This is a genomic window from Mesoplasma tabanidae (assembly GCF_002804025.1).
Lineage (GTDB): Bacteria > Bacillota_I > Bacilli_A > Mycoplasmatales > Mycoplasmataceae > Mesoplasma > Mesoplasma tabanidae.
In genome coordinates this window covers 346,029-403,699 of the sequence record NZ_CP024969.1, presented here as the reverse complement: position 1 = coordinate 403,699, position 57,671 = coordinate 346,029, and the positions used below count along the sequence as shown (strand labels likewise).

General features: G+C 24.2%; 46 protein-coding genes and 1 pseudogene (2 of these 47 cut by a window edge). 12 read left to right on the top strand and 35 right to left on the bottom strand.

Annotated features, from left to right (window positions below):
• The 5 genes from MTABA_RS01805 to MTABA_RS01785 all read right to left on the bottom strand — a co-directional run.
• Positions 1-486 carry the start of a BspA family leucine-rich repeat surface protein gene (locus MTABA_RS01805; RefSeq protein WP_100679493.1) on the bottom strand. The gene continues 2,526 nt to the left of window position 1, outside the view, so only the first 486 of its 3,012 coding nucleotides appear in the window; the start codon lies at positions 484-486; its stop codon lies off the left edge, out of view.
• A gap of 14 nt (positions 487-500) precedes the next feature.
• A complete protein-coding gene (locus MTABA_RS01800) occupies positions 501-3,257 on the bottom strand; it encodes a BspA family leucine-rich repeat surface protein (RefSeq protein WP_100679492.1) in 2,757 nt (918 codons plus the stop codon).
• A gap of 145 nt (positions 3,258-3,402) precedes the next feature.
• Entirely contained in the window at positions 3,403-6,120 is a 2,718-nt protein-coding gene (locus MTABA_RS01795) for a DEAD/DEAH box helicase family protein (protein ID WP_100679491.1), read from the bottom strand.
• Between the two features lie 95 nt (positions 6,121-6,215).
• Positions 6,216-8,354, bottom strand: a complete 2,139-nt coding sequence (locus tag MTABA_RS01790; protein WP_100679490.1) for a hypothetical protein — start codon at positions 8,352-8,354, stop codon at positions 6,216-6,218.
• A complete protein-coding gene (locus tag MTABA_RS01785; RefSeq protein WP_100679489.1) occupies positions 8,347-11,112 on the bottom strand; it encodes a hypothetical protein in 2,766 nt (921 codons plus the stop codon). Before MTABA_RS01785 ends, MTABA_RS01790 begins: the two co-directional genes overlap by 8 nt.
• Positions 11,113-11,205: 93 nt before the next feature.
• On the opposite strand from MTABA_RS01785, the gene MTABA_RS01780 reads away from it, so the two are divergent.
• The 6 genes from MTABA_RS01780 to MTABA_RS01760 all read left to right on the top strand — a co-directional run bounded on the left by MTABA_RS01780 (position 11,206) and on the right by MTABA_RS01760 (position 16,322).
• Complete coding sequence (locus MTABA_RS01780; RefSeq protein WP_100679488.1) at positions 11,206-11,748, top strand: hypothetical protein; 543 nt, start codon at positions 11,206-11,208, stop codon at positions 11,746-11,748.
• A gap of 17 nt (positions 11,749-11,765) precedes the next feature.
• Complete coding sequence (locus tag MTABA_RS04005) at positions 11,766-11,876, top strand: Vmc-like lipoprotein signal peptide domain-containing protein (protein ID WP_341864801.1); 111 nt, start codon at positions 11,766-11,768, stop codon at positions 11,874-11,876.
• A 39-nt stretch (positions 11,877-11,915) separates the two neighbouring features.
• A complete protein-coding gene (locus tag MTABA_RS01775; RefSeq protein ID WP_100679487.1) occupies positions 11,916-12,308 on the top strand; it encodes a hypothetical protein in 393 nt (130 codons plus the stop codon).
• 77 nt (positions 12,309-12,385) lie between these two features.
• Complete coding sequence (locus MTABA_RS01770; RefSeq protein ID WP_100679486.1) at positions 12,386-13,183, top strand: ATP-binding cassette domain-containing protein; 798 nt, start codon at positions 12,386-12,388, stop codon at positions 13,181-13,183.
• Entirely contained in the window at positions 13,167-15,308 is a 2,142-nt protein-coding gene (locus tag MTABA_RS01765) for an ABC-2 family transporter permease (protein ID WP_100679485.1), read from the top strand. The genes MTABA_RS01770 and MTABA_RS01765 overlap by 17 nt, the downstream gene beginning before the upstream one ends.
• Before the next feature lie 540 nt (positions 15,309-15,848).
• Complete coding sequence (locus MTABA_RS01760) at positions 15,849-16,322, top strand: hypothetical protein (protein ID WP_100679484.1); 474 nt, start codon at positions 15,849-15,851, stop codon at positions 16,320-16,322.
• Between the two features lie 364 nt (positions 16,323-16,686).
• Here the strand turns inward: MTABA_RS01760 and MTABA_RS01750 are convergent, their stop codons facing one another.
• The 5 genes and pseudogenes from MTABA_RS01750 to MTABA_RS04020 form a co-directional block, all read right to left on the bottom strand.
• Positions 16,687-18,291: a glycoside hydrolase family 18 protein gene (locus tag MTABA_RS01750; protein WP_100679482.1), complete on the bottom strand. Its 1,605-nt coding sequence runs from the start codon at positions 18,289-18,291 to the stop codon at positions 16,687-16,689.
• 629 nt (positions 18,292-18,920) lie between these two features.
• The gene (locus MTABA_RS01745) at positions 18,921-19,643 is read right to left on the bottom strand and encodes a hypothetical protein (RefSeq protein ID WP_100679481.1); all 723 of its coding nucleotides are present in this window, start codon (positions 19,641-19,643) and stop codon (positions 18,921-18,923) included.
• A 198-nt stretch (positions 19,644-19,841) separates the two neighbouring features.
• Entirely contained in the window at positions 19,842-20,096 is a 255-nt protein-coding gene (locus MTABA_RS01740) for a hypothetical protein (protein WP_100679480.1), read from the bottom strand.
• A 31-nt stretch (positions 20,097-20,127) separates the two neighbouring features.
• On the bottom strand, positions 20,128-21,870 hold the full coding sequence (locus tag MTABA_RS01735) for an AAA domain-containing protein (RefSeq protein WP_100679479.1): 1,743 nt from the start codon (positions 21,868-21,870) through the stop codon (positions 20,128-20,130).
• 228 nt (positions 21,871-22,098) lie between these two features.
• Positions 22,099-22,416, bottom strand: a pseudogene (locus MTABA_RS04020) (AAA domain-containing protein); the annotation flags it as partial.
• A 650-nt stretch (positions 22,417-23,066) separates the two neighbouring features.
• Here MTABA_RS04020 and MTABA_RS01725 point away from each other — a divergent pair.
• Positions 23,067-23,369, top strand: coding sequence for a hypothetical protein (locus tag MTABA_RS01725; RefSeq protein ID WP_100679477.1), 303 nt, complete (start codon positions 23,067-23,069; stop codon positions 23,367-23,369).
• Positions 23,370-23,386: 17 nt separating this feature from the next.
• The gene (locus MTABA_RS01720; RefSeq protein ID WP_100679476.1) at positions 23,387-23,698 is read left to right on the top strand and encodes a glycoside hydrolase family 18 protein; all 312 of its coding nucleotides are present in this window, start codon (positions 23,387-23,389) and stop codon (positions 23,696-23,698) included.
• Positions 23,699-24,360: 662 nt separating this feature from the next.
• On the opposite strand, the gene MTABA_RS01715 is transcribed toward MTABA_RS01720, so the two are convergent.
• The 14 genes from MTABA_RS01715 to MTABA_RS01650 form a co-directional block, all read right to left on the bottom strand.
• Complete coding sequence (locus MTABA_RS01715) at positions 24,361-24,975, bottom strand: AAA family ATPase (RefSeq protein WP_100679475.1); 615 nt, start codon at positions 24,973-24,975, stop codon at positions 24,361-24,363.
• Between the two features lie 5 nt (positions 24,976-24,980).
• A complete protein-coding gene (gene parC / locus MTABA_RS01710) occupies positions 24,981-27,707 on the bottom strand; it encodes a DNA topoisomerase IV subunit A (RefSeq protein ID WP_100679474.1) in 2,727 nt (908 codons plus the stop codon).
• Between the two features lie 15 nt (positions 27,708-27,722).
• Positions 27,723-29,666 (bottom strand): DNA topoisomerase IV subunit B, encoded by a 1,944-nt coding sequence (gene parE, locus MTABA_RS01705; protein WP_100679473.1) that lies wholly within the window; start codon positions 29,664-29,666, stop codon positions 27,723-27,725.
• 98 nt (positions 29,667-29,764) lie between these two features.
• On the bottom strand, positions 29,765-31,954 hold the full coding sequence (locus MTABA_RS01700) for a Z1 domain-containing protein (protein WP_100679472.1): 2,190 nt from the start codon (positions 31,952-31,954) through the stop codon (positions 29,765-29,767).
• A complete protein-coding gene (locus tag MTABA_RS01695; RefSeq protein ID WP_100679471.1) occupies positions 31,954-33,576 on the bottom strand; it encodes an ATP-binding protein in 1,623 nt (540 codons plus the stop codon). Before MTABA_RS01695 ends, MTABA_RS01700 begins: the two co-directional genes overlap by 1 nt.
• 3 nt (positions 33,577-33,579) lie before the next feature.
• A complete protein-coding gene (locus MTABA_RS01690; RefSeq protein WP_100679470.1) occupies positions 33,580-34,662 on the bottom strand; it encodes an HNH endonuclease signature motif containing protein in 1,083 nt (360 codons plus the stop codon).
• Positions 34,649-35,905: a DNA cytosine methyltransferase gene (locus MTABA_RS01685; RefSeq protein WP_100679469.1), complete on the bottom strand. Its 1,257-nt coding sequence runs from the start codon at positions 35,903-35,905 to the stop codon at positions 34,649-34,651. Before MTABA_RS01685 ends, MTABA_RS01690 begins: the two co-directional genes overlap by 14 nt.
• Entirely contained in the window at positions 35,905-37,113 is a 1,209-nt protein-coding gene (locus MTABA_RS03925; RefSeq protein WP_208611722.1) for an HNH endonuclease, read from the bottom strand. The genes MTABA_RS01685 and MTABA_RS03925 overlap by 1 nt, the downstream gene beginning before the upstream one ends.
• On the bottom strand, positions 37,103-37,744 hold the full coding sequence (gene udk, locus MTABA_RS01675) for a uridine kinase (RefSeq protein WP_100679468.1): 642 nt from the start codon (positions 37,742-37,744) through the stop codon (positions 37,103-37,105). Before udk ends, MTABA_RS03925 begins: the two co-directional genes overlap by 11 nt.
• A 189-nt stretch (positions 37,745-37,933) precedes the next feature.
• A complete protein-coding gene (locus MTABA_RS01670) occupies positions 37,934-38,647 on the bottom strand; it encodes an RsmE family RNA methyltransferase (protein WP_100679467.1) in 714 nt (237 codons plus the stop codon).
• Positions 38,640-39,359 carry a hypothetical protein gene (locus MTABA_RS01665; protein WP_100679466.1) on the bottom strand — a complete coding sequence of 240 codons (720 nt, stop codon included), beginning with the start codon at positions 39,357-39,359 and terminating at the stop codon, positions 38,640-38,642. Before MTABA_RS01665 ends, MTABA_RS01670 begins: the two co-directional genes overlap by 8 nt.
• Positions 39,360-39,378: 19 nt before the next feature.
• Entirely contained in the window at positions 39,379-40,164 is a 786-nt protein-coding gene (locus MTABA_RS01660; RefSeq protein ID WP_100679465.1) for a hypothetical protein, read from the bottom strand.
• Positions 40,164-40,820 carry a J domain-containing protein gene (locus MTABA_RS03920; RefSeq protein ID WP_100679464.1) on the bottom strand — a complete coding sequence of 219 codons (657 nt, stop codon included), beginning with the start codon at positions 40,818-40,820 and terminating at the stop codon, positions 40,164-40,166. The genes MTABA_RS01660 and MTABA_RS03920 overlap by 1 nt, the downstream gene beginning before the upstream one ends.
• 30 nt (positions 40,821-40,850) lie before the next feature.
• Positions 40,851-42,038, bottom strand: coding sequence for a restriction endonuclease subunit S (locus MTABA_RS01650; protein ID WP_100679463.1), 1,188 nt, complete (start codon positions 42,036-42,038; stop codon positions 40,851-40,853).
• A 60-nt stretch (positions 42,039-42,098) separates the two neighbouring features.
• On the opposite strand from MTABA_RS01650, the gene MTABA_RS01645 reads away from it, so the two are divergent.
• Together MTABA_RS01645 and MTABA_RS01640 are read left to right on the top strand one after the other, a co-directional pair.
• On the top strand, positions 42,099-42,821 hold the full coding sequence (locus tag MTABA_RS01645) for a tyrosine-type recombinase/integrase (RefSeq protein ID WP_100679462.1): 723 nt from the start codon (positions 42,099-42,101) through the stop codon (positions 42,819-42,821).
• 13 nt (positions 42,822-42,834) lie between these two features.
• Complete coding sequence (locus tag MTABA_RS01640) at positions 42,835-43,914, top strand: restriction endonuclease subunit S (RefSeq protein WP_100679461.1); 1,080 nt, start codon at positions 42,835-42,837, stop codon at positions 43,912-43,914.
• Positions 43,915-43,928: 14 nt separating this feature from the next.
• Here the strand turns inward: MTABA_RS01640 and MTABA_RS01635 are convergent, their stop codons facing one another.
• The 10 genes from MTABA_RS01635 to MTABA_RS01590 all read right to left on the bottom strand — a co-directional run bounded on the left by MTABA_RS01635 (position 43,929) and on the right by MTABA_RS01590 (position 55,208).
• Positions 43,929-45,446, bottom strand: a complete 1,518-nt coding sequence (locus MTABA_RS01635) for a type I restriction-modification system subunit M (protein WP_208611721.1) — start codon at positions 45,444-45,446, stop codon at positions 43,929-43,931.
• Between the two features lies 1 nt (position 45,447).
• Entirely contained in the window at positions 45,448-48,507 is a 3,060-nt protein-coding gene (locus tag MTABA_RS01630; RefSeq protein WP_100679460.1) for a type I restriction endonuclease subunit R, read from the bottom strand.
• Positions 48,508-48,693: 186 nt separating this feature from the next.
• Positions 48,694-48,951, bottom strand: coding sequence for a hypothetical protein (locus MTABA_RS01625; RefSeq protein ID WP_100679459.1), 258 nt, complete (start codon positions 48,949-48,951; stop codon positions 48,694-48,696).
• A 43-nt stretch (positions 48,952-48,994) separates the two neighbouring features.
• The gene (gene infB / locus MTABA_RS01620; RefSeq protein WP_100679458.1) at positions 48,995-50,884 is read right to left on the bottom strand and encodes a translation initiation factor IF-2; all 1,890 of its coding nucleotides are present in this window, start codon (positions 50,882-50,884) and stop codon (positions 48,995-48,997) included.
• An 18-nt stretch (positions 50,885-50,902) separates the two neighbouring features.
• On the bottom strand, positions 50,903-51,202 hold the full coding sequence (locus MTABA_RS01615; RefSeq protein WP_100679457.1) for a L7Ae/L30e/S12e/Gadd45 family ribosomal protein: 300 nt from the start codon (positions 51,200-51,202) through the stop codon (positions 50,903-50,905).
• The gene (gene rnpM / locus MTABA_RS01610) at positions 51,189-51,452 is read right to left on the bottom strand and encodes an RNase P modulator RnpM (RefSeq protein WP_164919781.1); all 264 of its coding nucleotides are present in this window, start codon (positions 51,450-51,452) and stop codon (positions 51,189-51,191) included. The genes MTABA_RS01615 and rnpM overlap by 14 nt, the downstream gene beginning before the upstream one ends.
• Positions 51,439-52,854: a transcription termination factor NusA gene (nusA, locus tag MTABA_RS01605; protein WP_100679456.1), complete on the bottom strand. Its 1,416-nt coding sequence runs from the start codon at positions 52,852-52,854 to the stop codon at positions 51,439-51,441. Before nusA ends, rnpM begins: the two co-directional genes overlap by 14 nt.
• A gap of 9 nt (positions 52,855-52,863) precedes the next feature.
• Complete coding sequence (gene rimP / locus MTABA_RS01600; RefSeq protein WP_100679455.1) at positions 52,864-53,358, bottom strand: ribosome maturation factor RimP; 495 nt, start codon at positions 53,356-53,358, stop codon at positions 52,864-52,866.
• A gap of 974 nt (positions 53,359-54,332) precedes the next feature.
• Entirely contained in the window at positions 54,333-54,557 is a 225-nt protein-coding gene (locus tag MTABA_RS03865; RefSeq protein WP_167373321.1) for a hypothetical protein, read from the bottom strand.
• A gap of 57 nt (positions 54,558-54,614) precedes the next feature.
• A complete protein-coding gene (locus MTABA_RS01590) occupies positions 54,615-55,208 on the bottom strand; it encodes an NAD(P)H-dependent oxidoreductase (protein ID WP_100679454.1) in 594 nt (197 codons plus the stop codon).
• 229 nt (positions 55,209-55,437) lie between these two features.
• Between MTABA_RS01590 and MTABA_RS01585 the strand changes: the two genes are divergently transcribed.
• Together MTABA_RS01585 and MTABA_RS01580 are read left to right on the top strand one after the other, a co-directional pair.
• Entirely contained in the window at positions 55,438-56,361 is a 924-nt protein-coding gene (locus tag MTABA_RS01585; RefSeq protein ID WP_100679453.1) for a leucine-rich repeat flightless-interacting protein, read from the top strand.
• An 8-nt stretch (positions 56,362-56,369) separates the two neighbouring features.
• Positions 56,370-57,107: a hypothetical protein gene (locus MTABA_RS01580; RefSeq protein WP_100679452.1), complete on the top strand. Its 738-nt coding sequence runs from the start codon at positions 56,370-56,372 to the stop codon at positions 57,105-57,107.
• Positions 57,108-57,242: 135 nt separating this feature from the next.
• Here MTABA_RS01580 and MTABA_RS01575 read toward each other — a convergent pair whose 3' ends face one another.
• On the bottom strand, positions 57,243-57,671 hold the 3' portion of the coding sequence (locus tag MTABA_RS01575; protein ID WP_100679451.1) for an NAD(P)H-dependent oxidoreductase. Its footprint extends 201 nt past the window's final position; 429 of the gene's 630 nt are visible here — the last part of the coding sequence; its start codon lies beyond the right edge, outside the window — the gene reads right to left on this strand; it ends in the stop codon at positions 57,243-57,245.

Below are 57,671 nucleotides of genomic sequence, written 5' to 3'. Positions count from 1 at the left end.
ACCTTCAATATTTTTTCAAACATTGTTTAATGCTTCAATGGCTTCAGCTTCTGTCATTTCATCTTTAATTGATTCTTTAAGTATATTTTCAGTATTTTCTTTTGAAATTTCTTTACGTGCATCCACATTTATTCCAATATTAAAAATACCATTAAATTCAGCTTGATCTCATATATATTCAGTTTCATTAATTTCTAACTTTACTTCAAAAGTTAAAGGTTTAGTTAATATTTTAGAGCTTATTACTTTTACATCTCCAGAATCTACACCTTCAATTTTTTTTCAAGCATTATTTAATGCTTCGATGGCTTCAGCTTCTGTCATTTCATCTTTAACTGATTCTTTAAGTATATTTTCAGTATTTTCTTTTGAAATTTCTTTACGTGCATCCACATTTATTCCAATTGTATTAGTACAAGAAACCGCTAGTACTACTACATTAGTTGTTACTGATAGTGTTAATAATAGTCCCAATAATTTTTTCATTTTATTTACTCCTTTTAAAAATTAGGTTTTTTTTCTGTTTGTCAAGATGGTGTATTTAGATCAAATTCATTACGTCTATCTTTTAAAACATTTTTGACATTTCATTTTGATAAGTCATTATTAAATGAAGTAGCATTTGCAAAAGTCCTATTCATTTCTCTAATTTTGCTAGTATTTCATAAATTTAAAGGTTGATTATAAGAAACTGCACATTCAAACAAAGAATTTATTTGCAATATATTTGATGTATCTCAACTATTAATATTTTGATTAAAATTTTTACTGTCCTTAAACATGAAATCTAAATATAAAATATTTTTACTAATTCATTTAGGAACTTTTTCAATAGTATAAGGCATTCTGGCAACTTGTCAGAAACTATTTTTTTGATTAGATACCTGACTATAACCTATTTGATAGCATTCTTTAGAATTTTTATTAATTAAATCATCACTATCTTTATATGAATAAGCAATTAATTTTTCATTTTCAAGCAAAATAGAATCATGAAGGATTTTAGAATTTTGAGAAGAAAATTCAACATTTTTTACTTTGAATATTTTATTTCCAAAATCATTAAATACTTCTTTTCCTTCAGATGAAAGTGAAATTTTAATTTCTTTTTCGTTAAATTCAAGACTTAGAGACTTGTACTCATAATTAGTTAAATTCAAATATAAAATAGATTTAATTAATTCGTGTAAAGAATTAACATCCTCAGTATTAAATTTTAGTTCTTCAAGTTGAGTTAATAGATTAAATGATTTATCAATATTCATTTTTTCTAATTCACCTATTTGACTGGCTTTAACTTTAAAAATACCATCAAAATATTCATTATTTCACTTATAATTTTCTTTATCAGTTATTTCAGTTATGACAATAAATGTTTTCTCAGCAAAAATTCTACTTGCTCGATCTACTTTAACATCTTTGATACTTACATTCGAATAATCAAAATTTTTTAATTTTTTAATTGCTGCATCTTCAGACATTTTATTTAAGTCAAGACTATTAATTTCTTCATTAAATTTTTCAGAATCTATAATTGAATATTCACCTATCTGACTTGCTTTAACTTTAAAAATACCATCAAAATTTTTATTATCTCACTTATAATTTTCTTTATCAGTTATTTCAGTTATGACAATAAATGTTTTCTCTGCAAAAATTCTACTTGCTTGCTCAACTTTAACATCTTTAATACTTACATTTGGATAAGCAAAATCTTTCAATTTTTCAATTGCTGCATCTTCAGACATTTTATTTAAGTCAAGACTATTAATTTCTTCATTAAGTTTTTTAGAATCTATAATTGAATATTCGCCTATTTGATTGGCCTTAACTTTAAAAATACCATCAAAAGATTCATTATCTCACTTATAATTTTCTTTATCAGTTATTTCAGTTATGACAATAAATGTTTTCTCTGCAAAAATTCTACTTGCTTGCTCAACTTTAACATCTTTGATACTTACATTTGAATAATCAAAATTTTTTAATTTTTCAATTGCTGCATCTTCAGACATTTTATTTAGGTCAAGACTATTAATTTCTTCATTAAGTTTTTTAGAATCTATAATTGAATATTCGCCTATCTGACTTGCTTTAACTTTAAAAATACCGTCAAAAGATTCATTATCTCACTTATAATTTTCTTTATCAGTTATTTCAGTTATGACAATAAATGTTTTCTCTGCAAAAATTCTACTTGCTCGATCAACTTTGACATCTTTAATACTTACATTTGGATAAGCAAAATCTTTCAATTTTTCAATTGCTTGCTTTTCAGACATTTTATTTAAGTCAAGACTATTAATTTCTTCATTAAATTTTTCAGAATCTATAATTGAATATTCACCTATCTGACTTGCTTTAACTTTAAAAATACCATCAAAAGATTCATTATCTCACTTATAATTTTCTTTATCAGTTATTTCAGTTATGACAATAAATGTTTTCTCTGCAAAAATTCTACTTGCTCGATCAACTTTAACATCTTTAATACTTACATTTGGATAAGCAAAATTTTTCAATTTTTCAATTGCTTGGTTTTCAGACATTTTATTTAAGTCAAGACTATTAATTTCTTCATTAAATTTTTCAGATTCTATAATTAAATATTCCCCTATTTGACTGGCTTTAACTTTAAAAATACCATCAAAAGATTCATTATCTCACTTATAATTTTCTTTATCAGTTATTTCAGTTATGACAATAAATGTTTTTTCAGCAAAAATTCTACTTGCTTGCTCAACTTTAACATCTTTAATTCTTACATTTGGATAAGCAAAATTTTTCAATTTTTCAATTGCTTGGTTTTCAGACATTTTATTTAAGTCAAGACTATTAATTTCTTCATTAAGTTTTTTAAAATCTATAATTGAATATTCGCCTATTTGATTGGCCTTAACTTTAAAAATACCATCAAAAGATTCATTATCTCACTTATAATTTTCTTTATCAGTTATTTCAGTTATGACAATAAATGTTTTCTCAGCAAAAATTCTGCTTGCTTGCTCAACTTTGACATCTTTAATTCTTACATTTGGGTAATCAAAATTTTTCAATTTTTCAATTGCTGTTTTTATATCAATTTTTTCATTATTTATTTCTTTTTCTAAAAGTAATTTAATATCTGAAATATTTATTTTGATTCTTTTATCATTTTTTAATTGTGAAGTATTAACTAATTGAACAGAAACAATTATAATTCCACCTGTTAAAAATATTGTCAAAAAAAAGTATTTAAAAAAACTTGGCTTTTTCATTTTAATGTACCCTCTTAGTTATTTATCTTATTATGATTTAAACAAAAAAAAAAAAAAAGCAAGTGTCACTTAGCTTTTAATATTATTTTCTTTCACTTGCTTTTTTAAATTTAAATATAATTAGTATTTTTATTATTATTCGATATTATATACTCTTAAATTCAGCTGTAAGGAAATCATCTATTAACATTTTTTCAAATTTACCAACACCTACAAATTTATAAAGCTTTAAATATAAACTTTTTTTACTTAAGTTTTGTTGATCTTGAATAAATAAGTATTTTTTAATATTTTCATTTTCAAAATCACTAACTATTTTATTTTTAATTGTCATTTTTTCAGGTAATGATCAATAAAATAAGTTATTTTCTTTATCATATTTAGTCTTTTTACCATAATTACTACTATCTTCATCAGCTAAAATAATTTGTTTTGAATTATCAAAAGTCAAATAGCCTGCTTGAAATGTTAAAACTTTCATTTCTGCTCGATAATGTAAAAAGTTAGTGCGATTAACTAAGGATAAAACTTGTTTTACAGTATAAGTTGAATTTAATTTTAATCCTTCTTCTATTTCATTTTCAAATATTAATGTTTCAAATTCAAGTTTATACTTAAGAATCATCATTAATTCTTCAACTATTACTTTATGTTCATTAATAAAGTTTTTAACTAAATCGCTAATTTGTAAATAATTAGGATAAACATCTAAGAATTTTTCCATGCTAGTTATTTCATATAAGCATGAAGTTATTAATAAATTATCTAAATCAAGATTAATCTCATTTTGTGTCAATTGATTTGATAATCTTTTATAAAAATAATCAATAATTTTATAGTTATTTAAAAATAAAAACTGTTTTAAAATATTCTTATTTCTATTTGTGTTGTTTTCGTTATCTTTAAACTTATTAATTTGTTTAGCAATTGGTATAAATAAGTTATCTAAATTATTATAAAAATCAATTAAAGTTAAATCATAATCCCTCAATATGTTATTAAGGGCTTTTTCTTTAAATCTTTCATAATATTCAACAATATATGATTTCATTGAGTTTTTATTTAAATATCAACTCTTCATACTATTAATAATAATTTCTTCTGTATGTTTTTCTAAGTTAATTGTGCAATTATAAGGTAAACCTTCTTTAGCACTAATTGACTTACTACTTCTAATAGCTGGATTAAATAAATTTCTAATTCCTAAAGTAATATCATATTTATTATCTATATTAGAAATTAAATCATATACTTCTAATTTATTTTTAAGTTCAGTTTTTCTTAAACCTCTACCTAGTTGTTGTAAATATACGGTTTTTGAATTAGTTGGTCTTAATAAAATAATTGTATTAATCTCAGGAATATCTACTCCTTCATTAAAAATATTAACTACACATAAATAGTTAATTCTTCCTGTACTAAATTCATGTAAGATTCTTTTACGATCTTTTGTGTTTTGAGAAGTTAAAGCTTCTGCTTTTAAATTCTTTGATTTTAAGTAATTTGAGATATTAATAGCATGTTCAACAGTAACACAAAAGATTAATGCTGTTGGTCTTGCATAAATACCTAAATATTTTTCAATTGTTTTAAATAATAATTCATTTCTAGAATCAGTATTAACTACTTTAAAAATATCTTTATCAGAGTTTAAATCAACTCCTTGTAAATTAGTATTAGTATCATCTATACAATAATAATCAAATGGACATAATAGTTTTTGATCAATAGCATCTCATAGTCTTAATTCAGTAGCGTATTCATCATCAAAATATGTCTTGATATCTTTATTATCTTCTCTTTCTGGTGTTGCTGTTAAACCTAAAATTTGTTGAGGTTTAAAATAGTTAAATACTTTATCAAAAGTATTTGCTGCTATATGATGAGCTTCATCATATACAATAATGTCAAAATCGTTTGGTTTGAATTTATCTAATCTTGTTGATAAAGTTTGAATTGTTGCAAATAGATGAGTTGGTTTATCACTATTAATACTTCCATCATACATAACTTCACCAAATTCATTATTTTCAAGAACATGGCGATAAGTTTTAATTGCTTGGTCAACTATTTCTCTTTGATGTGCTAAAAATAGGATTTTAAAACCCTTTTTAGCTTGTTCTGTTTGTCTTTTGTAATCAAATGCAGAAACTAGTGTTTTACCTGTTCCTGTGGCCATAATTACTAAGTTCTTATTTTTATTAATATGTCTTCGATAACTTAGTTTATCAATAATTTCTTTTTGAAATTTATATAAATATTTTTTAGTTAAGTTATTTGATAATAATTCTATTTTTGATTGAATAGCTGCTTGTTGATTTTCTTTAATCTTTTGAATTAATAATTCTCTTTCAAACTCATCTGAAAAATCAACAAATTCTTCATTTCATAAATTATCAAATTCATTAATCATTTTATTAATTAATTCTTTATTATTTTGCTCTGTTATTTTAATATTTCATTCTCTTCCAGAAATCATTCCTTTAACAGTTAAATTAGAAGAACCCATAATTGCAGTTGAAAATTCATAATCTCGCTTAAAGATTGAAGCTTTAATGTGAATTCTTTCACTAGTTCTTTCTAAGTTATCTTCTATTTTAATTTTGATATTAGAATACTTATTAGCTAATAATTTAAGTTCATTTAAATTATTATATTGAGCTAGATCGTCAAATGTTGTTGAAATTATTTTAATTTGAATATTGTTTTTTGCACAGAATTCAAAAGTAGGAGATATTTTATTAAGAATACTTTTAGATATGAAAGGGTAGATTAAATAAACTTCATTAGAAGTTAATATTTCATTATTTATTTCTTCTAATAATTTTTGTTCATCTTTATTTGTGAATAGTTTTTCTTTCATAATTTGATTCCTTTTAAAATATTTTCTCATAGTTAATAAATATATAAAATAAAAAAACAGATTCTTTTAGAAACTGTTTCTTTTAGAATTGTTTTTTAATTAATGAAGTTATTTCTAATTTTAAACATAATATCATTAACAGCTTTTTGATATTCATCATTGTAAAAAATTGTTGAATATTGTTTTTCTGTTTTAGAATCATAGTATGTATAAATATATTTATCAAGATAAATATTATTGCTTTCACCATTGACTTTTGAATCTTTTAAAATTGAGTTCATTGCATCATTTTCTGTTGGAAAATATATTTCTGTTTTTGTATTTTTATTAAAAACTTTATAAATTTTATATTTACCATTTGAAATAGTACTATCATATGACATTTTATAATCTCAATCTCATGTTTCATATTCATTAATATTCACCATTTTTGAATCTAATTTAATTTGATTTTGCAAATTTTGAACTGCTTTTTCAGCAGTATAAGCTTCAGTTATATTTTTACCAAAAACGTCTCTTACTATGTATTTCTTTTTCAAAGAAGGATTAGCATTAAGTCATTGCAATTCTTTAGCTTCTTGAAGACTATTTGCTAATTTTGATCCATCTAAATTAGAAAGATTTTCTTCAGAACCATAAGAGTATTTCAAGATTGGTTCAAATTGACCAGATAAATATAAATAATTATCTAGTTGATCTTTACTTGCATTAAAATTTTCTCTCATTTTATAACGTATTTCACCATTTTCTTGAACAGCATTATTTTCAATAATATCTTCTTTTATTATTTTATAATCAAAATAACTTTGAATTACTGAATAGTAATTATTTGATCCAATATTATACATTTTGTCTTTATACACATTACCTACATTGTTTTTAGTGAATGTTTCACTTCTAACTTCATCATAATTAAAATCAATTTTATTATTTTTAGAAAAATTAGTTAAAACATCATTGTAATAATAAGTATATCAGTCATGAAAAAATTTCTTTATTTCATCATTTCCAATTCCTTCTAAATTATATCTTAATGGTATACCATTTATTTCTGAAATTTTATCAGTTTTTGATACATCTTTATAACTTACAATATTAGATTTTGTCATATCTCTGTAGTTATATGAATCAAAACTTGGTGCTTTGCTTGCACCACCTGCTCCCTTGTATTTGGGAAGCAATTTTATTACTGCAGTTTGATATTTTTTCAAATTCTGATTATAAATTTCAAATTTTCTTGTTCAATAATATCTCCCTCAACTAGTACCTCAACCTACACCTTCACTTGCTTTTTCTCATTTACTTTCATTTTTAAAATCATCTATCATTTCCTTTTCAGATTTGTATTCTTTTTTAAATTTTATAATTGGTTTTTGTCCTTTTTTATATATTTCTTGAGCAGAACCATTTAATCAATCAATTCTAACTTCATTACTGCCTGAAATACTAAGTTCTAAACTGTTTTCAACTTTTAAATCACTTATTTTATAAAAATAATCATTTGTAAATTCATGTTCAATTTCACTTCTCATTTTTTCATAAAATGGAGAAAATGATGTAATTGCTTTTAAACCAAAAATATTTAGTGGTTTATTTAATTTTTGTCCACTTAAATTAGTTTCAATGTTTGTATAAAATGCGTCTTCAAATTTATTAGTTAATAAATAAATATCTTTTGAATTAAAAGCATTATAATATTTATTTTCATACATATAGTAAAGCGATTTATGAATTTGCATATTCTTTTTTTGATTAAGTTTAGCTTCTTCAGGTGAATCAAATCATCCTTCATTATCATAACTATATTGTTCTTTAACAAGACCCAAATTAGTGTATGTATCTAAAGCATCTTCCATTGTTTTCGCAATGTTACCATATGCATCTCTATAAATTTGAATAAATTTATTTGGATCAATATCATATATCTTTGTTTTATCCAATGTTTTATTTTCAGTATCTTTAATAATTTTATTAGGATTAGAAGATGTTAAAATTGGTGTAATAGTTGCGTTTTCTAATAAATATTTTTTGAAAGCCTCTTCACTTGAAAACCTTTCACCATTATAATCAATAAATTTTTGCTTACCCAAGTAAATTTTATCTTCTTGTATTTGATTAAGTATTTCTTTTTCAAATTCAGAATCTAAATTTTTAGATATTGAAACTAAATTTTGACTAAAAGGAACACTTACAAATGAAAATGCTCCAATACTTGCAAATAATGTTCTAAGCATAGTCAACCTCCTTAATATTTAAATTTATTCATTTGTCAAATTCAACTTTACTTATAAAATCTTTATTTTTGTATTGATAAGTTTGTAAATTTTCAATGTAATCTAATTCTGTGTAATTTAAATTATTAAATAAGTAATCTTGTGCTTCTCATTTTGTTTGAAAATATTTTTTTTGATTATAAAATTGTAAAACAAATATTTCATAATCTTCCCCTATATTCTCTTTTAATTTATTAAAAGTTGTGGTCTCTAAAAGATCACTACTAATTACTTTTTTTGTATCTATCAACTGATTATTTTTAATGAATTCTTCCATTTCTTTAGTTGATGATTTAATAATTTTTTGATTGTTAATATTATATGTATAAACTTTTGTATAATTTTGAACATCTTCTATTTTTTCATTCATACTGCTTATTGCTTCTTCCTTAGAAGCAAAACCACTTCCAAAACCATCTAAATAATATTCATTAGCGGGTTTTTCAAACTTATTTTCAAATATTTCTTCTAAAAATATTTCTTTTTCTTTATTCAAATTTTCATTATATTTTGTTTGAGATATGTGTTCATGTTCAATTTCACAATTAATATCACATACCTCTGGTAAATCTAACATTTTTTCATCACCTAAAATATTTGCAAATATTTTTTTAGTAGGTAAATATTTTTCGGGTTTTAAGTATATTTGTCTTTTTAACTCTTCAATAGCATAATTTTTATTTAAGAAATATTGATTATTAAATTCAAAAACTTGATTATCATTTGTAACCTGATTATACGAACTAGTAGGTAACATATAACTTATTGGTGCTTTAAAAAGTTGAATTGTTGAAACATTAGCTTTTGTTTTTGAATAAATATTTGTGAAAGGAATTTTTCACTGCAATTCTCCATAATGTACAGAATGAGTAGAGTCAATAACTGCTTCATAATTTACAAACGATAAAAAACTTGCCATTTCTCCAATACTTCATACAGCTGAACAAATTGCAATAACAGCATGAACAGGAGTATATTTAGAATTGTCTATTTTTAATATCTCATTAAATGTTTTATCTTGCATTAAAGCATCAGCAACATCACTTTGAATTTTGTTAGTTTTTTCAACTAAATTTTCCTGTGTTTTTGTTTCGGTTTTCTTTAAATCAATAATTTCTTTGTTGATATCTGATAAATTGCTTGAAAGTTTTAATGTTTTATCAACAAGATTTTGAATTTGCTCAATTGAATTTTCAAAAATTTTAAAAACTATTTTATCAAAACCACCATCATTATAAAAAGCATCCTCATTTAAAAAAATAGAATATAAATCATCAAATGATACACCATCATTCATAAAAACTTCAGCGCCTTCAACAATTTCTCCATTAGAAAGGTTCAATCTTAAAAAGTTTTTATTTTCATCATCTGCATATTTTAACAAATCAACTATTACGCTTTTTATTGTTCTTTCAAATTCAGGAAAATCATCACCTGAAATACCAGGAACATTAAAAGTTTTTGCATAATTAATTAATCTTTTAAATACTATTAAAGCTTTATCAAACTCTGTCATTGTATTTCCATTTGAAGAATGAATATTTTCAAAACCTGAATTAAAATCTTGCATTTTTCTATGACTTATTGGCTTTTCTTTATCATATTCATTTATTTGAATATATTTTTCTTTTAATTTTTCAATATTACTTAAATTAATAGTTTCTTTATTTTCTTTTAATTTTTTAAAAGAACTCGATAAAAAACCAATTAAATTAAAATTTTGATTTTCTATTGTTTCATTTCCTAAATCTTTCATTATTAGTAATTTAGTAGCATTAATTATGCTAGCTATATAGTATGAATTAATTCCAAAAAGTGCATTAATATCACTATTGCTTATTGCTTTTAAATTTATTATTGATTCTATTCTTTCAGAACTTTCCAAATATTTTGGACCGCTAAAGTAATTTAAATTACTTGTAGTTGATGATTGATTTATTCAATATGCAGATTTATTTGCATTAGATATAGATTTAATGTTTTTATCTATAATTGCAAAATCCAAATTATTCATAGCGAGTAAAAATTCTTCATAATTTAAATCTGAAAATGATTTTCCTTTATATTCAAATCCACGATATGTATTATTTCTTAACCAAGAAATAATTTCTTCTTTTGTTTGTTCAATCCCACCATTTGAATATGCTTTAACTTTTGATGTGGATTCTTCTAATTGCTTTAGTTTTGAATCTTTGTAATACTGTTGAGCATTGTAAAGATTATCAAATATTTGTCCATCTATAGTAAAGCCTTCATTATAAGTCTTTAAATAGCTTTCCATAGCTTGATCACGTTCTAAATATGAACTTCCATTGTTTCCTTTATATACATCTATTATTTTCTCTTTTGCATCTAATTCTACTAAATTTGAAAGTTCTCCTGCATTATTAATTAGATAATCAGATGGATTTCTTTTAGTATATGTTTTTGAAATTAAAAAATTACTGTTGATATAATCCATAAATTCATTTTTATTATCAAAAACTAAATCATCAATTATAAATTTTGTATTATCAAATTTATAATTATTTGTAGTTGAATTTTGATATAAATATTGATAAATTTCTTCTTTATTATAAAAAACTAAATCATCAAATTTATATTTAATTTTATAATTTCCATTTTTGCCTAAAATTGGTACTAAAATTGAACTTGTTATTCCTGATATTAATAACGTACCACTAAGACTACATAAAATAATTTTTCCTTTTTTGTGCATTTTTGCCTCCTTACAAAATTAGTATATATTTTAATAACAAATAAATATATAATTAAAATATAAATATTTTATAATAAAGAAAGGAAAACAATTATGAAAAAAATATTACTAATGTTATCATCACTAACATTAATAACACCAGTTACAAGTCTTGTCATTTCTTGTGATAATAAAAACGAAGACAAACAAGATTTTGACATGCAAGAATTCATTAATTTAGGCTTAGCAGTACCAGGTGAAAAAATGAATGAAGAAGAATGAGATGTTTATTGAAATAGTATTATTAAAAAAGAAAAATACTACGGCGAAGTTTTTGATAAAGAAGAATATGAAGAAGCAATTAAACGTGGATACCAACGCGCAGAAAATTGACGAGCAAATGATATTGAAAGCTATAGAAAATGAAAATACGAAAATTTCAATTATCAAGTGTGATTAATATGCAATTCAATAAATAAAAATGTAAATTCATATATCAGAATTTATTTTTTAAATAATTTAAAGGAAGCAGATAAAGATATATTAATATCTGATAAAAATATCATATTAAGTTCAGAATATAGTAAATTAAATTATAATATTTTAATAATTCAATGATATGACTGAGCACTTGAAAACTATCTACCAAATAATTAAATAAAAGGAAAACAATTATGAAAAAAATATTACTAATGTTATCATCACTAACAGTAATAACACCAGTTACAAGTCTTGTCATTTCTTGTGATAATAAAAACAAAGGAAAACAAGATTTTGACATGTAAGAGTTCATTAATTTAGGCTTAGCAGTACCAGGCGAAAAAATGGATGAAGAAGAATGAAATGACTATTCAACAAATAATTTAATAAAAGAAAAACATTATAACCAAGTTTTTAATAAAGAAGAATACGAAGAAGCAATTAAACGTGGATACCAACACAGAGAATATTGACGAGCAAATGATATTGAAAGTCATAGAAAATGACAAGACGAAAATTTCAATTATCAAGTGTGATTAATATGCAATTCAATAAATAAAAATGTAAATTTATATATCAGAATTTATTTTTCAAATAATTTAAAAGAAAAAGATAAAAATTCTTTAATTTTTCGTAAACAAAGTTTATTAGATTCAAAAAATAGTAAATTAAATTATAATATTTTAATAATTCAATGATATGACTGAGCACTTGAAAACTATCTACCAAATAAATAGTAAATTTTTTATTTATTTTTAATCGATATTTTAATCATAAAAATATTATTTTAACTAAGAAAGAACAACAAATATTTATGATAAACAAAAAAAATAAAGAAACTTTTTTTTCAGTTCAAAATATGTCTAAAAGTTTTAAGAATAACGCTGGAGTTGAAAATATTAATTTTAATATTAGTCAAGGAGATATAGTTGGATTAATCGGAGATAACGGTGTAGGAAAAACAACAATAATTAAGTTAATTTTTAATCAATACAAAAATGATACAGGTTTTATCTCTTTTAAAGGGAGCAAGGATTTAAATTATTTAAAAGAAATAGCATTTTTTCCTGATCAAAATAATTATCCTAAACATTTTAACATTGTTGAATTTGCAAATTATTGTGCAAATCTGAAAGGAATATCTAGAAAAGAAATTAAAGTTAAAATTGATAATCTTTTAAAGGCATTAAATCTTTTTAATCATAAAAATAATAAATTTGATGAATTATCAGCTGGTATGCAAAAAAGAGCATTACTTTTATCAATTCTTGTAACTAATCCAAAAATTATTATTTTAGATGAACCAACTGCAAACCTAGATGTGCAATCAAGAATTGAGTTTATTGAAGTTTTATTATTTTTGGTTAAAGAATTTAAAACAACAATAATTATAACTTCTCATATAATAGATGAATTAAATGATTTTATTACAAGAGCTATTTTCATAAAAAAAATAAAAAATAAAGGTCATATTGTTTATGATAAAGACTTTGATAAAAATAAGCAAAATTTAAAAGAAATTTATGTTAGTTTAACTAAACAAAAAAGTTTAAATTATACAAAAATAAAGAAAATTTTATTAAAGGAGATTAAAAATGAAAATAAATCTTAAAAAATATTTAAATTTTGAAAAAATTGAATTAAACTTTCCTATTTTTAGAAGAATATTTTTAAAAATATTAACTTCAAGTTTTTTTATAATTAGTTCTTTTTTCTATTTTCTTTTATTTATTTCAGTATTGTCTTTATCAATATTTTTATTAAAACATAATGATTTTAATCAAAATGCTTTTTATATAACTTGATTGCCCTTTAGTATTTCAATTGTCTTTTTAACTATACATCAAATTGTAGTAACAAATATAATTAATAATAGTGAAGTAAAATCATCTGTTTTTTTTATTGAGATAAGAGCAGGTATAAAAAAACACAAGATTTTCTTTGAAAGATTTATAGCTAATGAATTAATTACTTTTTTTGTAATTTTATTAACTATTTTTATTTATTGTTTATTTGGATTAACTTCTCCAAATATATATTCAAAAACTTTAATTTTAAGTGTTGCACCTGGTTTTTTATTATTATTTTTCTTTAGCCTATTTATTCATTCAATTTTATCAATGTTTTTATTCTTTTCTCCTTCTTTTAATGGAATCATCGGAATGTTAATGGGAACAGTTTTTATTGTTTCATTTTTAATTAGTAATATTTTTGTACCAATTGATATAAATAAAAATAAAGATATAAATTTAAAATATAATTTTTTGTATAGACTGAATGAAATTGAAAAAAAATATGGAAATGAAAAATCTATTATTGGAAGATCAACAAAGGATATTTATAATTTACAAATTATTTTCAAAGATGATTTAGAATTTGAAAATGGTTTTTATTCACACTACCAATATAGTTTAAATAATCATTACAATTATAATTTTAAAAATGAATCTTTTAAATCATTAGATAAATACATTTTTGAATTATTAAAAAATGGATTAATATTAGAACTAAATAATTTAAAAGTTTATCGTTCTTTTAATTCAACAAGTGAACAATTGAATATAAATCTTGAAAATATTGAGAATAATGAATTTTTGAATTTTTTATTCAATATTAATTCATATAGCACTCAACCTGTAGCTAATTATGAATCTTCACTTTTTAGAGCATATGATAAATTTGAAAATAAATCAGATTCGTTTTTAAATGGAACAAATGGTTTTTTCAGTTTAATTGATTTAATTAAAAAAGAATCTAAAGATAATGAAATTATTGAAATTGCATGTCTTGTTGAAGATGTCGCAAAATATTCTTATACGCAAAAATACGAATCAAATCAGGTCAATAAAATCGATTATGCTTCAAAAGAGTTTGAAAATAATGAAGATATTAGTATTTGAAAATATGATAATAAAAAAACTGAATACAATAATGAACTATCAATGGATTTTACAATTTCTGATGGAATGAGAACTTTTTCAAAAATATTTGCAGACTTAATAATAAGTAACTGTGAATTAAAAAATGAATTTTTAACAAAAAATGATAATTATTTTTCAAATGATAAATATAATAATATAAGTAAATATAATTCTTACTTTAATCCTTTTGTAGGGTTTACTAGATCTTTTTTTCATTCGTCATTAAATAATCAAGTCAATGTTATTGATGAATGAAAAAGTAATACTTTCATAGTCGAAAATAATAGGAAACAAATACAAGATATTGTTAATACTAACTCTGGCGAAACAATTAAAATAGATACTAATGGAGCATATGAATTTAATTCAGATTCAAATAATTCATTTTCAAAAGAAGAATTAGTAGAAAAAATAAATAATGTTTTTGAAAGTAAAATTAAAAATATTGATATCTTAATAGATTCAAATAAAAAAGTGCCCGTTGAAAGAGAAGGGGATAAGTTAATTGTTAGTTTATATGTATCTGAAAAAAACATGATTAACTATACAGGAATAGTTGAAATGAAAATATTATTTAAAATTAAAGATGTAAATAATATTGAAGATCAAAAAGTTCAACTTTTAAAAAGTTTTACAGATGAATATATTGGCTATTCAAAACATTTCATAAATTTAAAAAATGGAAAGATTTATAATTTTATTCAAAAAAGTGGATCTAATTTTTCCGCAATAATATATTATTTTGAATTCATATTTGTAATAGTATTATCCATTTTTATAAGTTTTACATTTTTTAATAAAAAAATTATAAAATAAACTTGACTTATCATTTTTTAAAAGTTATTATAATAATGTACAAAAGGATCTCTGAACTAAAAAGGATCCTTTTTTTGCGTATGTTAAATAGAAAATAGGCTTTAAAATGACAAAATGACATAGATTTATCCCTTTCATCAAATGTGCCTTAAATAATATATGTATTTTGCATGTATACAAAATTAGAGGACACTATATCTATGTCAATCAACAAATAAAAAAGTGGGATTGCCCACTTTTTCTAGACCCCCCACTTTTGATTTACTCCCTTTAAAATAATAAAAAACTTAGATTTTTCTAAAGCTTTAAAAGAATTCATTTTAATTAATTCATTATATGAAATTTCAGAAAATGAAATTAAAAATAAAATCGATAATATTATAGAATTAAGGCATTTAATTTTTCACCCTGAAAGAAAAAAGAAATTTAAATAATTATAGTGAAAGTAATTTAATTGAACTATTATCTTTATTTTTATACAAAGAACAACTTCTTTTATTAATTGAAAATTTAGATAAATCTACTAATGAAAGCGAATATTTGAGACTTTTTTTAAATAAAAAACACACTCAATTAACTTCAAGTTTAAATGATGAATTTTTAAATAGATATTTAATTGTTTTTTTTAGATGACTTAACAATAACAATGATAATGGACTAAAAGAAATGTTTTCATTCTCTGAAGAACTATCAACAAGCAAAAATATTTGAGATTTAGCAAAAAATGAACAAATATCAATTATAATAAATTATTTTTTTAAAATTAAATTTAATTTAAATCAAAAAAATAATTTAAAAATAACTTTTGATTATGAAAAAATGAAAGTTTGTTTTAATTTTAAGAACTGAGAAAACAAAAATATATTTATTATATTAAATAAAATAACAGATATAAAAAAAATAAACCTTATGGACTTAATAAACATATATTTCAAAATAAAAAAGAATTCACAATTGAAGAATATAATACACTTATTCATCAATTTCAAAGTAAAAAAAACAAAAATATTTTAAAATTAAACTCTAGAAAAATAAATTGTAATAACTTTTATAAAAAATATAATTTAAAAATAAATGATAAAAATTTGAAAATAATAAGAAATAATTATTTTCATTTTTGTTATCTAACTGATAAAGATAGCGAAATTATTTCACAATTATTATATGCTATTATAAATTTTGAGGATAAGGATGAAAAGAGAATTGTAAAAGTAAATAAAATAGTAAATAATTTTACTGCTTTTGACATTGAACTAATTTTTCAAAAACTTTCTTTATATGAATAAAAAAACTAATCATTGACCTGATTAGTTTTTTTAAGTTATTTTTGAATTGATGATCAATCACCAACAAATATTTTACTAAAATCATATTGATTTTAGTATCATAGACCATGAGCTAATAAAGATTTATTAACTTCTTTTCCATCTAATGATTTTCCTCTATCATCATTCATTGATCACATTGATAAATAAGCAAGTCATTTTTCTTGTGCTCAGTTATATAGTTCTTTAACATCTTCATCAGTAAACACACCTTCGACTGTATCATTAACCCCAATCATTGGAGTTGCACCAATTAAACTATATAATTCATTTTCATTAACTGATTCTTTAAAATTTTCTAAAATTGATCTTTTTAAATTAATTACAGTATTATCAATAGCTTCTTTTGCTAAATCAAAATTAGTTTTTCCTTGACTTAAAGCTGTTAAATAAATAGGGTCACCATAATCCATTAACATTAAATTAACTACAGGTAAATCTGATATTGAAAGCCCTGCTGCTTCATATTCTTTCACAAATATATTAATTACATTATATCCTACACTTGTTAAACCTGATGGTAAAACAGGTAAAGTTACTGAAAAATCTCATGTTGGATCTTCGCTTTTCATTTTAGCCAAAGTTTTAGCTAATAAAATATTATCAGCATTTAAGTTCTGTGCATTTCCTTCAATATCAAAATCAATTGATTTAGGCATTTCGTATTTTTTACTACCACCATATTTTTTAGCAACTTGAACTAATTCTTCATGATAGTCTATTAAACCTTTTTCTAAATCTTCTTGAGCTTTTTTAGAATTATTTTGATTTAATGTATTGGCTAATGTTCAAGGGTTTTTTTCAGTATATCCGCCAGTAGTTGCCCCACCATAAGCTACTTTAATATTTTTAAAATTTCCAGCATCTGCAATAGGTTTTAGCATTTTACCTCATAATTGAGTTTCTTCTCATCATTGGTACGATGCATTGTCCTTAGATTGTCCAGCAACTGATAATTCTAAATAGTCATTATGTTCATTAACTTGTTGAACAAAAGCTAAAGTTAAATGATCTAAATGCTTCATTTCTGAAATATTATTTCCTTCATATAAACCAGCATCTAAATAAGGTGAAAAATATGTATTATTATTTGCTTTATGTTTATCTTTAATTTTAATGCCTTTTCTGTTTGGATTGGCTTCCTCTCATGTTGCATAAGCGCTTTTCCCTTTACCAGTTGGTGGTGGTGAAACTATGTTTTCTCCACTTTCAGAACCACCAGCACCAGAAACACCGTTTTCTCCACCAATGCTTGGCCCTTCTCAACCACCGTTTTCTCCAGGTTGTTGATTTGCTTCATCTAAACCATTATTATTTCTAATTCGTATATCATAATCAATTCCACCACGCTTGATAATTTCATTTATATCATTAGTGTCCTTTTCATTAATATTTGTTTTTGTTCCGTTTAAAGCACCCGCAAATGAATATTTTGAAAATCCCATTTCTGATCTAATGTTTTGATAAAGAGCATTTAAATCTCCTGTATTGTTACCATTAGCTTTATATTCACTTGGAATATCTCTTGATAAATAAAACATACCAACTGCTCCAAAATTTTCTTCACTAGCAAATTTTCTTAAGTTTTGAGCATCTTTAGTAGTAAAACTTCAATTTGGAACTTCTGCTCTTCTACCAATTCAAGGAGTAATTTTCATTCTCTTTGAAACTGATTTTTTATCTTCTTCAGAAATCCCATTAACAACACCTGAACCATCTTGTTCTCATGTAGCATTTGCTGTAATTTTAGCATTTGGATTTAAAACATTGTTAAGTTTAATTCAATTATCTCTTGTTTTAACTGAAGCTTCTTCAATTAGTTTTAATTCTCAATTTTAAACATTACTTTTTTCTTTTTCAGAATAGCCATAAACCATATTTAATCTAAAATTCGTTCCTAAATATTTTGTAAAGTTATATTGTGGAAAAGCCTCATCGCCAATTAGTTTTAAGTTTCCTTTTTCATTTGGATTATTACTAAAAAAACCGCTTTTAATTGAAACTCCATCTTTTGAATAAGTAACTAATGATAATTGAATATCTAATGCAGAATCACGTTCTATTAAAATCTTTAATGCTGAAGCTAAAAGTCTTTGAGAATCAGCATATTGTCCTGATGCAGATAAATATGGGGCAGCAAAATAAAAATCTAATTTTTTAGTTTGATATTTTTCTCCATTTTTTTTAAATACAGAAGCTAATTCTTCAGGAGTTTTATTATTTTGTCATGCTGTATGTCAAAATGAATTTGCAAATGGGCCAAATGATATTCTGACATCTTCAGGATTTAAATTACCTGTTTTTTCATTTCCTTTTCATCTTGATTGATTTGCATTTGATTTAGAAGTTCAATTTCTGCATCTATCATTACGTATTCTGTTTCTGAATCTTTTTCATCTAAAATACCATTACCACGTTTTGAAGGAGCAGCATTTCACATTGGAACTAATTCGCCTGTATAACTTGCATTTTGCATCAAACCTAAAGTTATCTCAGTATCTTGCGTAAAAATGTTTTGATTACCTTCCAATTCACCCAAATCATTATAAACTGCGTTTGTGTCTTTTAAAGATTCAGTTGCTTTTTGTGTTCATGCTTGACTTACGCCTTTATTTTTTAATAAATATTCAGATGTGTCTTCTACAATACCAATATCAGCATATGGTGTAAATTGTAAATTTTCTGATAAGTGAGTATTAATTACATCTTTTGAACCTAATGTTCATTGATCTTTACCTAACAATGAGTAAAAACAATACTTAGTTGCCGAATTTAAATAGTCAGTTTTTAAAACTGTTTGTCAATCTTGATTTTTAACTGATTTTGTTTTAGATTCAGCGGCTTGGTTATCATTTTTAAGTATAAAGAAAACTTTATATTCAACTTCTATATTTTCATTTAAAATAATAGCTAAAGTTGAGGTTTTATTTAAAATTCTTAAGCTGTCAGAATCTAAGTTTGTAACTTTTTTTCTTAATAGATATAATAATTGTTTCATCATTATTATCATTAAGTTCACCTAAATTCAATTCTTCTCTTACTTTTTTAATAATTATTTCTTTTGAAGAATTATTTTTAATATATTTTGAAACATCTATAGGTTTAATTATAATTAAACCTTCTTTTCATTAATCTGATGATTCAATTTTTATAGTAACATCCATATTTAATTCAATATTTTCTAATCCTTCAATTTTTTTCATTGAATTTAAAATATCATTTCATTAATTTTATTTGATATTTGAATATCTAATTCAATAGTTGCTAAGTCTACCAAATTTGTCTTACCTGGTTTATCTGTTCTACATGAAATTACAGCTGAAGCTGAAGTAACGGTAAGTGTAACAGGTGCCAAAAGACTTAATAATTTTTCATTATATTTTATATCCTTTCTTTTTTTAAACGTTTCAAAAAGTCAATAATTAATAGACAAAATAAAAATGCTAACTTTATAGGCTAACATTTTTATTTATTATTATATTATCTCTTTCATTTTATTCCTTTTCTTTGATTTTAAAAAGTTCATTTTTTATATTTGATTTTATGTTTTCTGTTGTTGATGTTAAAATTCTAATAATTGGAATATTCTGCATTTTTAGAGCTTTATCTTTTATTTCATCCCTTCAAACTTGCTTTTGTCTTTTATGAAATGTTAAACCATCTACTTCAATAACTAAAATAGGTGCATGACTAAATTTATCATAAAGTAAAAAATCTACATGAGCTCAATGATGTTTTAAAAATTTTAATTCTCTTTCATTAAATTCTTTTGAATCAATTGCGTCAGGAACTAATAAGCTAAGTTTTTTAAATAAAGTTATATCTAAGTGTTCATAATATTCTTCTTTTATAATTTCTTCTAAAATATTATGCACAATAATTTCACTAGGTTCACTTGTGCCATTATTATGAGATAAATTATACTCTTCTATTGCTTCTAAAAGATCGTTATTAAATTCTTTTGACAGTATATAAAACTCAGAATTTTTAGCAATGTTTTTTATAGTATTAGGAAAATTATAATTAATATATTTTAATAAATCTTTAATATCATTGTCAGCTGTTTGTTCAAGATTACCAGCATATGCTAAGATAAATTTGCTTTTTGCTCTTGAAACTGCAACATTAATAAGTTGGGCATTAGAAACAAAATCTTTTCTACCATTTATTTTAGCTTTTGTTACTGCAAATAAAATTGACTCTTTTTCTTGTCCTTGAAACTTATGAATTGTGTTAGCAATTATTTTTTCAGATCCAAAGTTTTTTGCTAATAAATTTGCTTGATTTCTGAATGGGCTAATAATACCAATTTCATTTACTTCATTTTTATTCAAATATTCTTTTATATTTTGAATTTCTTTTCTAGTTGTTTTTGAAGTGTCATTATAATGCAATGATTCTCCTACAATTGTTTCAAAAGGATTTGTGTTTTTATTATTTTCTGTCATGATAATTAGTTGATTATCATAATACTTTTCATTACAAAATCCAATGATTCCTGGATGGCATCTATAATGTTCTCTTAGCAGTTGAGTTGGCACTTTGTTTTTATATATTGTTGATAAAGATTTTAAAATATTATTTCCGAAATATTCATAGCCCTCTTCAATTTCAAAATTATTCATTTCAAAATATTTTTTAAATAGTTTATTGTCAACTTGCGGTAATTGCTTAAGATCTCCGACAACTATTATATTTTTTGCACATGCCATAGCCCCAATGCAAGCTAACATATCTGTTTGTGAAGATTCATCAATAATTAAATAATCATATAAAACTGAACTATTTTTTGAATTTATTACAGAATATATGGTGCTTAATACTATAGGTCTTTTTTTAATAAAGTTTTTAAAGTCAGAAACTTTTTCAAACCTATTAAAATTATTATAAGTTAATTTTATTTCATCTTCTAACATAAAATTTTTATAAATATGAGTTAATAAATTTTGTTTTGATAATTTTATTAAATTTTCAACTTTATTCTTTCCTATTTTTTTTAAATTTTTACTATCATTTTTAATTGCAAATTCTAATTTCTCTTGCTTTTTCTTTAAAATATGAAAATACAATTCGACAATAAAATCACTTTCGAAAAAATCTTTTTTTAGTTTATAAGTAAATCAGATTTTAAATTTAAATCATCTAGTGAATTTTTCTTTTCTATACATTTTTAAATTTAAATGAAGTTTTTTAAGTTTTTTAAGTGAAAGTTTTTTTAAATCCTTATCATTTTGCATACTTAATTGAACATTTAGTTTGAATAATTCTAATTCTTTTATTACTTTACTTAGCTCATTTTTATTTTTTAGAATAACTTCATTTAGTCTCTGAACTTCTTCGATCTCAAAAACTAATTGATGAATTTTAAATTTATTTTTAGCAAAATCTTTTTTGTTAACTCAATAATCAGAGTTTTCTAAACAATTTTTTCATGATTCCTAAGCATTAAAAATTTCAGCTTGATATTTTTCTGAAAAATATTTTTCATTATTTTGTTTTTTACCCAAAAAACTAGTTAAAAATCAAATATCATCAATCTCATTTTGTTTTTTACCTTGTTTATTAATCTTTGCATGCATTTTTTCTACCACATTATCAATTGCTGAATTATTATTAGAAACGACAGCTGCTGTTTTATTCTCCATTAAGATATTTGCTAATATGTTTAAAATTGTTTGAGCTTTACCTGTTCCTGGAGGTCCTTGAATTATTGAAATATTTGATTTAAATGCGTTTTCAACTGCTTTTTTTTGGCTATTATTAATTCCAAATGGATAAATAAATGTTTTTTCATTTCAATTTTTATATTCTTTATGGTCTGCATTTAAAAAATAATAAAGAATTGATTCTTTATTTATATATTCATATTTTCTTAATAAAGTTTTATTTATAAAGTATTCAATCTTTGAATAAGGATTTATTTTTTGCTTCTTTTGTTTCTCTTCTTTATTTTCTTCATCACTAGAATCAGATTCTTCTCATTGTTCTTGTAAGTCCATACTTATATCGTTTTGCTCTGTAATGTTATAAAGATCATTTGCAACTCTAACTCAATAATTAAATTTTTCTTTTGCCTTTAACATATTAACTCCTTAAAGATTTATAAAAAATAAATTTATTTAATTTTAACACTTATAACGTTTTATTTTTTGAAAAATATTTAATGCTTTTAAGTTTAATTTTAAAACACTTAAAAAGTTATACATAGTATAAAATAAAAAATCACAATTCAAAAAATGAAACGTTTCATTTTTCATTTTTTTTGTAAAATTCATACTATAGTGAACAAATAGAAAAGAAAAAGACATACAACAAATTAAAATTAATAGTAAGGCAAAGTTTATTCCTTATATTGATGCTGCTTTATACAATGGTGATAAAGTTGAAGATATTCTACAACAAAACAAAAATATAGATAGTTTGACTTTTACTTTTGCAAATCAAGATAATAAAAATCAAAATAAATTATCAATATCATTTTGCTGGTTTAGACAAAACTACTGAAGGATATAAATGATATATTGAACATAAATTATTGCCTGACTTTTTAAAACCTTTAGCAAGTAGGGGCTTATTTAAAAATTCAAAAGTTTCTTATGGAGGTTATAACGCTGGAGAAGATCCTGAAAAAAACTTACCTTGAATTTTAGCATGAAAACTAGCTGAAGGTGATGAAGCTAAAGCACAAAAAAATGTTAGAACAAGCATTTATTGATTTCCAACAAGAATTAGCTAATTTAGTTGGTCAAAAAAATGGTTAAAAAGATAGACTTTGATATTGAAGGTAGAGCTCAAGATAATAAGTATAAAGATGAGACTGTTTTATTATCTAGAATAATAGCTGCAATGAAAAAAGCTGATAAAGAATGAGACTTTTCAGCAACTGTAACTGTATTAAATGATGGATTAGTAAGCGGTCCTAATAAAAGAATGCAAGTTGTTGAAACATTTATTCAAGAATATGCTAAAGCTGGTTTAAGTGTTAATGATTTACCTAAATTTAATTCAATGGTTATGGATTATGATATTTATGAAACAGCAATAGCTAAACTTTGATTTAGCTAAACAAGCAAATGAATCAACAATGCAACAAGTTCAATCAATTATTAAAACAGAATTTAATCAAACAATAACTGATGCTCAAACTTATGCCATGATGGGATCAACTTCAATGTTGGTATAAATGATACTGAAAAGGTGTTTTTACTCTAGAAGACGCTAAAGATTTCTAAAATTAAAGTCATATAATTGGTGTTGATTATATTTCTATGTAATCAATTAATGAAGATAGAGGTTTAAATTATCCAATTTATGATGATACTAATTATCCAGGAGTAGTAGTTGGAGGAAAACCAGCAAATAAATCACAAACTTCGCATGAACTTTTATATCTTAATGAATATGACTTTACAAGAGTATTGTCAGGTGACTGAGAATTAGTTTAAAAAGTGATAAGAAAAAAAATTCTTTAATATACATAAAAAAGCCAATATTTTGGCTTTTTTATGTATATTAAGTTTAATCTTTCTTATTCAATTAAATTTTATTAAAATACGTTTAAAAATTTTAAACTAAAATATGTTTTACATTATTTAATTATTTATATTTTATTTTTTAGAATAATCTGGGTAATTTTTGTTATTTTCTGTTTTCATAATTAATCTCCTTTAATTATAATTAATATTATTTTATATTATTTTTGCATTAAATCAATAATTTTTGAATTTTTATCATGTAAAATTTTTCTTCCAATAATTATTGATTTTTTTTCTTGATCAAATAAGCTTTCAATCAAATCAAGATTTAATGGTTTTTCAAGTTTCTCATCGGTAGTTAATAAAAAATCAATTTCTTCTATTTTCTAAGTTTTGAAAATCAATTCCCTTATAAAATAAATTTGGATTTATTTTAGAAATTTTAATAGATTGAATTAAAACCCTTTTATATTTTACAAAATTTTTATACTCAATTTCAAACTTTATAATATTTCCAAAAATATCTGTTGTTATAATTTCACCTATTACAAATTTATCATAACCATGTAATTCAAAAATTTTAAATTTTTCAAATATTTCTTCTTTACCATCCATTTGTTTATCTAAATCACATAAACCAATGAATATATCTATATTTTTGAAATTATTATTAAAACATCTCTCTGGATTTATTTTACTTAATCACTCATTTTCAAAAATTAAATTATTCGAATTTGATATTGAATTCAAAATTTTCATTATAGATGTCTTACCCACATTATTTTCACCAACAAAAAAATTAATTGTTGATAAATCAAAAACAACGTTTTCAAAAGATCTATAGTTTTTTATTTGTACTAATTTCATTTGTTTTACTCCTCTAATAGATCACTTAGATCTAACTGAAATTCATCTTTAACTTCTTTTTTAGGTTTTGGTTTACTTGGAGTTCCTAATACTGAAGAAATATCTCCTAGTAAATCGCTTAAACCACCAGTTAATGATTGAATACGTTTTTCACTTTCTTCTTTAACATTTTTGCTTACCACTACTTTAGCTGACACTTTACCTTTATTGGCTTCTTGACGTGCTCTAATTTCTTCTTTAGATACATATCCTTCAGCATCATCATCAGCATTTAAAGCACCTGGGGGCATATCATTTGGTTTAACCATATTAATTTCACTTAAACTAGCAAATGCAACATCTTTAATATCAAAATCTCCAGTTACACTAGTTAATTCAATATGACGATATTTATTTACGTTAATTTCTTGATACATATCTTGAGTATCAATTGCTTTAATAATGTTTTCATTATTTGCATTAAAGTTAAATGCAAATGTAATATATTCAGTTCCACGTTTACGTTCTGGTAATACTCTTATTCCACGTTTTGGTCTAATATAGATTGGTAAATCTTCATTTCTGAATTTTTTAACTCCATCTTTTTCAGTTAAATACATAATAGTATCTTCACTAGTTAATCCTAAACCTGCAACTATATAATCTTCTTTTAAATTAGCTGCTTTAACTCCTTTTGAATTAGTTCCTTGAACTGGAATATCTTCAATATGGTATCTTACTCCATAACCATTTCTTGTAATAATTCCACAAGTTCTAGTTTTTGAAGTAATTAGACTAGCACTAACAATTTCATCAGCTGCATCTAATTTCATAATTCTAAAAGCACGAGTAAAGATTTTTGTTTCTAAATCTTTAACTGGAATACGTTTAATATTTCCGTTTTTACTTGTAATTAAGATTTGTTGTAAAGCTTCTACAAAATCTTTAACTACAAATGCACTAACAATATGTTCATTTGGATCCATTGTAGCAATAGTGTTAACGTGAACTCCCATATCTCTTCATTTACTCATTGGTAATTTATATAAAGGAATTGAATAGTATGTTCCTTTGTTAGTAACTAAGATTAAATGTTGTAAGTTACTTACTTCACCAGCTGCAATTCACATATCATTTGGTTTTCTTCCAAATACAGCAGGATCATTTTTACTAATTAATTTTGATTCAATGGCTTTTAAGTATCCATCTTTTGAAATTCATAAGTTATATTCATGTTCAACTAACACTTCTTTTTGTTCAACATCTAAGTTTTCAATACTATCTTCAACAATTGATCTTCTTGGAGTTGGGAATTGTTTTTTAACTTCTCTTAAACGGTTAATAATTTCATTATCCATTACTTCTTCACTATTTAAAATTGATCTTAAGTTAGCAATATTTATGTCTAACTCTTCTTTTTCATTTTTTAATTTAACAACATCAGTTGAAGTTAAACGATATAGTCTCATATCAACAATGGCTGCTGCTTGAGGTTGAGAGAATACAAATTTAGAAATTAAGTTTTCAATAGCATCGCTTCTATTTGTTGAACTTCTAATTACTGAGATAACTTGTTCTAAAATGCTCATTGCCTTAATTAAACCTAAAATGATTTCTAAACGTTTTTCAGCTTTATTTAAATCAAATTGAGTTCTAAATGTAAATACTTCTTTATAGTGAGCAATATATGCATGGATTAATTCAATAATTCCTAATTGTTTTGGTTGTAAATCAACAATAGCCACATTGTTATAATTATAAGAAATACTTAATGGAGTTGATTTAAATAAGAACTTTCTAACTGTATCTAAATTAGCTTTATCACTTAAATCAATTGCTATTCTTAATCCATTTCGATCAGTTTCATCTCTTACTTCTAAGATTCCTAAACCGGGATTAGCATCAATAACATCTCCAATTTTTTTAACTAAATCTTGTTTAACAACTTCATAAGGAATTTCATCAATAATGATATTATTATCTTCTTCATGTCATTTTGAATTAACAATAACTTTACCTTTACCTGTTGTAAATGCATCTTTAATACCATTACGTCCTTGAACAGTTCCTCCAGTTGGAAAATCTGGTCCTTTAACAATTTCTAAAATAGTATCTATTCTAGTGTTTGGAGTTCTAATTAATTTAATAGTTGCATCAATAATTTCACCAAGGTTGTGTGGAGGCATATTTGTAGCATAACCAGCAGCAATCCCTGTTGATCCATTAACTAGAATGTTAGGAAAATAACTTGGTAAAACAGTTGGTTCTTTTTCACTATCATCAAAGTTAGGTGCAAACTTAACTGTATTTTTGTTTAAATCATCTAACATTAAATCACTAATTTTAGCTAAACGAGTTTCAGTATAACGCATTGCAGCTGCACTATCACCATCAATAGATCCATTATTTCCTTGCATGTCAATTAAAGGCATTCCTAGTTTTCATCATTGACTCATACGAACCATTGCATCATAAATTGATGTATCACCATGTGGGTGGTACTTACCAATAACTTCTCCAACTACTCTAGCTGATTTTTTATATGGTTTATCATAAGTTAGGTTTAACTCATTCATTGCATATAAAATACGTCTTTGAACTGGTTTTAAACCATCTCTAGCATCTGGTAATGCACGTTCTTGAATAATGTATTTAGCATATCTACCAAAACGTTCACCCATTAAGTCTTCTAAAGCATAACTAATTATTCCTTTTTCAGATTCAATATTTGAATTATCTATTTTTTTTGCCATGTATATTTCTCCTTTCTAGTTATTTTCATGTTTTTCATTTAAGATGATTGCATCATCATTATCTTCTAAAGTGAATTTAACATTTTCTTGAATTCATACTTTACGTTTTTCAGCATCTTCACCCATTAAAGTTCTGAATGATTTTTCTGCCATTAATGCATCTTCAATAGTTACAACAATTAATTTACGTTCTGCTGGATTCATTGTTGTTTCTCATAATTGATCAGCATTCATTTCTCCAAGTCCTTTATAGCGTTGGATTTCATATTTTTTAGTAGCTGTTTTAGCAAAATCAGCTAATTCTTGTTCATCTCATAAATAAATAAATTTACGATCTGCAAAAGTTAATTTGTATAATGGTGGTAATGCAATAAATACATGCTTATTAATAATTAAGTCTTTCATATATCTGTAAAAGAATGTTAATAATAATGTTTGAATATGTGCTCCATCAGTATCAGCATCAGTCATAATAATAACTTTTCCATAATTAATATCACTAACATCAAAGTCTTGACCAATACCAGCCCCAATTGCAGTAATGATTGTTTGAATTTCTTCATTTTTCATTAACTCTGTTAATTTAGCTTTTTCAGAGTTAATAACTTTTCCTCTTAAAGGTAGAATAGCTTGGAATGTACGATCTCTTCCAGATTTAGCGCTTCCTCCAGCTGAATCCCCTTCAACAAGATATAATTCATTAATTTCTTTTTTTCTACCTTGAGCTGGTGTTAATTTACCTAGCATTGCTCTTGTAGTTTTTTTACCTTTTGAATCACGAATAGCTTGTCTTGCTTTACGAGCTTCTTCTCTAGCTCTTCTTGCCAACATTGCTTTTTCAATAATTTTTGTAGCTGGTACTTTATTTTCAATTAATCAAAAGTTCATAAAGTCATAAGTAACTTGTTCAACAGCTGTTTTAGCATCTGGTGTTCCTAACTTACCTTTTGTTTGTCCTTCATATTCAATTAAGTCTTCAGGAATTTTAACAGTAACAATAGCTACTAATCCTTCTCTTAAATCATTTGAATCTAATCTTGGATCTTTATCCTTTAAGATTTTATTATTTTTAGCATAGTCATTAATTGCTCTAACTAATCCTGATTTAAATCCTGTGATGTGTGTTCCACCATCTCCTGTTTTAACATTATTAGCAAAACCTAAAATAGTTTCATTAAAGTCTTCAGTATATTGAATACAAATTTCTGAAGCGATTCTTTTTGATTCTCCAGTAATAACAACAGGATCAGTAATATGAGTAAATTCACTTGATAATTCTTTAACAAATTCTACTAAACCATTTTCAAATTGATATTCAACAAATTTATCATTAACTTTATCTGTTATTGTAATTTTTAAACCTGAATTTAATAAAGCTGATTCTTTTAATCTTTCACTAATTGTTGTAAAGTTGAATTTTGTAGTATTAAAAATTGAATCATCTGGTAAGAAGTTAACGATTGTTCCACTTCTATTAGTTGTTCCAACTTCTGTTAAAGGAATATTTAATTTTCCTCCATTAGTAAATTCAATTTCATTAACTTTTTTATCACGATAAATTGTTACATTAAATTTTTTAGATAAAGCATTAACAACAGATGACCCAACTCCATGAAGTCCTCCTGATGTTTTATAACCACTTCCACCAAATTTTCCTCCAGCGTGAAGTACGCTAAAAATAACTTCAGGTGTTGGTCTTCCTGTTGAGTGCATTCCAATTGGAACTCCACGTCCATTATCAGCAACTGTAACACTTCCATTTTTTTCTAAAGTTACGTTAATTTCAGTACAATATCCTGCTAAAGCTTCATCGATTGAGTTATCTACAATTTCTCATACTAAGTGGTGTAATCCTCTAACATCAGTTGAACCAATATACATCCCTGGACGTTTTCTAACAGCTTCTAAACCTTCAAGGACCTGAATGGCCGATTCATCATATTTTACTTCTTTTGCCATGTATTCTCCCTCTACACATAATGTCTCATAATATATTAATTATAAATTAATAAGTGTTTTTTTGCTTTTAATAAAAGAAAAAAGCACAAAATGCGCTTTTAATTAGTATTTTGTCTAGAAAAAACTGTTGAAGCTTCAGAAGGCACATATATTGAATAACCTATACTTTTTTTATTTAATTCTTCTTCACTATTCAAAAATTTGTTTAATTTAAAATTGTAACAATATATCTGAATTACAATTTTACCATTATTTGAAGGATAGAACTTAACGTTTCTATCACCTAGGTATTTTGTTTTAAATAAATTTTTATTAGCTTTTATTTTTTCTAAACTTATATCAGAACCAGTTCCTTCTAATTGAATTTTTCCATCACTATAAACTGTTCTGTAATTTTTGTCTTTAAAATTATTCATTAAAACTATTTTTACAGATAAATTTTCAAAGTTTTCAAATCTTTGTAAATCTTTTTCTGAAATATCTAAGTTTTTTAATAGATAAATATAAATATTTTCCTTTTTAAAATCTTCTCAATTTTTATATCACAATGTCATTTTATTTTCTGTTCCATAAATTTCTAATGAACCTTCATCATTTATTTTATCAATATAACTATATTCAAATGAACTAATTTCTCTATCTATATATTTTTTTTGACTTAAATTTCTTGAAATATTATCTTTTTGAACAAATGCTACAGTTTTTCTTGTTGGGATTAGCGTTGTTTTATGTTTTTTATCATTATTAAACGGTAAATTTATTTTCAAATCATTTAATTCTTCTTTAAAATTAACATTTTCTTTCAATTCAACTTCTTCAATTCATTCTCATAAATTGTCTTCAAGACATTTTAAAGCAAAAAATGCATCAGCTATTTCCTCTGTCAGATAAACTTTAATTAAATGTTTTATTTTTTGTCTGTATCCAAATCATCTTGCTCTTTGCAAAGTAGTGTCTGCATTGTTAGTTGATTTAGCAAATCTAGAAAAATATACAGTCAATAAATTTTCAATTGTTATTCCTCGTTCTAAAAGATCTGCCCCAACAATTATAGATAAGCATGAATTATTATTCTTAATTTCTTCAAGATTTTTACCATAATCTGAACTATTATTAGCTATTATGCTTAGTTCTTGCAATGCTTCTTTAAATATTTCTGTATATTCTCCTTTGTCGCTTTCTCATAAGTACTCTGTTCCATAAATTTTTTTATATCCTTTGTTAATAAAATCTAAAAAATAAGTGTATGAATAAGAATTAAAATCCTCAGATGACTCATTTAGAACATCATTTTTTAATTTATTTATTAAATTTAATATATGTTGATGATCACTTTTCTTTCTTTCCGCATGAACAAGCATTTCAGTTTTTTGAAAATTTTCAGAATCATCATTTATTAATTTAATCGATGCATTTATATAATATGAAATAGCTTCAGCTAATTTTGTATTATATATATCACCTAATGTATCTTCAGAGTCTATTTTAAAAACATCTTTTTCAGTCTCAGATATTATTTCTAAGACATTATTTACATCTTCACTATTATGAAAAAAATCCAATCCCATATATCCTTTTCCAGTTTTTGTTGATTGAAAAAAATCTGGAGATAAATCTTCATCAGCAGGAATTAGCATATTAGCATATGGTGTACCAGTAACAGTTAAAAATAGAATATTTGATCTAGATTTTAAAGTTTGACTAATTATATTGTTTCATCTAGTTTTTTTAGAATTATTTTTTTTAGTTTTATTATTATCCAAACTACCTTGATCACCTTCATCATCAATTACTAATATTTTTTCATCACATGGAATTTCATCTCTTATAAATTTAGAAAAATTTTCTAAATTTTTTGTTTCTTTTAGAACTGAAAAAATAAGAGGTTTATTTGAATTCATTTTTATTTTTATTTCATTTAATTCATTTTCTTCGTTTAATGATGAACTATTATAAATATTGACAAGTTTTGTTTTTAATCCTCTTTCACTTTTTAGATTTCCAAATAATTCTTTTATTCTATCAGTATTTTGATTTCTCAATTGTTCATCTTTACCACCAATTAAAAATATATATTTATAGTCTTGACTTAAAGCTAATGACATTATTCCTAAAAAGTTTGAAGTTTTACCAGATTGAACTTTACCAATTAATAGACCTTTTCTTTTGTTGCTATTGTTAACCATATCTAAAATTTTTTCGGCAGACTCTAGTATGTTATTAACAGATTCATCACCTATTTTATTTATATATTTTTTTATAAAATTTTCTTTGTAAATACTTTCCATTATTGTGTTTCACTTTCTGAGTATTCAAGAAGCATATCATTTATCTGTCTTGTTAATTTTCTTGAATCTATCATTTTACTATTATTTTCATTTTCTAAAATAAAAAGAGATGCAGCATAGGCTGTTGTAAAAGTTTTCATAAATATTATGAATTCAGCTTTTTCAGAAAAAGGTTTCAATGCTTTATGTTCTATATTTAAAATAACTGTATAGTTTTCGTTTTTATCTATTTTTATATCAATTCAATTTTTAGGTGATTCAGAATCATTAACCATAAAATTTAATTTTTTAGTTTGCGAAACAGTTTCAAATGAATAAACTGAGTTTAAATTTTCTTGCTTTTCTAAAACAACTTTTTTAAATTCTGAATTGTTATCTAAGATATTTGATTCTATTGTATTTTGTATCATTTGAATACTTTTATTTTGACTTTCTTGAGTTAATTTAGCATTTATATCAGAAACCTTTTTAGCAGGTTCTACTTTTCTAAGGTTTGATGCTATTTTTATATATTCGTCAATTTCTTCTCTTAATTTATATTTAAATATTTCTTCAAGTCCATCATCTCAGCTGAAACTGTCCTTTGCTTGATTGACTGGGAAATTATCTAAATTTAATTCACCGATTATTCTTTGATATGCAAATGTAGAGGCATCTCCAACCAATTCTTTTGGTCTATAACCATCAGCTAATGCTCCTTCTATTACTCTTCCCCTTCTTAATAATGCAAAACCGGAATTAGTTCTAGAACCTACTTTTAAAATTCCAACATAACCATAAACATGATATTCCTTACTATTATTTGGATTAATAACTGAAAATGATATTTCCTTTTTAAGTAAACCTTCATTAACCCCTTTAATTTCATTGTTTTTAAGATATCTTAGTTCGGGTTCTTTAAAATCAAATGGTTCTATCATTTTAAGTTGATCGTTTTCAAATCTTTTGCCTTCTATGTCTGTTCAATATTCACCATTCTTATCTTCTATTCAATAAATTTTTATTTTTTTGGAAAGTATATCTTTTCTATACATTCCTGTTAGATGATTTACAAGTTTTTCTTTTTCATTTTTACTTGCAAAATATTTATTTAAATTTTCAAGAATTATTTCAGTGTAGTGAGCACCTGCATTAACTTCAATTGTTTCATATTCCATTTCAAAATTGTGATTATTTGTATTACTCATTTTTTCTATATCTAGTGTAAAATTATACTCATTTTTTGAACCTAATTTTGAAGTTTTAACAGTTCATTTTTTTGAAAATCAGCATGCTGCTGTTTTTAAACCCATTCCAAATTCATTTCTACCTTGTCTGTCTTCTGGGGGATTTGCCAAAGTAATAGCTCTTTTAAATTCTTCTAACTCCATCCCCATGGCGTTATCCCTTATTCTTAAATATCTTTGCCCTTTTTCATTTGTTCCATAAATAATATATATTCTTAAAGAATATTCTTTATTGTTCTTTTTATAAAAATTTTCTAACTTTTGTTCATTATTAAAATAACTTGCTGTTGAATTATCCACAAATTCTGCGACAGCATAAGGTGGTTTATAAGAATATCTTTGATATGTTGCATATATATTTGTTGATGGTTGTAAATCTATTATATTTTTGCTCATATTTTACTCCTTGAAATTAAAAGTGTTTTTGTATTGTTCTATTATTTTTGTTAAATCGCTTTCTTTATAAATTTTGATAAAATCTGGATCTACTTTTTTAAAATAAATTTCTTCTATGATTTTAATTGCTTCAATTTCTTCAGAAAGATGAATTTTTCTATGACAAAGCGGACATAATGAAATTAAATTTAATTCACTGTCTAGTGTCTTTTTATAGTTCATTTGAGTTTCATAATTGTATGGTATAAAATGATGAACTTCAAAATATTTTAATCCATTACTTCTATTTATAAAAGTATCAGTTGTTTTGCAAATAAAACAAATCTGATTTTTCTTTAGAAAATCTAGCACTAAATTATGATCTCTTTTTAGTTTTATTTTATTATCTAAATTTAAAACATCTGTTTCATAGTTAAAATCCGGTATTAAATTATCTACATTTAAATCAACAAAATCATCCAAAAATAAACTATCTAAAGTTGTACCTTTATTGAACTTAAAATTTTCTAAATTATTTTTCAATAAATTAATTACAAGTTTAGGATCAAAAATAAAAGTTCTTAAACCAGTATTTTCTTCAGCTATTTCACTTTTACTATTAACAATTTTTTTAATATTTTCAAATCCTATTCATCACGATGAATTGTTTTTACTATTTTTAGCGTGTTTAATTTTATTTTTGTATTTTTCATTTATTCTATTTGAAAGTGTTGATATATAGTCATCACCTATATTCAAAATACCTAAAAGAAAAAAAGGTTCGTCATTTATTTCTTTATTTACTTTAATATGCAGTCTTTTATTGTGATTTTTTTCTATTCCTGAATTTTTTATTTTGACTAGATTTAATTTAAAATGATTGCCCATATAGTTTAAATTTAATGTATGTTCATCATTTTGCTTAAATTTATTGTTTATTTTCGAACTTATTCCTGTAATTTGAAATAAACCATCCTCAGCGATTTCTCTAATTAAACTATCTACAACTTTTAATGAATCTGCCTGAATTTCCTGAAATTCAGAATCGTCTTGTTGTATAACTTTGCCATTTCAAAAATTTTGGTATTTATTTTTATTTTTTTCCATAATTTTCTCACAAATGTTCTATTAATTGTTTTACAACCTCAACATTAATTGAATTACCAAATTGTTTATATGTTATATAATCACTTCTAAAAGTTCCATCTCTTTTTATTGATGAATAATCAACGAACTTTTTATTATCATCAACTGAATAAAATGATTGAAGTTTACCAACTTCTTTAGTGCTTAAATATCTTCATCTATGAAATTTTTTATCAAAAACCAGAGGAATTTGAACAATAGCCACTAAAGTTTGAAATGAATCTGATTTTTTACATCTAATTCCAGACTGTCTTAACTGAATGATACTTTCTTCTATATTGACGTTATCAATACCAGCTTGTCATTCAAATTTTTTCTCTCTTTTAGCAAATTTATCAACTTCATGAATTTTTGACCATTTATCTATAAATTCTTTGTTTCTGTCATATATATCTCACATATCTAACAAATATTTTTTTCTCCAGTCTTTTATACCAATAAGAGCTTTCTCTCTTTTTTCTTTTGGCATTGTCATTTCATCAAACCATATTGGAGGCAATGTTCTATTATCTTTTTTAACGATTTTTTTAAGAAATTCTCCTCAAGCATTAATAGCTCTAATAATTTTTTCGTCAGATAATATATATCTTTCATCATATTTATTTTCTAATATCTTCATTTCCTTTTGATTAACTTTTTTAAGTTCAGGAGTTTTCAAATATTCTGTAGCAACTAATTCTTTTCTTACACCTAATATGTATACTCTTTCTCTTTTTTGTGGAACACCGACTTTTTCAGCTGAAATAACCAGTTTTTTTTCTGTTGTTACATAACCCAATTCTTTGATGGTATTCAAAATAACTGAAAATGTTTCACCATTGTTGTGGTTAACTAAATGTTTAACATTTTCTAAAATAAAAAAATTAGGTTTTTTTTCTTTCAATATTCTAGCTATTTCAAAAAACAGAGTTCCTCTAATTTCATCTAAAAAACCTAAACGCTTACCTGCGTTAGAAAACGTTTGACATGGAAAACCAGCAAAGAGAAAATCATGATCAGGAATTTCTGATGATTTTATTTCTCTTATATTTTTTATTTTGTCAGATGCAATACCGTAATTATATTGATAAACTTCTTTTGCCTTTTCATCAATTTCACTGGCTAATACGCAAACGGTTCTATTTTTATCACTATTTAATGCTCTTACAGCGGCTTTATGAAATCCACCAATACCAGAAAAAAGATCTATAAATTTAATTTCCATTATATCTTGCACTCTTCCTTTCTGTGATATCTAAGATAACTTATTAGTTCATTGTTTATTATATTATTGTTAAGTTTTGATTCATTTTTTATAAAATCTTCAACTTTAAGTTTTTTCATGTTAATTATTAATTCTCCACTATCTGAAAAAGAAATATACTTCTTATCAAAAAGCGCATCGTGTTCAGGACATAATATTAAACCATTATTAACATCATAAGCTTCTTTTTTTACGCACTTAGAATAAGGTTTAATATGACTTGCTATTAAAAGTTCTTTAATTTTAAAATTACAATTATTAATTGAACATTTTTCACCATTCTTTTTAATTAAATTTTTCTTTCATTTTTTTTGTTGATTCGAATCTCTTGTTAAAATTTCAATTAATCTCTTTTTATCTTCTTCATTTATAAACAAATCATTATTTTTTAGTTCCTCATATTTTTTGTATAAAATACTTTGTATATTTTTTGCTTCAATGTAATCTTCTCTTTTAATATATTCGTCAAATTGCTCAAATGGTTCTAAACCATAAAATAAATTTAACAATACCTTATCATTTAATAGTATATTTGAAATTCTTTTTTTTGATAATTGTTCTTTCTCAAGATCATCAAGTTCCATAAATGTTTTAAAGTTATTTATTTTTTTATTTCCTCATGTTGTTGCCCCACCTGCTCAAGCACCTGCATTATTTTTATACTTTATCATTCCTAATGAATCAAAAAAATATAGATTACCGACTTTAAAAACAAATGAATCAATAGTTCTTTGACCTGATGAATCAGAATTCAAGTAATCATCAATTGCAATTAGAAAGTCAAAATTACTATTAATATTTCAATATTCTCTATTTATTTTTAAATACGCATTCAAAACATAGTAAAGTTCGCTAAAGGTAAACTTATTATTTTTAAAATTTTCAGGTATGCTATATTCTATTTCATTAATTGTTTGTATTTTGCTATCTTGCAAAATTTTACTTATTGCTTTTTTACTAAATTTAGAATAATAATAACAATCTAAAATTAGCGATAAATTAACTTTAGAGTTTATATTTTTTATATATATGTTATTTTTATCTTCTTTTTTATAATCAAAAAAAAGCTTATAGCTAATAATTATTTTTTTTAATGTGTATATATCAATGTTTCCTATTTTATCCCCATTACTGTCAAAGATGTCTTTATTTAATTTATTAATTATCATTTTTATTGCCTACCAAACTAAGTATTTTTGTTGCCACTAAATCAACTGCAACATCATTACCTTCTTTATAAGGAATGATTAAATCAGCATATTCAATGCTTGGACCTATGAATGCATCATGCATTGGTTTAACTTCATTTAAATATTGATCAATAACACTTTCTAATGATCTGCCTCTTTCATTAACGTCTCTTTGTAAACGTCTAATAAATCTTAAATCATTTGCTGTTTTAATGAATATTTTAATATTACCAAGTTTTCTTATTTCTTTTATCGCCAATGCAAAGATTCCGTCAAGTATAACAACGTCACTAGGTTTAACTGTTATTGTTTCATTTGTTCTTGATGAAGTTTTAAAATCATAAACAAACATTTTTATAGGTTGATAATCTTTTAATGCATTTAGGTCATTTAATAATAATTCTGTATCGACACTATTTGGATGGTCAAAATTAATTTTTCGTCTTTCTTCTAAAGTCAAATCTCCGAAGTCTTTGTAATAATTATCCATTGAAATATGAGTTACTGATTTACCTTTAAGAATTTCATTTGCAATTCTATCTGCAACTGTAGTTTTACCAGAAGCAGTTCCTCCAGCAATAAGTATTAATGTTACTTTCTTTGTTTGCATAATATATTCCCCTTATTAAAAAACTTTATTATTAATTTTATCAAAAATACTAAACTTTTATTATTTTAAAATAAAAAAATCACCGGTTAGGGTGATGTGTCTGGCTAAAATATAATTGATAATTAAGGAAAGGCGGTGCCAGACACTTTTTAATTATATACTTATTGGTGCTTATTTTAAATACTAAGATTATTTATTTTCATAAATTAAACTACTTAATACATATGTTGGTGCTGTTTCTGCTCTTAGTATATTAGTTCCTAGACTAACATTTTTAAAACCTATTTCATGTAGAATTTTAATTTCACTAACATCAATTCCACCTTCACACCCAATAATGAAACTAATTGAATTGAAGTCTTGTGATAAATATGTTTTAAGTTCCATATTTTTTTCTTCTTCTCAAGCAACAAGATTTAAATCGCATAAGTTATTTTTTAAATCTTTTAAGTTAGTTATTAAATTATTGACAACAGGAATTGTTGTTCTTTTTGCTTGTTTAGCTGCGGTGTCACAAATCGCTTGTCATCTTTGTAATTTTTGATCAATCTTTTTTTCATCAATTTTAACTACATTTCTCTTAAAAATAACTGGTATTATTTCATCAACTCCAAGTTCTGTTGATTTTTGTAATAAATAATCTCATTTTTGTTCTCTTAAAACTCCAGCTATTAAAACTTTTTTAATATTACTTATTATTGTTTCTACTTTATTAATAATTTCAACCACTACAGTATTATCTAAAGTTAAATCTATAATTTTTGTTTGATAAACTTCTTTTTCATAAACACATTCAATAATTTCATTTTCTTTTAATTTAACAACATTTTTAATATGATGAACATCACTATTATTAATAATAAAATTATTATCTTTTTTAATTTCTACAAAATATCTAAACATTTATCTCACCTTTAATAATTGAATTAAAAATATCATATTTTTCTTTATCTGGTCTAAAATCTTTTAATAATTGATTTTTAGGATCTTTTTTATAATAATCATTTAAAAAATTGTATCTTTTAGGATCTTTTAATCTAGTTAAAGCTATTTCTCTTTCATTTAAATATTCTTTAACTTCTTTATCTCACAGTTTTTGATACGTCTTCTTTTGATCTTCTAGTGTTTTAAAATTAATTGTATTTAAAATATTCAAGTTATTTGTATATTGGTTTTTACGGTTATCAGTTAAAATAAATAATTTTTTCTTAAGTTTTCTAATAGACATTAGTTTATTTTTTGCTATTAATTTTTGAATTACTAAATCTAAATATTTTTGATCTATTTCATATGTTTTCATTCTTTTTTCTTTAACTATTTCTAGATTATCTAATTTAATTAGTTTTTGTTTTACTTTATCTTTATATTTTTCTTTTAAAGGAAGTAGATCGACATCTTTAATAATAGAACTGACTCATTGTTTAGTAAACATCATAAATTTATATGCTTCTCTTGCTTCACCATCTTGAGAAACAAAATAAAGATTTGTTTTATCAAATCCAGCTTTAACAACTTTTTGTAAAATATCTTTAATAACGTATTTTTGAATTTTTAAATCTTTATACTTAATTTCATTTTCTGACATTTTTATTTTGTCATTCATTCTATTACTCATATTGTTTATTTCCTTTCTTTTAATTATTTAAAATAATTACTATTTCAGATAAGTTCTTTTTAGTTAATATATTAGTTTTAAATTGTTTTATTTTATTTTTGTCATCAATATCTTTTAAAGAAGCTTCAAATAATAAATATACTTCAAATAATGAAATTTGTTCATTAATATTATTAATACGATTATTTAATCTTTTTACTATTTTTTGTGAATTAATATCTTTTTCATTTTTTAATAGTTCAATTGTTTTAGTATTTAAATTTATATCATTAATAGCTTTATTTAAACTTATATTACCTGTTATTACATACTTGATATCTTTTCTAAGTGCATCAGTTTTCATATCACCTTCAGTTTGTGTTATGTTTGTTATCTTTTTATAAAATGCTCCTAAAAATGGAGAAACTATTACTAAAGCAGCAGAAATTAAACTTAATAAATCTAGTGCAATACTATTATCTGTATCAGTTACAAATAAAAACACTATTGTTGCAATAGTTACAAATACTAATATAAAAAATGATGTATAAAAGATTAAAAAGTTATGTATATAATTTCTTTTTTCAATATATGACTTAAAGATTAAATTTTCTTTAATTGTATTATTAAATTTCTTTATAATAATTCGTCTTCTAATTACAAATACTAAATTATGACATATAAATAATATATACCCAACCCCAGCTGTTAAAAAGATCAACCATGATCACTTAAATGAAAGTATAACCATTGCTAATATAATTAGAGCTTCAAAACCTAATAAAAAACCGATTGATAATTTTAATTTTCTTATTTTACTTTTCATTATTCTTTTCCTTTTAATATATTATATGCCTTATTTATCAATTTCATCATTTCTTCTGCTTCTGGATCTTTATTATTATCGGGATGATATTTCTTAGCTAATGTTTTATAAGCCTGTTTGATTTGCATATCTGAAGCATTTAAACTAATTCCTAGTATTTCATAAGATCAGAAATCACCACTTGAATTTGAACCTAATATATTTTTTTGTGAGAAATCTTCAAATCTATTCTTTTTATTAGAAAAATTAATTTGAATTGTTTCAAAATCAATTTCATATTTGCTTAATATAAATTGTTTTAGTTTCTTGATAGTTAAAATGTAATTTTCATTTAATTTGTAAATTATTTCATTCATTAACTGTTCAATTTTTTTTAAATCAATTTTTTTGAAGTTTTCATCAATTGATTTTATTTTGTTTTCAATGATATTTTGATTCATTAAAACTTTTAATTTAAATTCCTTGTATATACTTGATGAAAAATCAGTATCTGTAAATTGATTAATGTTGTTTTCAATATTTTGTATTTCAAATGATAACTTATTTGTTAAATTAATAGTTTTATTTGAAAAATGTTCATAAAGAAAGAGCAACTCTACTTTAAGTTGCTCTTGTATTTTTAAGTAATTAATAAAACTAGCATTATCTTTTAACATTAAAAAACCTCTTATTAGTTATTTTACTACTTATTTAATTAAAAGTTTTAACGATGCGTCAATTAGTTTATCCACTTTGTTATCAATCTCTGATGAAATTGATAACATATTAAATAATTTTTCTAATAATTTTTCAGTTTCAAGATCATGAATTATTTTAACTTCATTTATTATTTTTTTAAGACCTTGATCATTTAAGCCAACCATTGTTGTTCCTGTTGAAAATAATTTTTTCTTATTGTAAAAATAATTGGACATAAAAAACGACAAATTGGAAAATTTAAACTTTGAATCGCTCTTAATGCCCCACATTCCATTTGAAATAATTAAATCCTTATTTAAACTTGAAAATAAAATTTTTCTTTCTCCTAGCAATTTTGATATATACAAAGTATTTTCTTGCACTCTTAATTTTGCTCTTGAAGGTAATTTTGAATAATATTGTTGTTTTTTTATTTTATTGTTAAAATTTCCAATATCTGCTGTTTGAGAATAAAATCCCTCAGTAAATTTTTCTTCTTTTTGTTGATATATTTCTAACTTGTTTGATTCTAAGTCATTTGCAATTATATTTTCCGAATTTTCTGTTATAAGTTTTAATATTAAATTTAATAATTTTTGATTTTTTTCTTTTAAAACTTCAAAAGGTTCAATAATATCAATTATTTTTTTAACATCTTCTTTACAGTTGTTAAAACTATCAATTCTTACACAATTGCTATATTTTAAAAACAAATTTTCAATAGGTTCAATAATATCAATTATTTTTTGCTGTTCTTTTAAAGAAGGCAAATCTAATAATCAATTTTTCAATATTTCAGATGAAAGATTTACAAAAACAGCACCATTGCCCAACTGAATTAATCTAGGTCTATCAATAATTAACTTGTACAAAAGATATTTTTTTAAAACTATATTTTCATTCGGTTTTAGACTTAAAAAACCATCATGATAAGCAATTTTTTCATCAGTTAATTGTAAAAATGGCACTCCAGGAGTAGCTGAATTAGTTATAAATAAATCATTTCTTAAACCTATTAAACCTTTGTTTTCTCAAGAAAGATGTACAAACTCTTTAGTAGTCGAAATTGAGTTACTTTCTAGGTCAGAAATTTTAGCTCATCTTAAACATTTTTCTTTAGTCAACCATTGAGAAATAGGCCTAGGTGAAGAACCTCTTTTAACTTTGCAAATGTCTCCAAGTTTATAAATAGCCATTATTAAACCTCCATTAGTTAATTTATTATTATTTTATACTAATAAGATAGGAGAAATTATATGAATTATGAAAAATATATTATTTTTTTGCGAAAAAATAATTATTCAAAAAACACAATAACAACTTATGAAAATATACTTAAAAAATATGCAATATATTTTCACAATATAAGTTTGTTAAAAAAGCAACTAAAAAAATATTTTGAAGTACCAAACACAGCATGGACTCACTATAATGTTATTTGTTCTTATATGAAATGATCAAATGATAAACGACTAAATAAAATGAAAGAATTAAAATTACCAAAAATACCTAAAAAATATATGGAAGTTTTTACTAAGGAATATCTTTATTCAAAAACTGAAATAAATTCTTTTGATGATGAAATTACTAGACAAAAGAAAATAACTTTGAGATTTTTATTTGAAACGGGTTTAAGAGCTTCTGAACTTTTCACTGTTGAATATATAAATGAACAATACATACGAGTTCTTGGAAAAGGTAATAAAATAAGAGATGTTTTGCATAATAATTATACAACTATTAATATGAAACCATTTTTATACACTACAAAAACCCTTAGATTATGAGTTAAAGAAATTTTGGGAAAAGAATTTACGCCCCATTCAATAAGAAGAAGTTTTGCTACACATATGTTAATTAAAGGAGCTAATCCAAAAATGGTAATGTCTCAACTTGGACATGAAAAAATAGAAACAACTTTTAGATATTTAAATTTATCATTAGAAGAAAATTGAAAAATATACAGCAGCTATTTATAGATGCTGTTTTTTAATGGCTATTTATAAACTTGGAGAAATTGGAACTTTTAAAGGTGGAATATCGACATTAAAGAAGGATAAATATGATAAAGGTATTTATTTTATAAATTATATGGATATTTTTAATAATGTTTTTATTGATAATACTAAAATTAAGACAATGAGACTTTATGATGCTACTGAAGCAGATATAAACAAATATAGGGTAAATTTTGGGGACATATTATTTACAGCTTCTTCCGAAAAAAGAGAAGAAATTGGCATGACCTCAGTATTTTTAAATAATGAGTCAAATATTTTTAATGGCTTTTCAAAAGTTTTCAAATTTAATGATAAGTCACATTTTAATCCCAAATATTTAGCCTACTATTTTAGAACAAAATTTGTTAGAGATCAAATAGTATCATTTGCAACAGGATATACTAGATATAATATTTCCCAAAAAGATTTAGAAAAAATAATATTAGTTTTACCTTCTCTAGAAGAACAAGAAAAAATAATTGATATTATTGAACCTATTGAAAAACAAATTGTTTATTTTGAAAATTTAATTCTTAAATTGGAATCGATACTTCGTCAATATTCAAAAAAATTATCATCTAATGAAAAAATGATTAATATAGTTAATTTTGACAGAGGTGTTGTTTTAAAGAGTGAAAATTTCAAAATAGATAAAAAAATAACCGGCTTTATAGATGTGCGATCATTATCGGAAGGTATTTTTACTAAGTATGTCGATTTTCTTCCTAATTCTTTTATATCAGATGTTTTATTATCTTTAGATGGAACCCCTGGAAGGGTTTCTTATTCAATTGAGGGATTTAATGGATATGCATACAATTTAAAGTCTAATAAAATTTCTAAAGGACAAATATTAGTAGATCTAATTAATGAAAAAAATCAAAAAATAATATTTGATAACTCTCAGGGTACAACAATAAAACACGCTTCTAAAGCAAAAAATAAAATGTTACACTTTAATTCGAAACAAGAGATAGTTGATCCTATTTTTAAAATTTTAGTGGGATCCAAGCAAGTCAAAACTAAGCTTGAAATGATAAAGAGTCAAATTATTTTATTACTTATTAAATAAAAAAGCTTTAGAATCTATTCAGACTCTAAAGCTTTTTTTAATGCTTCTTCTAATTTTGGTGATAAGTCTTCAAACTCTTTAAGTAATTCAAAAACTTCTGATGATAGCTTTTCGATATCTGCTTTAACAGCTTTTTTATCTATAACTTCTTCCTTAGATTCTACGTATCTACCAGGCACAAAAGAATAATCATTTTCGATTAATTCATCTATTGTTATAGTTTTAGCAAAACCTTGAACATTAACTTCTTGACCTTTTAAATGGTTATTGTATACGTCTTCAATATTTAAAATATCATTTTCTGTTAATTCTCTTAATTTTTTTGAAATCATATTTCCTTCTATATTTGACCCGGCAACCATAAGTATATTTTCATTTATTTTCTGGTTATTGAAAATTCAAATACATGCTGGAATGCCTGTTGTATAGAATAGTTTATCAGGTAATTCAATTATTGCATCAACTTTGTTTTCTTTAACAAAGTTTTCGCGAATTAATCTTTCTTGTTTTTGAGAAGATGATAATGAACCATTTGCTAAAACAATCGCCATTTTTCCTTGAACAGATAGTTTTGACAACATATGTGATAGTCAGCTGTAGTTAGCATTACCAGATGGTGGCATGCCTCATTTGAATCTACTATCTTCCTGTAGTGAATCAAAACCTCAATTTTTCATGTTAAATGGTGGATTTGCCATAACAAAATCAAATTTTTTATTTTTGTGTTGATCATTTGTAAATGTATCAGCATTTGTTTGACCTAATACACCATTATTATCCGTGTCAAACAATGAGAAACCGTTTAGCACTAAATTTAATTTTGCTAATTTTCAAGTAACAATATTATATTCTTGACCATATACAGTTATGTCTTCAATTTTTCCATCATGTTCTTGTATATATCTTTTAGCTTGAACCAAAATTCCTCCAGTTCCACATGCTGGATCATAAATAGTACCTTTTACTGGCTTAATTAAATTAACCATTAATTTAACTATTGATGTAGGTGTATAAAATTCACCACCCTTTTGACCTCTATCTTTAAAAAATTTACCTAAAAAATATTCATAAACTCTTCCAATGATATCTTCATTATCATCTTCTGACAAATCTTCATCAGAAAATATTTTAATAACATCTCCAAGCTTGATTTGATCAATTCCTTCGTCATTAAAGTTTTTATTAAATATTCCTCTTAAAATTTCATTATCACTTTCTAACTTGACAAATGCGTTATCCAATCTTTCTCCAATTTTTTCGCTATTGGCAAACTTCATAATATATTCTCATGTAGATTCTTCATGAACCACAAAAGTTTTATAAGAATAATATAATTCTTCTTGAGTAAACATTTCAGGAGTCATACCTTCATTAGCAATTGTTTGTAATGCCAAAACATTTCTATCAGAAATGTATTTTAAAGTTAGAATTCCCAAAATTGTGTGCATATATTCTTCTGCTGATGTGTTACCACGCATTACATTGGCAGCTTCTCACAATTTGCTTTCAATTTCTTTAATATTTTTAGCCATTTTAATCATCCTTTCTGAATGCTTTTTTATTTGCTTTAATGTTATTTGTAACTTCTTTAATTAAACTTTCTGACAAATTATATAATCCATCTGGTGGATATTGATATTTAGTCTTCAATAGTTTTTTAAGTTCTGTTGTAATTTTAGATTTTATTCTATTTTCATATAAATACTGATCACTGTTATTTTCACGAACTACTTCTCTTAAATCTTGCGCTATTGCCCTTAATGTCTCAGAGTTTTTATTATATTGTAAAAATTGATCGTTTGATAATATATCATAAAATATTTGTAATTCAATATCTTCAAATTCAAGAGGTTTATTTTTTTCCTCCTTAATTTCTTTTGAAAGTATAATAAGTAACTCAATTATTTCTTCAATTTCTCTTGAGCTTTCTAATTCTGAAATTATATCTTTTAATTTATCAGAAACTAATTTAGCAAAATATGGTTTTATTTTTGAAATTTCATCAATCTCCATTTTAATAGCATTTGCATAAAGAGTTGCCGCAACCCTTGGTTTTGATTTAAATAATTTTTCAGCTTCTGATGTTAGTACAGTTGCAACTTTATTAATATCTTTAGTCATTGTTGATTCGTCTATAACAACACTAGTATCAGCAGTATTTACTGCATTTTTAATAGCTTCTTTGATTGATTCTATAGTTCAAGTTAGATTATTGTCATTTTGAATTGAAGAACTAGTAATTAAAGAATTTATAGTTTCAATACATTTAGAAATCAATAACTCATCTTCTGTGATACTTGTATAAGATATTTTATAAAATCGTTTTGCTTTTCTAGCTAATTTTATAAATTTATTTTTTTCATGAACAGAGAATAATTCAATATTTAGTAATTTATCATAGGCATCTATTACAAACTCATATTGCTTTTTGGAATTTAACGTAGGAAAACTTCTAATGTTGTTTACATAATGATCATTCACTATATCAAATAATTCATTAAGTTTTTCTTTAGCTTTCTCAATATCATCTATTTGAACATCTATTTTAGTTGATGAGCCATTTGCATATTGAATCAAAGCATCTGAAATGTATTTTCATATTCCAACAAAATCTACAATTAAACCAGCTTCTTTTGTTTTTTTTGTTATTTTATCTTCATATGTTCTATTAACTCTAGCTATTGCTTGCATTAGATTGTGTCATTTAATAATTTTATCTACATACATTACATCTAAATCTGGAACATCGAAGCCTGTTAATCACATATCTACAACAATTGCTATTTTATATTTAGATTCAGGTTTTCTGAACTCACTAGCAACTTTGTTCATGTCATTTCGATTTACAATAGAAGAAGCCATTTCAGCAGAATCTTTATTAGATTCTGTCATAACTAAAATTGTTTTATTTTTATATTCTGGATATTTAGAAACAATATTTAAATAATATTTATACGCAGCATTCCTACTATTAGCAACTATCATTGCTTTTCCGTTTAAAATATCTTTTCTTTTATTTAAATGCTCAACCATTTTATCTGCTTTAGCAGCAATGATTTGTTCATCTTCAAATATTATAGACTTATTAACAGCTTTTAATAATGTTTCTATTTTTTGTTCTGAACCAATATCATTCGGGTCTAGAGTTTCTTTATATTCTTTTTGAATTTTATCCATTTCATCAAGATATTTTTTATCTAAAATTAAATTTGGTTTTCACATTTCATAATAAATAGGAACAGTGGCACCATCTTCAACAGCTTGATTCATAGGATAAGTATCTATATAGTCACCAAATACATTTCTGGTGTCTTTTTCCTCACCCATTAATGGTGTTCCTGTAAATCCAGTTATTTTAGCATTAGGAAAAGCTTCTCTCATGTATTTAGCATAACCAAACTTAACTATAAACTCTTCTTGTTCCTTTGACATCACTCGTTCACCATTTATATTGTTTTGAGATCTGTGAGCTTCATCCACCAAAATAAAAACATCATCTCTATTAGTTAATACACCTGTTTCCTCTACGAATTTCTGCACAGTAGTGAAATAAATTCCAAAATGTTTTTTATCATTTAATTCTGAAACTAATTCAGCTCGTGATGAAATACTTTTTGCTTTATTTCTCAAAAATGTTTCAGCATTTAAAAATCTTTTATAAAGTTGTTGGTCTAAATCTTTTCTATCAGTTACCAAAAGAACTGTGGCTGTACCAAAAACTTTAATAATATATCTTGTTAAAAACACCATAGTAACTGATTTACCAGAACCTTGGGTATGCCAAATAATTCCACCCCTGTTATCTTTAACTTCTTTCAGATGCTCTATTGTTTTATTCACTGCTCTAATTTGATGAGGTGCTGCTAAATATTTTACAGGATTTTGATCATCAGAATAAAAACTAAAATTGAATATGATATCAATCAAATTTTTATGATTAAAAAGTTTAGTAACAGGATTTTCATCTTTTCCTAAATTTCAGTTATTTCAACCATAAAAATGTTTTAAGCCAGCGGTTGTCGAACCATACTTTGTAGATGTTCTATTAGATAGGAAATTTATAACATTAAAATATCAAAGTTCAGGTTTAAAATGCTTCAAAGATTCATTTTGTTTGAAAGCATCTTCTATATTTTCATTAGCAAGCGGTTGTTTCAATTCTAAAACAGCTATTGGTAACCCATTTACAAACAATACGATATCGGGTATTCTCTTTTTATTGTACCCGTCAGTTATTTCAAATTGTCTATAGTAACTAAAAATATTTTCATCAACATTTTCTGATATTAATTTAATTGTTAAATTTCTTTCTTGAATTTCGTCATAAATTCTTATTCCGTTATTTAAAATTTCCATACCTTTAATATTCAGGTTTTCTCATGAGTCAATATTTTTATTAATTTCTCTTATAACTAATTCTGCCTTGTCTTCAGAAACATTATTAATTTTTTGTATTGATTCATTAAGAGCTTTAAAATTGATGACTTGTGAATAGTCATTTCTATGAAAACTTTTATCTGTTAGTTTTTCTCAACCTAATAGTTGTAATTCTGATTCAACTTCTTCTTCAAAAAATTTTTCATTTACGATCATAAGCACTCCATTTTTATTATTAATTATATTATAACTTATCTAATTTTGGTAGGACTAAAAAATGTCAAATATACCAATATCTCACATTTTTTTATTTAACAACTCTATTTTTGATAGTATTTTATTTTCTATGAGTTTTCTCATTAAACTGAATATAAAATTCTTTATTTATCCAAATAAATTTTTTTAATTTTCTGTTTTTATTAAATACATTGGTAGAACATCTAAGAAATCTCCAGAATCATTTTTAGCTTCTATTGTAATATTGCCGTTTTCTTTTAACCAAGAATAAAAATCCATCATTTCTTTTTCTTTGATTAAACTATATTCTTTAAATAGTTTATCCTCTGTATAAAATGTTTTATCAAAAATATTTCAATATGCATAATTTTCATTTTTTAAAAATGTCATATTTAATTTTTCGTTTTTTTTGTATTTTTTCATAACTTTTTCCTTTTTTGTCTATTTTATTAAAAACATAAACAGCCTATTTCTTAACTTCTTCTTCCTTATATCCTTCAACAATATCGCCTTCTTTGATATCATTAAAGTTTTTGATTGTTAATCCACCTTCTGAATTAATTTTAGCTTCTTTAATATCATCTTTTAGATGTTTTAAAGTTGCTAATTCTCCAGTATAAATAACAATACCATTTCTAATAATACGAACTTTAGATTTACGTTCAATGCTTCCATCAGTAATATGGAACCCACCAATTGTTCCAATGTCAGAGTGCTTGAATGTTGCTCTAATTTCAGCTGATCCAGTAACTACTTCTTTATATTCTGGATCTAACATTCCTTTAGCAGCATCTTCTAATTCTTCAATTACTTTATAAATAATGTTATGTAAACGAATTTCAATTCCTTCTTCTTCAGCTTTTTTACGTACAACTGCATCAGGTCTTACATTAAATCCGTAGATTAATACAATTCCATCAGTTACAGTTGAAGCTAATGTAACGTCACTTAATGTAATAGTTCCAACAGATGCTCTAATAATATTTAATTTAACACCAGGGATGTCAATTTTAGTTAAACTTCCTTTAAGTGCTTCAACTGAACCTTGAGTATCAGCTTTAACAATTAAGTTAATTGCTTTTAACTCACCATCGTCAATATGTTTTTTAATAGAATCTAAACTAAAGATTTGATTTGATTGACGTTCTGCTGCTAGTTTCTTTTCAGCTTGTGCTTCAGCAATAGTTCTAGCCATTTTTTCATCATTCATAACAATGAATTTATCTCCAGCACTTGGAACTTCATTTAACCCATAAACAACAACTGGTTTACTTGGTCCTGCTTTTAATACTTTTTTATTAGTTTCATCTTCCATATGTTTAATATTTCCATATGTAGTTCCAGCGATAATCATATCTCTAATATCTAAAGTACCTTCTTTAACTAGAATAGAAGCTACTGGTCCTTTTGCTTTATCTAAATGAGCTTCAATAACAACTCCTTTAGCTAATTTATTAGGATTTGCTTTATAATCTTGCATTTCAGCAATTAATAAAATAGTTTCTTCTAATTGGTCTAAACCAATCTTTTGTTTAGCACTACCTTGAACAAATGGAATATCTCCACCATATTCTTCAGCTACTATTTCATATTTCATTAATTCAGTTTTAACACGTTCAGGATCTGCTCCTGGTTTATCACACTTATTAATAAATACAATAATAGGTACATTTGCTAACTTAGCATGATCAATTGCTTCTTCTGTTTGAGGCATAACCCCATCATCAGCAGCAACTATTAAAATAACAATATCTGTTACATTAGCTCCACGACTACGCATTTCTGAAAATGCCTCATGACCTGGAGTATCAATAAATGTTACTTTCTTACCATCTTTGTTTTTAACTTGATAAGCTCCAATTGCTTGAGTAATTCCCCCAGCTTCTCCACCAACAACATTTGTATTTTTGATAGAGTCTAATAAAGTAGTTTTACCATGGTCAACGTGACCCATAATTGTTACAATTGGTGCTCTATGTTCTAAATCTTCTGGTTTATCTTCTTCACTAGCATCTAATGCTTCAAAAAAGTTTTCTTTAGTTAAAGATTCTTCTTTTCTAAAGTCAAAACCAAACTCTAAAGCAAGCTCAGCCATTTGCTCTTCTGATAAAACAACATTTTGATTTAACATTAGTCCTTGTGTAAAGAAATATTTAAGTATTTCAGCAACACTTTTTCCAATTTGGTTCGCAAAATCAGCAATGCTTAATGCTTCAGTATAAACAAATACCCCATCAATGATTCCAGTTGCAACTGTTTCATTTAATTGTTGTTTAATTTGTTTAGCATGTTGTTTAGACATTTCTTTTTTGTTTACTTGTTGTGGTTTTTTATTTGTTTTTATATTTTTAGCCATGTAAAAATCCCCTTTCTTCTATAAATTGTTTTTAATTAATTTAATAATATTAATATCATTAACACCAATCGCTACAATTGTGGTAGATCCACACGCTTGTGAAATTTCATCAACAGTTAATACATCATCAATAAATTCAATATTGTAAAATTTACATTTATCACTGAATTTCTTTTTTTGACTAGTACCCATATCTGTTGATAAGATAACAAATTTTACTTTGTTTCTTTTAATTGAATCTAATAATTTTTCACCTTTAATTAATTTAGCAGAGTTATAAGCTAATCCAATAGCATTTAATAATTTAGTTTTGTTCATTAAATAACTTTTCTAGTTCATCATAAATGCTTAAATCAACTTTTGTTTTTAATCCTCTGCTTAAAAGGTTCTTTTGTTTAGCGATTTTAACTGAGTTTAAGTCATTTTTAACATAAACTCCACGTCCATCTGCTTTATAAGTTAAATCAATAAAAATTTCATTATTTTTATTTAAAACAACTCTAATTAATGCTGATTTATCTAACATTTCTTTACTAACGACATCTTTTCTTAGATTATTCTTGATCATATAAATCTTCGTATTCGTCTTCTTCAAAATCTTCTTCATCTTCATCATTTAAAATATCATTAAATGATTCTAATTCAGATTGAATTGACTCTAAATCTTTATTTTCTTCAACAACTGCATTTGTTTCTTCGATTAACTCTTCAACTTGATTGTATTCTTCCTCAACTTCAGCTTGGAAACTCATTAATTCTTCTTCATTGTTTGCTTGTGCATTTCTGAATGAATTTTTGTGGTATTCTGGTTTAACTGTTTGTGAATTGATTTTACGTTTGTTTACTTCGTTAATAAAGTCTGGGTTGTTTACTTCTTCTTCTGTGATGTTTCCATTTCATAAAACATCCATGTTATCAGTAATAGCATTTTCTAAACTGTAAATGTTAATACGACGTTTTAATAGATTAGCAACTAATTTAGCAGCCATTCCACCTTTACCAATAGCTAATGATAATTGTTGGTTAGGAACTACTATATCAAATTCACCTTCAACTTCATTTACAGAAATAACTTTAACAGGTGCCATTGCGTTAATAATAAATGGAATGATTTCATCATCTCATTTAACAACATCAATTTTTTCTCCTCTTAATTCTTTTGAAATGTTATTGATTCTTGAACCTTTAACTCCAACAATAGCTCCAATTGGTTCTACATCTTCATCATGTGATAAAACAGCAATTTTTGCACGTTTACCTGGTTCTCTTGAAACTGACATTACTTCAACTAATCCTTGAGCAACTTCACTAACTTCTTTTTCAACTAATTTAGCTAAGAATTTAGGTGCTACTCTTGAAACAACTAATTGTGAGTATTTATTTTCTCTTGCAACTTCTTCTAATAAAACATCAACTAATTCATTAACAACAAACTCTTCTCTGTTGATTGTTTTTTGGTTTCATAATGAAGTATGCACTCCATCAATATCTAAAATGTATGAAGTTCCTTGATCGTTCATTCCAACGATTTTACCTCTAACAATTTCACCTTCTAGTTGAATAAATTTTTCATAAATCATTGCTCTTTCAGTAGCTCTAATTTTTTGTTGGAAGATTTGTCTTACTTGTCCAACAGCTACTCTTGAGAATTCTTCATCAAAATCAATTTGTTTGTATACTTTATCTCCAACTTTAGCTTCTTTATTGATTTTTAAAGCATCTTCTAAAACAATTTCTAATCAATCATCTTCGATTTCATCATCAGTTGCTACTACCATTAATTCTTGGAACAAGTTAATTGATCCTGTTTGTTCATTAATTTCAGTCTTAACTACAGCTTCTGTATCAAAAAATCTTTCATAAGCTTTTTGGAATCCTTCTTTAATTCCTTCAATAGCAACTTCTTTGCTAATGCTTTTTTCACTTTCTAATGAAGCTAATGCTTCTAATATTTGTGCTCCGTTTACCATATTTTCTCCTTAAAATTTAACTGCATATCTTGCAAACTTTACTTGTTCATATTTAAAGTCAACTTTTTTCTTTTGACCTTTTAAAAAGTAGGTGATTCTAAATGTATCTTTGTTTACATCAAAATCTAATAGAATACCTTCTATTTCACTACTTGCATTTTTTTGTTGATTTAATTCAACATGAATGTAACTGTTAACAGCTTTGATTAATTCATCTTTAATTCTGATTGGTTTTTCAATTCCAGCACTAGCTACTTCTAGCATATAGGGTTCACTTAATCCTGGGAAGTTTTCTAAAGCATCAGATAATTTTTCATTACTTGAAATAATTGAATCAAAGTCTAAAGCTTTGTTTGGTTCAGTTATATCTTCAACTAAGATTTGCAAAACATCACTTTCAAAATCAAAGAAATTATTTATTTCATATATTTGTAAGTTATATTCCTTCAAAATTGATTCAGCAATCTTTTGGATTTCATCTTTAATAGATGCAAATTTTTTCACTTAAAATCTCCTTTCAAATCAATAAGAAAGCAAGACCGATAAGTCTTGCTGTTTCGTATTGTTATTTATATTATAGCAAAATTAAAATCATTTATCATAATTTAATACATACAAACAAAAATGTTTATCATCAAAAATGTTTTTATAAAATTTTAATGCGTAATTATATTGATTAAATGGACTATTATAAAGTCATAAGCCATCAAAATAACCTTTGTCGTTAAACCTATGATAAATAAATGATTCTTTTTTACATAGTTATGATAAATTTGTTCTTTTTGTTTTATTTTTTGCAAATATGAATATGTTTCTGATGTCATTTCATAAAAATTTTCAAAGCTATTTCAAAACATATCAAAAGTACTATTTTCACCGAAATAAAAATAATAATTAATAAGGATATTAACATTACTTTTAATTTTATTATTATTTTTAATTTCTGACAATGTTTTAAATACTGCTTCATCTTGATCAAATGAAAATCCAAAAATATCTATCTCTAATACTTCATTATCATTATCACCTATTTTTAAATCATTAATTGTTTTTATAATAAAATCAGAATCGTTTTTTTCATCTATTCCACCAATTATTATATTATTTTCTTTAAGTGTTCCATGAATATGTTGAACATCATTTCTTCCTGAAATTTGTTCAACAAAATCAGTATAATTAAAAGATATAATTTTATTGTAATTGTTTAATTTAAAATGTATTCTTGTTTTTTTAAAATTACTTAAAGAATCTAAATTAAAATCTTTATAGATTTTGTTAATTAAATTGAAAAAAATATTTTAGTTACTTTTTTAGCAAAATTTTGTTCAATTTTTATAGGATTTAATGTGTTTAATGAAAATATTATTAAATACTCGTAAAAAGGCTGAGCAAAACTTTCTAAGCCAATTTTTATATCTCCTTTTGTACAATAATAATTAAAAGTATATTTAGATTGTAGTAATGCTGATAATAATTTATTAATTATTGCATCTTTTTATGTCAAATAAATAATTGTTTTCAGGTAAATTAATTGTTTCAATTACCGAGTTTTTAAAAATATTAATAACTTCTTCTCTTTGCTCATCTTTTTTTAAAAATATTAAGTCATTTAACTCATTTACTGAAAATTCATTTAAACCTATATTTATATCAAAGCCATTACCTACTATTAAAATTTTATTAACATTATATTCCATATTCATTAAACTCCTTTTTTATTTTAATTATAAATCTAAATAAAAAAAAGAATCTTTCGATTCTTAAATTTCCTTTACAAAATCTTTTAATTCAGATCTAAGTTTTTCACCACTTATTTTTGTGCTTTTACCAAACGCCATTGTAATGAATGGAGTTTCATAATCATGCATTAAACCTTCTTGAATTAAAAATTCAGCTAATCCTTTTGCATTAAATCCACCAATCATACAAGTATCAACATCTAAACTAGCAGCCACCGCTGTAGCTATTCCAGTTGTTATATAAGTTTGTTGACTTGAATAGTTATCTAATTGTTGATCAGTTAATTTGCCACTAAACAATGATTTATTGATATTAGCCCCATAAGTACTTCTTCCTTCAGGGTTTCCTTCAAATCTTAAATCTAATGAATGATTTGTAACTTCTTGCAACCCTTTATGATTTACACCCAATACAATAATAAATTTTGATGCATTAACATAGTTTAATTGATTATAAAAGAATGGTGTTAATTTCTCACGCATTTCTCCACGATTAATTACTAATAATCTTTGTCCTAAAATACCATATGAAGATGGTGACATTCTCATTGCTTGGATAATATCATTAAAATCAGCTTCAGGTATTTCATAATTAAAATTAATTAACTCCAGCATATCTTCTTTATGTCGTTAATTCGACTAAAAAATTTTTAAAGTTTAAGTTATCTATTTTAATTCCATGAATAAACATTTCTAATTATATTTATGGAACTAGCATTAAATATATTTTTTATTGTCAGTATTTAATTAATACTATTTTATTAAATATCTTTAAAAAGTGTTTATAATAAATTTAATCCATTTTAGTAAAAATGTGATTGAAAAAGGAAGGCATATATTTATTATGAAAAAAATACTTAGTTTAATTGGAACAACTGCAATATCTGTTTCTGCGTTAGCAACTATAACTTATTCCATAAATACAACAAGTTCAATAAATAGAGAGATAAATCAAATCGATTTTCAAGAAGTTAATTGAAATGATGTACAAGAAGAGTCACTAGTTTTATTTAACGATATTAAAATAAATAATGGGAAAACAATCTTAACTAGAAATTATAAAATGTCAGAATCTTCTGATGATTTAGCAAATACTGATCAAATATTTCAATTTGCACAAGAAGAATCATTGAAAATTTTAGAAAAATTTAAAAATGAAAAAACTGATTTAACCAATGCTATTGATTATTTAAAAGATAAGAATAGTGAATTTGAAAAAACATATGAATCAGCATTAAACGAAAATGTTAATCAAAATATGAATCAAAAGAGTTTTGATAATTTAAACAAAACTAATGAAATTTTAAGCAGAAGTTCTCTTAAATCTGAAACTTTCAGTTTGTCAGCAAATTTAGAAAAAAATAAGGAATTAGTTAAAAAACTAAGACTTGCCAAAGTAACTTTTGCAACTGCTTCAGCGACAGCTGCTGTTGCTGCTGCTGGTTTTTATGCAGCTGCTTGATGATTTGGTATAACTCTGCCTTGAGCTGTAGGATGTACAACAGCTAGCGCTTTTTGTGGAACAGCAGCAGGTGGTATATCTTTAGCATTGTTGAAATATGATAAAAAAATGAGTGACTTAGACAAGACTTCCTCAGCAGTCTCTGGTGCTATTTCGCTTGCCCATGTTTTATCAAGAACTACAACAGCAATTTTATACACACTAACTGCATCTGTGACGTCTCTAACTTGATGTTTTCCAGCATTATTATCAGTTATTAGTGTGGCAGGAGCAGTAACTGCTTGAATAAGTTATAATAACTTCTAAGGATGACCATGGTTTTAAATATACACATTTGAATTTTCTTGAGTTTTATAATTTTAAGTCTTGGATGAACTTTTACTGCATGAATTACAAACTATTATAACTTAGAAGTTAGATATAAATGAGTTTACAAATATTTTGATCGTTCTTTAGAATTAGATAAATTACCTTTATTTTTAAAAAGTGAAAAATGAAAATTATTTATTGTTTATTATTTAAGTGCTTTTTTTGCTTCAATTAGTTACGTATTTTTTTTATTTTTAGTAGCTAATTCTGAACAAATTTTTATAATTGATATTATATTAATAACTATAGTTTATTTAATATCATTAGCATTAATTATTGTTATTTTTATTAAATTTAAAAATAAACTTAAATCAATGAAATTTCATTTAAAAAATCAAAAAAACAAGTATTTTGTTGATAATTTTCAAGAAAGTAAAAAAGCACAATATCAAAACTTTAAATTGTTTAACAAAAATGATGGCAAAGTTTCTGTTTATAATTCACCTTTTCAACTTAATCAAAAAATATTTCAAAAAAAACTTAAAAAAATTTCTTTTGATAACTCATTATCTGAATTTAAAATTTTTTTAAATTATTTAAGAGCAAATGCAAACTTTATTCACAGAATTTATAATAAAAAAGAAATCATTATTTTCGTTAATGATAAAGAAATTGACATAAAAAATTTTGAATTTATTTTAATCGAAAATTTTAAGTACATGATTCAAAAATATAAAAATTAAATAGTTGAGAATTGCTTAAATTAAATGTAGCATCCTTGCGAATATATTTATTTATATTGCAACTTCTAATGGCTTTATTAGTCAAGGAGTTGCTTTTTAATTATAATTCCAAATAAAAAAAGAATCCTTCGATTCTTAAATTTCTTTTATAAAATCTTTTAATTCAGATCTAAGTTTTTTGCCACTTATTTTTGTACTTTTACCAAATGCAATTGTAATAAAAGGAGTTTCATAATCATGCATTAAACCTTCTTGAATTAAAAATTCAGCTAATCCTTTTGCATTAAATCCACCAATCATACAAGTATCAACATCTAAACTAGCAGCCACCGCTGTAGCTATTCCAGTTGTGATATAAGTTTGTTGACTTGAATAGTTATCTAATTGTTGATCACTTAAATTACCACCAAATAAGTTTTTATTGATATTAGCCCCATAAGTACTTCTTCCTTCAGGGTTTCCTTCAAATCTTAAATCTAATGAATGATTTGTAACTTCTTGCAACCCTTTATGATTTACTCCCAATACAATAATAAATTTTGATGCATTAACATAGTTTAATTG